Below are 56457 nucleotides of genomic sequence, written 5' to 3' on the forward strand. Positions count from 1 at the left end.
ATTGTAGATGATGATGAGATCCGCGCCGCCCGCCTCCGCGCACTTCGCCGAAAGCCCGGTGCCTGCTCCGGCGCCAACGATGGTGCGCCCTTCCTCGACCTGGCCGCGAAGCCGCCTGAGCGCTTCCTCTCTCTTCATCGATTGGACCCCTTCTTTCGGCCGTCTTGATTCGATCCCTGGACAAGTTCTGCAAGCCGGTCGGCCATCGCATTGGCGAAATCGGGATCGTTGATTTCGGTGTCTACCTCGCGAAGCTCGATGCGCGGATTGAGGTTTTCCCGCAGGGCTCCGATCAAGGCCTTGTCGGCCTCCGGATCATGGAACGGTTGGCCTTCGCGCGCGATCATCGAGATGCCCCGCAACGGGACAAACACGGAGAGAGGTCCGGTGGCCTTATTCAGTCGTTCGGCCACTCGTTTCCCCAATTCGGCGCATTCCTCAGGCGTGGTGCGCATGAGGGTGACAGACGCATTGTGCTTGTACAGCCGGCGCGAGCGGAATTTTTCGGGCACCGTGTCCCAGCCGCCAAAATTGACCATATCCAGAGCGCCGAGGCTTACGACTTGTGGTGTTCCCGTTGCCCCAGCTGCTTTCAGCCGGTCAGGGCCGGCGGAAAAAACGCCGCCGACGAGTTCGTCGGCCAGTTCGGTCGTCGTTATGTCGAGCACGCCGGCCAGCATTCCTGCGCGCACCAGCGCTTCCATGGATTGGCCTCCGGTGCCGGTCGCATGGAACACAAGGACTTCGTAGCCAAGGCTCTCAAGCCTTTGGCGGGCTGCCTGCACGCAAGGCGTCGTCACGCCGAACATGGTTGCGCCGATCAGGGGCTTCTCGGTGACAGGAGCAGCCGGCCGATCCTTGACCATTCCTGCGATGGCGCCCGCCGCGTTGCCCAGGATAACGCGGGAGAGCTTGTTGATTCCCGCTATGTCGACAACAGAATACATCATCGTAATGTCGAGGGCGCCGACATAGGGGCGCGTGTCGCCGGAGGCGACGGTGGAGACGATCAGCTTCGGCACGCCAACCGGCAGTTCTCGCATGGCAGCAGAGATGAGCGTCGTGCCGCCGGTTCCTCCCAGTCCGATTATGCCATCGAGCCGCCCTTGCTCATAAAGAGCGGTAATCACTTGCGCCGCTCCGCGCGACATGGCTTCGACGGCTATTCCCCGGTCATTTGCCGAGGCGAGCTTGAAACCTGCCGCCTTGGCGACTTCCTCGCGTGTCACATCGGGCTTGAACGATGGTCGTCCCTGGGAACCAGCATCGACAACGCGTGGTGTGATTCCGCGACGTTTGAGCTCATCTACGAGGAATTTGTACTCCTCGCCTTTCGTGTCGAGAGTGCCGAGCAGAACAACTTGAGTCATCGTCGCACCTGCGGTTTGCCTTGTATACAAAATTTGGTATACCAGACACCAAATAGCGTCAATGGTGATTTGGCTCCTGTTGTGAGACATATTCACGGACTTGGGCCTGTGGGACGCGGGTGATTCCCGCAGCCGGCCGTTGTGAAAGAAACCGATGAAGAATGATCTGAAACTGGAAATCCAGACCGTGAATCAGCGCGCCTACGAGCGCATCCGCGAGCTGATCGTAACGGGGGAACTCACCTGGGGCGCAAGGTTGGATGAACGCATCCTTGCCGAGCGTCTCGGGATAAGCCGGACACCCGTCAGGGAGGCCATCGTGCGACTGGGCAATGAGGAAGTTATCGAGCGCCGCCCCTATCAGGGCAATGTCGTGCGCTCTTTTACGCAGAGCCAGATCGTCAATCTTTTCGACGTAAGGGCGGAAATGGAAGCGCTTGCGGTTCGCCGTGCGGCTGAGAATGGATCGGCGACCGATTTCGACGTTTTAGAGGACATCGTACGCCAATGTCATGCGGCGCTTCACGCTGGCGATCTTGTCGAATTCGAGAAACGCGATCAGGAATTCCATCAGCAGATCGCCGCCATCTCGCGCAACGAGACGCTTATCCAGTGCCTCAATCGGCTTGGCCTGCAGATCCAGCTTGCCCGACACCGGGCAAACCTGCTGCTTGATTTCCCGATGAGCACGATCGAAGACCGGGAGCAGATACTTGCCGGTTTGAGAAAAGGCGACGGCGCGGCCGCGGAAAAGGCCATGCGCCGCCACATCGACCGCTCACGCAACAGCGCACTGCGTGGGTCTGTCGAACCGGCAAACTAAACGGCGAGGTCAGTTCGATTCTGCTGGTTTCCCGGGTCCTTTCCCGGCGTCGGCCTGGGGCTTTTCCGCCGGAACCACGCCGCTGAGGAAGGCTGCATACTGGGCTGAAAATCCGTCGAGTGGATAGTCGAAGGCATAGAATGTGCTGCCCGCATGCGGAGAGAAGGCAAGCTTCAACTGCGCGCCACGCTTCAGCTGAGCCAGGAGATCCGGCGACAGTGGGGCAAAGCCCACGCAACCGGGAGCCTCGCAATAGAGCGACTGGGTGGGAAAAGCCGGCTTCCCGTCGATCTGCAGGAGAATGCCTTTTTGCAGATTGACGCCGAGCGGCACCAGATACTCGACCACGATCTTCTTGCCGACCTTATAGATCAGCAGCCGGGTGACGAGTTGGCCGCTATTGATCTGCGTAAACCCGAGTTCGCATTTGCCGTCGGCGGCGCAATTCAGCCGCCACCCGCTCTTTTCGGCCGACGGTTCCTGCTGGGCGAATGCGCCAGTGCCGCCCGCAAGGAGCAGCGCGGTAAAAAAAGTGGCCGAACGAAATCTTCGTCCGGCCACAGCTGGGTTTGTAGAGCGATGAGTTTGACCGGCCATGGCCGGTGGATCAGAATTCGACGGCAAGACCGCCGCCGGCGCCGAACTTCTTGTCGTCTGTACCGCCAAGCGTCACGCGTCCGACGACGTTTTCGCTGAAGCGGGCATTGGCGCCGAAGGCGTAGCCGAAGCCGCCCTCGAACGTGCCGACGCCCATGCCGACCGAAAAATTCTTGTTGGAGCTGAGCTGGGGGATGTTTGACATCGCCATGGCCAGCGATACGCCGCTGTAGGCGGTATCGAGGTCGGACTGGATCGAGTTGAAGCGGTCGAGGACATCGCCGCCCAGCTTGTTCATCGTCACCGCGCCGTCCTGGATAGTGCGGGTCGAGACGGAATTGTCCGCCATTTTTTGCTCGGTCACGGCCAGATCGGCGATCTTTGTCGTGGTGACCGCACCGTCCGCGATCTTGACCGTGGTCACCGCGCCATCGGCTATCTTTGCGGTCGTCACAGCGCTGTCCTGGATCGTGCGCGTCGATACCGAGTTGTCGGCAAGGTCTTCTTCCAGGATGGTGCCGTTCAGAATCTTGTCCGTCGTAACGGAATTGGCCGCGAGCTTGGTGTTGGTCACCGCGCCATCAGCCAAATCCTCGGCCAGTATCGTTCCGTTCAGGATCTTGTCTGTTGTAACCGCATTATCCGCCAGCTTGGAATTGGTGACCGCCCCCGCCGCGATCTTGCCGGTCGTCACCGCTCCGTTGGCCAGATCTTCCGTGGCGACACTGCCGTTCTCGATCTTCTGCGAGTTGACCGAATTGTCTGCAAGGTCGTCATTGCCAACCGCGCCGTCCTGGATCTTGTCCGACGTTACGGCGTCGCCGCCGAGTTTGGCATTGTCGACCGCGCCATCGGCCAGATCCGAGTTGCCGACCGAACCGTCGACGATTTCGGCCCCCGTCACGGAATCGAACGCGAGGTCGTCGTTGTTGATCGACTGGTTGCAGATGATCTCATCGCCCCCTTCAGCCGTATCCACGGTGAAGGGGTCGAGGCCGATGAGGTCAATCACGACCCGCGGGCCGCAGTAGGTTCCGGCCATGGCCGCATTCGAGAAGCACGCAGCGATTGCCAGTGCGCTGAACCCCGTCAGCAGCGAAATCTTCCTGGATTGAAAGTTCATTATAAGCACCCCTTCGCGTTCCCTGTCCCGTCGCCCTCGATCGCAGGATAGCGACCGTGAAGGCAGATCGGGGCCAGTGTGTTGATTCCGCCGCCGGGCAACAGTCGGCATTTGCCGACTGTTGCGGGCGTTCCGTTGCGTTATGACATTTATGCCACAGCTTGGGTGCATCGGATGACGCAGGATATGACCCACCGGTACGACGGCGCCGCGGTCCGTTCCCATGCCAGAGGCCCCGGCTATGCCGCGGCGTTGGCGGGCTGGATCGTGTCGGTGGCGGTCTCGGTCGGCCTTGTGCTGTTCCTTGCCAGCCCGCAGGGTATGGACCTACCGGGCAACCCCTTTTCCCGCCTGACCGAACCGGCTGGGCCGAAGTTCGCCGTCGCCATGAAGACCGTCAGGCCGGGCGAGGGTGGCCTGAAGACCGGGGACCAGGCACGGGCTTCATCCGAAACGGAGCGGGCGCTCGATCCGCTGCGCCAAGCGCTGGGGACGCCGAAGCCGGCCATCGCGCGGATCAACGCCTTGATCGCACTCGGCAACATCCTGAGGGACTACGCCGCCAGGACAAAGACCTATCCCAGTTCGCAGATGAAGCTGGTGCCCGCCGCCAACGCGCTGGCGATATTGAAGAATGGCGAATTCGAGAAGAATGTGCCGACCTCGATCATAAACGAGATGCAGTATGTTTCGGATGGCAGGTCCTACAAGGTCATTGTGCTGGGATCGGGTGACTGCGCCGTCGTTCGCGCACTCCGGCCGTCGATGGTCGACCCTAAGCGATCGGCCGGAGACCTGGACTGCATCGCTTACGGCACCTGGACCCCGGCGGGACGGGAATTCTGAACTTTTCCAAAATGCGCTTGTCCGCGGCTGCTGCCGGATCAGGCAGCGAGGGCGCCGGCCACCGCAGTTGAAGCATACCAGATCAGCAGCAGTCCGGCACCGATGCCGAACGGCCTGCGGCAGCGCATATAGAGCGCGCTGGACGAGGCAGCCGATATGCCGATGGCGACCAGGCCGAACCAGCAGGCGGCCACCAGGAAAACGGTGAGCGCCATCGCATGTGCCGGGATGCCGTTCTGGCTGTAGTCCAGTGTGACGGAGGCCGAGGCGAAGAAGACGGCGCTCAGCGGGTTGGTGAGCGCGGTCAGGAATCCCAGGCCGAAATGCGGCTCCCGCACGGGCCGAGGCGCCGGTATCTCGGCCTCCCGCATGGTGCTGCCGATCAGCCGGGCGCCGCCCGCCAGAAGCATGGCGGCGAAGATGATGGTGGCGAAGAAGTGGAAGGAAGCATTGGTGAACAAAACGGCGCAACTGCTCGCGGCCAGCAGCGCAAGCAGGCTGGCGCCTGCCGCGACGCCGCCTGCCGTCGTCACCGCCGCCATGCGCGAGCCGGCCAGCGACGCGCGCGCGACAATCACGAAGTTGGGCCCGGGAATCATCGCCAGCGTGGCATAGGATCCGGCGAAGGCCAGCATGCCGGACGCATGCGCGCTTTGAATGTCGAACATCGGACGCCGCTCCTCGCGTCGTCCGCCCCCCGCCAGGGCTGCGCCGCGTCGAACGGCAATCTGATCCGGAGAAATCGACCGGCCTAGTCGGCAAATGCCGACCGTCGCGGCTTTTTTCGCACTGGCCTTGATCTAGAAGCCGAGCGGTGAGGCTGTCTTCAGCAGCGCCACCAGGTCGCTCTGCCGGTGCGTGCCGGTTTTGGCGAAGAGCCGCTCCAGATACGTTCGCGCGGTCTTGACGGTGATGCCGTTCTGCACCGCCGCATCGTTGACCGACGCACCGGAGGCGAGCCCGATTGCCAGCTTCACCTCCGCTGGGGAGAAGTCGAAGAGCCCGGTCAGGATGGAAGCCTGCGGCACCTGGAGATGCGCGCCCACGGCGGTCGCGGCAATCAACATGTCGCCGCTCGAAAAAATATCATGGGCGGAACGGCACAGCGGCAGGATATGTACGACACAAGCCTGCGTGGTTTCGCTCGCTGCGACCGGGATGGATCGTACCACCGGCCGGTCGTGAGGGGCGGAAGCCTCCACCGCATTCCTGAAAAGCGTTTCAGCCGCTGCGTCGGCAAGAGCCACGCGCCCGAAAGCGCGAGGCAGGAACAGCGAGGCGGCTGCGTCGAACAGGATATTGGTCGCCAGAACCTTGCCGGATTTCTGCAGAACCGCCGCGGGCAGGCCGATCGCCTGCAAGGCCGAGACAGTTGCTTCCGCCCGTTCGAGCCGCAGTTTCGCTGCCATCAGCCCGGACCGCGCAAGATGCGGCCGTGTTTTGTCCAGCATGGCGAGCGCTTCGGCGGAATGGCGGCCCTCGCCTGCGCGGCGCTCGAATGTGAATGAGACGACCTCGCCGCTGAATAGCGGTATGACTGTGGTCGCCTGGGCTTCGAGCCCCAGTTCACGGAGGCTTCGCGCCACGGAATCGCCGGCCAGCTGCTCGGCTGACATGTGGTCGTTCAGATACTGGAAACTCGAAAAATCGCCCGTGATGATGTTCTTGAACAAAGCCTCCGCCCGGCGGCTCTCGCGCCATCGTTCGGTTGTCGTGAATTCGTGCAGCGATGCCCGGGTGTAATCCGTCGTTCTATAGAGTGGCGGCTGATCGATGCCGCTGAAGACCAGAACCGCCCCCGAGACGGAGCCGGACATGGCCGCCATGTCATCCAGCACCGAAGGCCAGAATTCCGGCACGAAGGCCGCTTCATAGATGCGATCGATCAGCGGGACCGGCATGGGCTCACGACAGGGGTGCGGTTGATTTCAGCAGAGCGACGAGCTCGCTCTGCCGGTGCGTGCCGGTTTTGGCGAAGATGCGTTCGAGATAGGTGCGTGCGGTCTTGAGTTTTATGGAAGCGGACATCGCGGCATCGTTTAACGATGTACCGGCGGCAAGAGCAGTCGCCAACTTCGCTTCCGCGGGTGACAGGTCGAAGAGGCCGGTCAGGATCGACGGCGAGGGAACGAGGTTGCTGGCCGAAACCATGGTGGCGGCGATGATGACATCGCTTCCCGAAAAAACGTCGTAGGCGCTTCGCCGGATTGGCAGGACATGGATGACAAGCGGCTGCCTTTCGACGGTTGCCGCCAGAGGAATAGAGCGAATTGCCGTAAAGTGCCCGTCGGACAAGGATTGGATGGCATCGCGGACCATGTCGTCCGCCCGCTTCACGGCCACCGATATTTGGTCGAACGCACGCGGCAGGAAAACCTCCGGCAGCGCTTCGAAAAGCGAATTCGTCGCCCGCACCTTGCCGGATGCGCTCATCACCGCCGCCGGCAGGCCGAGCGCCTCGAGTGCCGAAACCGTTTCGCGCGCCCGTTCCAGTTGAAGCCTAGCGGCGATCAGCCCGCCGCGAGCCAGATGCGGCCGCAACTCGTCAAGCCGGTCGATCTCGTCCTGTCCCGGCTTGCCTTGCGCGACCCATCGTTCAAACGTCACACCGACCACTTCGCCCGTCGGCATGGGAATGAGCGTGCCGAGCTGCCAACCGAGGCCGATCCTGCCCATGACCTCATAGGCAGGATCTGCGGCGAGCTGGCCGGCATCCATGTAGTCGTGGTCGCACAGGAAACCGGCATGGTTCAGTTCCAGGAGGACCTGAGGCCGCATACATCGCCGCCACATGCCGCTCGCCATGAAGTCGTCCATGACCGGACGGGTCACGTCGGTGGCTTGCCAGCGTGGCGTGGCGCTATCGGTGATGAGCTGGAACTCGCCGCTGACCGAACCGGTCCGGAGCGCGATTTCCTGCAGCGTTTCAGGCCAAAGCTCGGGAACGAAAGCGGCTTCGTAGATGCGGTCGATAACCGGAGCCCACATTCCACCACCTCAGGAAAAAGGAGATATATTCTTCAACAGGCTGATGAGCTCGCTCTGCCGGTGTGTGCCGGTCTTTGCGAATATCCGTTCAAGATACGTTCTTGCCGTCTTGGCCGTGACTTTGCTCACGGTCGCAGCGGCCTGCAGCGATGCGCCCGTGGCAAGCGAGGTCGCCAGCCTTGCTTCGGCGGGCGACAGATCGAAAAGCGTTGCCAGGATGCCGGTCGACGGCGGCGAGCCGCCGGCATCGACCATGGTGAGCGCGACAATGACGTCGGCGCTTCCAAAAATATCCCGCGCGAAGCGGTAGAGCGGCAGAACATGGAGAACGCAAGCGGGCCGGCCTTCATCAGCCGGTATGGCAATGGACCTGACGGGGGGGCCGTTGGGACCGCTGCGCACCGCGGCCTGGAACAGCGCATTGGCGTTCTTGTCGGCGATCGCCATGCCCTCGAAAGCAGTTGGAGAAAAGATCGCGGTCTGCATCTCCAGCAATTCATTCGAGACGAGCACGCGGCCGTTCGATGTGAGAACTGCCGCCGGCAGGCCGAGCAGTTGAAGCGTCGAGACGGCAGTCTGCATCCGTTGCAGCCGCAGGCGCGCGGCAATCAAGCCGGCGCGGGCCAGATGCGGCCGCATGCGGTTCAGTTGCAGGAGCTCGTGCTCGGATGGCCTGTCGGTAGCCTGCCAGCGATCCATCGAGAACAGCACGATTTCCCCCGTCGGCATTGCGATGAAGGAACCGACCTGGCCGCCTATGCCAAGCGGTTCGGTGAGGTCGAGCCGGGCACGGTTGCCCTCGATCGCTTCCGACGGAAAGTAGTCCCGGTCATAGATGAACGCGGCCGGCGGCATCATCGAAAACAGCAACTTCACCTCGGAGCTGTTCTGCCAGCCATCGTTGGCGTCGAATGTTTCCAGCACCGGCCGGATTCTATCGGTGGCGACGAATTTCGGCGAGGTGCGATCCTCGAAGACGATGAACGAACCGGAGGCGGAATTCGAAAGGTCGCACAGCGACTCCAGTACGTCGGGCCACAGCTCAGGCACAAAGGCCGCTTCGTAAATGCGGTCGGAGAGACCGCTTTCAGGTTCAGCAAGGTTCATGTCGTCCAAACCTGAAGCCGTTGTCCAATGGAAGCGGTTGCTGACATTGCACGCATCGCCGGCTGGCTCGCCCACGATAGCGGACTGAAGTCCGTCATACGGCACAAGGCGCGCCGGTTACGTCGCGGAAGGAAGCTATCGCGGTTTCGTTGAGATGCAAGGTTCTTTTTGCAGTGCGAAAAGACAATGGGACTTGAACGGACCTGCGGTGGCGAATCCAGCCGGTCCGCCTACGCACGGTCCGGATGCTGGAGACCTGCCTGTTGCAATCCCTTCAGCGCTGGTCGTTGTAGGCCTGCTTCGTTTCGCCCACGGCTCGTGTCAATTCCGAGAACGACATGACGCCGACCTCTCCCTGAGACGTGTTGGCAAGGCGCAGGAGGCGAACGGGAAAACAGACGGCGTCCCGATTGGCCGGCGACATATCCTCGCAAAAGCGCTCGTCGCCGGTCAGCGACGATTCGGTTCTGGCAAGCGCCAGCTCGATTTCATCGATGGTGAGAAGCCCTTTGTGAACCAGGGCATTGTTGATGGCCGCCATCGCCATCAAAAGCCCCTCGATCTGCAGGTTTGCAACGTTCATCGCGTTTACTCCCTATGGCTATCGACCAGGTCCGACTGACTACCGCGGCTCATTCCTGAGGCTGAGATAGGTCGGATCGAACTCAGCCAGCGACGCAAGGCGATCGAAATCAGGAAGGCGCACAGTCGGGTTCTTCCACTCGACCAGTCCCGTGTTCTTGAGCTGCTGCAGCTTCTTGTTCACATGCACGATCGAAAGTCCGAGCACATCCGCCAACTGCGCCTGTGTCAACGGCAATTCGAACCGGAAGTCCGTCGCTGCCCCCGCGGCTTCGAACCTTCGATAGAGTTCGCAGAACAGATGGGCGATCTGCTGTTCGACCGACCGCCGGCCCAGGCAAGTGATCCAGGTGCGTTGGATGGCGCCGTCGATCACCGTCGACAGCCAGAAGAGCCGACCGAGATGATGGCTTTGCTCCGTCACCGATCGGATCGCCGTATGAGGTACGAAGGAAACTTCGCAGGGGCCCATCGCGACCACGCTGTGGTCCATGGTCTTGAGAAGATAGGCGTGAAGATCGACGAAATCGCCGGAGATATGGAGAGCGGTGATCTGGCGTCCGCCACCGCTGACAGACTGGCTGCGCGCCGCCAGCCCATGCAGCATCAGGCAGCTTTCCTGCGGGCGCGAACCCTCCGCGACAATATCCTCATCGGACCTGAATCGCACCTTTCGCATCGGCAGCCTCTCGATGAGGGCGATGTCTTCCTTCGATAAGTTATCCCGGCGTTGCAACATGCGGATGAAAGAGGAGATGTCGCTCGTGCCTGTCGTTCGATTGGCTGAATCGCTCATAGTTGAAGAACGCTTCTGTCTTTCACGGGTTCCTGGTCATCATAAGCACGAGAAGAGGGGGCCGAAAGCCGGCAGATGATGGTTGTTCATTTGCCGGCTTCGCTCTGCAGCCAGGAAACGAGACGTTCGCTTTGCTTGTCGGGCGAACGCGGCGGCACCAGCCAGTAGCCGCGGTGCGGCGCCTGCAATGCCGGCCCGGCTTTCACCAGCACACGCGACCGCAGCAGCCCGTCGATCAGGCCCATCCAGCCCAGCGCGACGCCCTGGTTTTCGCTCGCTGCCTGGGTGACCAGCGAATAGGTGTTGAAGCTGATGTCCCCTTCATGACCCGCCGGCTCGCGCGCCAGCCCGAGCCCGTCGAAATAGCGGTTCCAGTCGAACCACGGCGCCGGCGCCAGCGCATCCAGATGGATGAGGCGCGCCCGCGCCAGCATCTTCGGATCGGCCAGGAGATCGTTCCGGTCGAGATAGTCCAGGGTGCAGACAGGCACGACCTCTTCCCGCAGAAGGATCGAGGCATTGGCGTCGAAACTGCCCTGTTCGCCGAACGGAATGGCGATGTCGCTCTCTCCCACATCTTCCTGCCTCAGCCTCTGCGTTGCGACGATCTGGATGTCGATTTCGGGATAGAGCAGGCGGAAAGCGTGCATTTTCGGGATCAGCCACAGCGAAGAGAAGGCGTAGTCCGTGTGCAGGCGCAGCGACGGCCGTTCCGCCATGGCTTCGTATTCACGCATCAGCGCATCGATATCGGTCACCGCGCGCTCGGCGATTTCGTAAAGCCGCCGCCCCTTCGCGGTGAGTTCAACGCCATGGCGGTGCCGGTTCAGCACGGCAAAGCCGGCCTGCTCTTCCAGCCGCTTGATCTGGTAACTGACCCCCGGCTGCGACAGCCCGAGGGCGCCGGCGGCCGACGAGAAGCTGCCGCGCCGCACCGTCTCGGCGAGAATACGCATCCATCCGGCGTCCAGTTTTCGCATGAATATAAAATTTCCTTATGGGAACCATTGGAAAATAACCCGTTTACAGCGCGATGGCCAGATTTCTTAATGACATCTCGCCAACGGAGCGTCCGGCTTCGCCCGGCGACGCATCCGCTGGCGAGTGAGTTTGGAATGGCGCAGCCGAACATCCTCATCCTGATGGTGGACCAGCTCAACGGAACGCTGTTTCCCGATGGGCCGGCCGATTTCCTTCACGCGCCCAATCTGAAGTCGCTTGCGGCACGTTCGGTACGCTTTGCCAACACCTATACGGCAAGCCCGCTCTGCGCCCCGGCGCGGGCATCGTTCATGTCCGGGCAATTGCCGCAGCGTACGCGCGTCTATGACAACGCCGCCGAGTTCGCCTCCGATATCCCGACCTATGCGCATCACCTGCGCGCTGCTGGCTACGCAACAACCCTTTGCGGAAAAATGCATTTCGTCGGGCCCGATCAGCTCCATGGTTTCGAGGAGCGGCTGACCACCGACATCTACCCCGCCGACTTCGGCTGGACGCCGGACTATGCCAAGCCCGGCGAGCGCATCGACTGGTGGTATCATAATCTAGGCTCGGTGACCGGGGCCGGCGTCGCCGAAATCACCAACCAGATGGAGTATGACGACGAGGTCGCCTATCACGCCACGCGCAAGCTCTACGATCTTGCCCGGGGCCATGACGAGCGCCCCTGGTGCCTGACTGTCAGCTTCACCCATCCGCACGATCCTTACGTCGCCCGCCGCAAATATTGGGATCTCTACCAGGATTGCCCGGCGCTGGATCCCGAGATTGGTCCTATTGCCTATGAAGATCACGATTTGCATTCGCAGCGCCTGCTCGACGCCTGCGACCACACCGCTTTCGCCATCACGCCGGACGATGTGCGCCGCGCCCGCCGCGGCTATTTCGCCAGCATCTCCTACATCGACGAGAAGATCGGCGAGATACTCGAGGTGCTGGAGCGCGGGCGCATGGCCGAGGACACAATCGTGCTGTTCGTCTCCGACCACGGCGACATGCTGGGTGAGCGCGGCCTCTGGTTCAAGATGAGCTTCTTCGAGAGTTCGGCGCGCGTGCCGCTGATGATCGCCGCGCCCGGCTGGTCGCCGAAGCGGCTCGACGCACCCGTCTCGACGCTCGACGTGCTGCCGACTCTGGCCGGCCTCGCCGGCCTCGACATCGGCGGTCTGGCGCCATGGATTGATGGCGAGGACCTCGCGCCGTTGGCGGCAGGAACCGGTCGGCGGGGCCCGGTGCCGATGGAATACGCGGCGGAAGGGTCGCAAGCGCCGCTGGTGTGCCTGCGCGAGGGCCGCCACAAGCTTGTGTTATGTGACCGGGACCCGCCGATGCTGTTCGATATCGAGGCCGATCCGCATGAGCTCGCCAACCTTGCCGCCAACCCCGCGCATCAGGGGGCATTGGCCACTCTGACAGCGAAAGCGCGCGCCCGCTGGGATCTCGCAAGCTATGACGCCGCCGTGCGCGAAAGCCAGGCCCGCCGCCGCGTCGTCTATGAAGCGTTGCGCAACGGCGCCTACTACCCATGGGACTACCAGCCTTTGCAGAAGGCCTCGGAACGCTACATGCGCAACCACATGGATTTGAACGTGCTGGAGGAAAGCCAACGCTTTCCCCGCGGCGAATGAACGAACAACAACAGGGAACAGGAGCAGTCACATGAACAAGATGGGAATGCGTGCCGCAGGATTTGGATTGGTGATGGCGCTGGCGGCCGGCCAGGCGATGGCGGCGGATGCCGAAAGCTGCAAGAAGGTCAGGCTGTCGGACGTCGGCTGGACCGACATCCAGGTGACGACCGCCACCACGGCAGCCGTTCTGGAAGCGCTCGGTTACGAGCCGGAAATCACCCAGCTGACCGTACCGGTGACCTTCGCCGCGCTGAAGGACAAGGATATGGACGTCTTCCTCGGCAACTGGATGCCCTCGCAGACCGAGGCGATCAAGCCCTATGCGGACGAGGGCGCATTCGACGTGGTCGGCCAGAATTTGGAAGGCGCGGGCTTCGGCCTCGTGGTTCCCGACTATGTTCAGGCTGAAGGCGTCAAGGACATTAAAGATCTTGGCAAGTTCAAGGACAAGTTCAACGCCAAGATTTACGGCATCGAGGCGGGCGCGGCCGGCAACAAGAACATCCAGAATCTGATCGACGATCCGAAGAATGGGCTCGAGGGCTTCGAGCTCGTGGAATCCTCCGAAGCCGGAATGCTGACGGAGGCCGAGCAGACCATGAAGGCCAAGGACTGGGTCGTGTTCCTCGGCTGGACGCCGCACCCGGTTATGGGCGGAATGAAGATCAAATATCTCGGCGGCATGGAGGCTTCAGGCTTCGGCGAAGCCAAGGTGTTCACCAACACCCGCAAGGGCTATGCGGCCGAATGCCCGAATGTCGGCGCCTTCATCAAGAACGTCAAGTTCACCCTGCCGATGGAGAACGTGATGATGGATGCAGTCATCAAGGGCGGCAACCCTGGCGACGTGGCGAAGGATTGGCTCAAGGCCAACCCGGATGCGGTCACGCCGTGGCTCGCCGGCGTCACCACTTTCGACGGCGGCGATGCGGTGGCGGCGGTCAAGGCCGCGCTCGCCAACTAGGCGGTCTGCCGGGCGGATATTTGCTCTGTGAGCCGGTCGAGGACATAGGCCTTCGACCGGCTTACGCTTTCCTCCAGCGATCTCCCCAGCGCTATGTTCGCGGCAATCGCGCTGGCGAGCATGCAGCCGGTGCCGCGCATTTCGGCGTCGATCCTGGGTGCATCGAAGCTGACTGGCGAAATGCCTCGCTCCACCAAAATATCGGTCGACGTGTCACCCGTTCCATGCCCGCCCTTGACCAACACCGCGCGAGCGCCTTGATCGACCAGCAGGCCAGCCTGATGGATAGTCTCGGCCTCGTTCCCTGCCGGCTCGCTTTGCGTCAGAAGGGCAAGCTCTGGCAGGTTCGGCGTCACCAGCCGGCAAAGCGGCAGAAGTTGGCCTTTTAGCGCCGTGCGTCCTGTCGCGTCGAGCAGAAGTCTGCCCGAAGTAGTCGCCAGAACCGGGTCCAGCACCACTGCAAGCGTCGGGTGATCGTCCAGAACCGCCGTGACCGCATCGATGATTGCCGCGGTGCCGAGCATGCCGAGCTTGATCGCGGCCACTTCATTGGCCTCGAGCGCCGCGCGCATCTGCGCGGCGACGAGATCGGGCTGCACAAGTTCGACTGCGCCGACTTCCCGATGCGTCTGCACCGTGATCGCCGTGACGGCGAGGCAGGCGCGCAATCCGAAAGCCGAAACGGTCTCGATATCGCGCGCAATGCCCGCACCGCCGCTGGCGTCCGAACCGGCGACGATCAGCACATGCTTCGTCATCGCCATGGCGCCGTCGCCGCGATCCATTCGCGCGTGCGGCCCTCGGGATCGGCTTTGCGGGTGATGTCGGTCACCACCGCCGCGCTGTCCGCGCCTTGCGCGAAAACACCGGGCAGCCTCTCGGGGTTCAGCCCGCCAATGGCGACCAGCGGCGTCGTACCGACAAGCTTCTTCCATCTGCCGATGCGCTCCAGGCCCTGCGGTTCCCACTTCATCTTTTTCAGGATGGTGGGGTAGACCGGCCCCAGCGCGACATAGTCCGGCTTACAGGCAAGGGCGGTTTCCAGCTCGGCATGGTCATGTGTGCTCAGCCCCAGCCTCATGCCGGCAGCGCGGATGGCGTCGAGGTCGGCGGCGGCGAGATCCTCCTGGCCGAGATGGACGAAATCGCAGCCCTCCTCGATAGCCAACTGCCAGAAATCGTTGACGATCAGTTGGCAGTCATGGTGCGAACAGATCGTTTTGGCCGCGCGGATTTCCCGGCGCAGTCCCGCCTCGTCCATCTCCTTGATGCGCAGCTGCGCTAGCCTGACACCGAGCGGCGCCAGCCGCTCGATCCACGCCGCGCTGTCGACGATCAGGTAGAACGGGTCGAGTTTCACGTGAACACCGCCTGGCCGATCACCGGCGTCGAGGGCACGGCCATGTCGCGCGGTTCCAGCGGCCCGGCGAGGAAGGCGCGGTGGCCGGCTTCGATGGCTTGGGCAAAGGCCGCCGCCATCTGGACCGGGTCGCCGGCCTGGGCGACCGCCGTGTTCAGGAGCACCGCATCGTAGCCCAGCTCCATCACGCTTGCCGCGTGCGAGGGCCGGCCGATTCCGGCATCGACAATCAGCGGCGTGTCGGGAAAATGCGCGCGCAGACTGCGCAGCGCATCCAGGTGTTGCGGGCCGCGCGCGGAACCGATCGGCGCGCACCACGGCATCAGGACCTCGCAGCCGGCATCGAGCAGCCGCTCGGCGACCACCAGATCGTCGGTCGTGTAGGGGAAGACCTTGAAGCCTTCGCGGCTGAGGATGCCGGCGGCCTCCACCAGCCCGAACACGTCCGGCTGCAACGTATCGTGATTGCCGATCACTTCCAGCTTGATCCAGTCGGTGCCGAAGACCTCACGCGCCATGTGGGCGGTGGTCACCGCCTCCTTGGCGGAATGACAGCCGGCGGTGTTGGGCAGGACCTTGACGCCGAGCGAACGGATCAGCGACCAGAACTGCCCGCCGTCCTTGCCGCCCGCCGTCTCACGCCGCAGCGACACGGTGACGATTTCCGTGCCGGACGTCTCGATGGACTCCGCCATGATAGCCGGCGAGGGATATTGCGAGGTGCCGAGCAGCAGGCGCGAAGAAAGGTGTTGTCCGTAAAGTTCCAGCATGGATCAGCCTCCCTTCATCGGCGACAGGATTTCGACGCGGTCGCCTTCCGCGAGGGTACATCGGCCTCGGTCCCGCGCGGGCACAACCTCGCCGTTCACCGCCGTGGCGAGCCAGCTTCCCTGATAGTCCAGCGCCTGCATCAGCGCGGCCAGGGTCTCGGCGTCGACATCCAGGCTTTCACCGTTGACGATCAGCTTCATGCGCTGCGTCTCCTTTCCTTCTGACCTTCCAGCAGGTCGGCGGCTTTTTGGGCCATGGCCGGCGCCAGCAGGAAGCCGTGGCGATACAGCCCATTGATGCTGAGAACCCCGCCAGTCCATTCCACCCGCGGAAGATTGTCCGGGAAGGCGGGACGCAGGCCGACGCCCGTCTCGACGATCTCCGCCTCGCCGAAGGCTGGATGCAGCGCATAGGCGGCATTCAGCAGTTCCATCGTCGAGCGCGCGGTGATCGGCCCCGTGGCGCTGCTTTCGATCATCGTCGCGCCGACCATGAAGTGGTGATCTTCTCGCGGCACGATGTAGAGCGGGAAACGCGGATGCAGGAGCCGCACCGGCCGCGACAGCCGAAGCTCCGGCGTTCGCAGGATCAGCATTTCGCCGCGGACGCTGCGCAGTTCGGCATGGCCGCTTGCCGTGCCAGTGCAGTCGGCCTGCACGTCCGCTCCTGCCCCGGGCAGGAGGCCCGCGCGGGCATCGTCACCAAAGACAAATGGCACGCCGTCGCCCGCCAGTTTCGCCGCCAGCGCCAGCAGAGCGCGGCGCGGGTCGAGATGCGCTTCGCCGGCAAAGAAAAGGCCGCGCGGAAATCGGCCTGCCAGATCCGGCTCAAGCGTTTCGATCTCCGTGGCATCGACGGGGACATGGCCTGTTGTCCGCCCGGAAAAGCGCTCCAGTTCGGCCATGTCCCTCCTTTGCGTCACAACCAGTGTGCCGTTGCGCCTGACATGACCGGGCAGGGCGGCATCCCACCAGTCGGCGGCGGCTCGCCCGAGCTCGAGCACCGGCGGCTCGGCGCTGGCGCGTTCGCACCAGGGCGCCAGCATGCCGCCGGCCTGCCAGGACGCGTTGCCGGCAATGGTTTCACGCGTCTCGCGCACCGTTACCGACATTCCGCGCGAGACCAGTTCATGCGCCAGCGTCAGCCCCGCCACGCCGGCACCCTTGATCAGCACATTCACGGCAGCGCCGGCTCCACGTCTTCCACGGGCATGTAGAGATCGCCGCCTTGCCGGTACTTCTCCGCCATGGCCGTCATGCCCTCTTTCTGCGCCTCGGCGCGGATATCGTGCGAGATGCGCATGGAGCAGAATTTCGGCCCGCACATCGAGCAGAAATGCGCCACCTTGTGCGCTTCCTTGGGCAGCGTCTCGTCATGCAGGGCGCGCGCCGTTTCCGGGTCGAGCGACAGGTTGAACTGGTCTTCCCAGCGGAACTCGAACCGCGCGCGGGAAAGGGCGTCGTCCCTGAGCTTGGCGGCTGGATGACCCTTGGCCAGGTCCGCGGCGTGCGCCGCGATCTTGTAGGTGATGACGCCGGTCTTGACGTCGTCGCGGTTCGGCAGGCCGAGATGCTCCTTCGGCGTGACGTAGCAGAGCATCGCCGTGCCGAACCAGCCGATCATCGCCGCGCCGATCCCCGAGGTGATGTGATCGTAGCCCGGTGCGATGTCGGTCGTGAGCGGCCCGAGCGTATAGAACGGCGCCTCGCCGCAGACGGCCAGCTGCTTGTCCATGTTCACCTTGATCTTGTGCATCGGCACGTGGCCGGGGCCTTCGATCATCACCTGGCAGTCCTTCGCCCAGGCGATCTTGGTCAGTTCGCCCAACGTTTCGAGTTCGGCGAACTGCGCGGCGTCATTGGCGTCGGCGATCGAGCCGGGGCGCAGGCCATCGCCCAGCGAGAACGACACGTCATAGGCCCGGGCGATGTCGCAGATTTCATCGAAGTGTTCGTAGAGGAAGCTCTCCTTGTGGTGATGCAGGCACCACTTGGCCATGATCGAGCCGCCTCGGCTGACGATGCCGGTGACGCGGTTGACGGTGAGCGGAATGTAGGCGAGCCGGACGCCGGCATGGATGGTGAAATAATCGACGCCCTGCTCGGCCTGTTCGATCAGCGTATCGCGAAACACCTCCCAGTTCAGCGCTTCGGCGACACCGCCCACCTTTTCCAGTGCCTGGTAGATCGGCACCGTGCCGATCGGCACCGGCGCATTGCGGACGATCCAGTCGCGTATGTTGTGGATGTTGCGGCCGGTCGAAAGGTCCATCACCGTGTCGGCGCCCCAGCGGATCGCCCACACCATCTTCTCGACCTCCTCGGCCATAGAGGAGGTGACAGCGGAATTGCCGATATTGGCGTTGATCTTGACCAGGAAGTTGCGGCCGATGACCATCGGTTCGCATTCCGGATGATTGATGTTGGAAGGGATGATGGCGCGCCCGCGGGCGATCTCGTCGCGGACGAATTCCGGCGTGACGAAATCGGGGATTTCCGCGCCGAAATCCTCGCCGTCGCGCTCCAGCGCATTGCGCAGCTTCTCGCGGCCGATGTTTTCGCGAATGGCCACGAATTCCATCTCCGGCGTGACGATGCCGGCGCGCGCATAGGCCATCTGGGTGACGGCCTTGCCGCCCACGGCGCGGAAGGGCCGGTGCCGCACGGGGAATTCCGGCGTCAGCCGATCCGCCGCGACATTGCCGTTGTCCTCTGGCCGGACGGTGCGGCCTTCATAGCGCTCGACGTTGCCGCGCGCGGCAACCCAGGTTTCGCGCAGGCGCGGCAGGCCGCCGTCGATGTCGATTCTGACATTGGCGTCAGTGTACGGGCCCGAGGAGTCGTAAACCGTCACCGGCGGCTCGCCGGCCGTCGGATGCACCGCGATTTCGCGCATCGGCACCCGCACTTGCGGATGCAATACGCCGGGTTTGAATACCTTGCGCGATGCCGGCAGGGACCCGGTGGTAACGGTAAGGGTGGATGCGGTCATTGTGAGCCTCCTTGCTCGATGCAACGGAGACCCAGTTCGTGCCGAGAGGAGGAAGAGGCGCTTCGCCGAGGGAATTCGGCTGTTTGCCGAATGCCGAGCCATGATAAGCCGACCCGCGAAACCTCGCACCGTCCCTACGCCAGTGTGAACTGGATCAGGTTCAACGGGTCACTGCGCTGCCCAATATCTGGGCCAGCAGTATCTCAGCCCCTTGTCGGGACTCCCCTGGTGAGACCTGAGACTGGCCTACGGCTTCAGCCCTGTCAACCTTGGTTGGGCGTTGGGTCAGTCGTTGCGGCGCTTACCTTCCAGCAAATCGAGAACGGCGCGGGCCGCGTCGAGCACATTGGTGCCGGGACCGAAGACGGCGGCGACGCCGTGGTCGAACAGGTACTGGTAATCCTGGCGCGGCACGACGCCGCCGCAGACGACGATGATATGCCCGGCGTTCCGCGATTCCAGCGCCGTCACAAGTTGCGGCAGCAATGTCTTGTGACCCGCCGCAAGCGACGAAACACCGAGAACCCGCACCTCGGCCTCCACCGCCATGGCCGCCGCTTCTTCTGGCGTCTGGAACAGAGGTCCGGCCACGACCTCGAAGCCGAGGTCGCCGAAAGCCGAAGAGATGATCTTGGCACCGCGGTCATGACCGTCCTGGCCGAGCTTCGCCACCATGATCTTCGGCGTCTCGCCCAATGTGCGAGAGATCGCATCGATGCGTGCCGTCAGCGTCTCGTATTCGGGCTCGTTCGCGTAAGAGGCCCTATGAACATTCTTCACCACTTGCGGTATCGCGGCATGGTCGCCGAACGCGCGCCGCAGCGCCTCGGATATTTCGCCGACGGTGGCGCGCGCGCGCGCCGCCTCGACGGCCGACCCCAGAATATTGCCGGTCCCCTCGCGGGCAACCCTCTCCAGTTCGGCGAGTGTAGCCTCGACCTGTCCGGCATCGCGCCGGGCCTTTGTCTGCCGGATGCGGGCGACTTGCGCACTGCGCACCGCGCTGTTGTCGATCTCCAGTATGTCGATCGCGTCTTCCTGCTCGAGCCGGTATTTGTTGACGCCGACGATGATGTCCTCGCCTTTGTCAACCGCGGCCTGACGCCGGGTCGCCGCCTCTTCGATCAGCCGTTTCGGCAGCCCGCTCTCGACCGCCTTGGTCATGCCGCCCATGGCCTCGACCTCCTCGATGAGGGCCCAGGCTTTCGCGGCAAGCTCGGCGGTGAGCGACTCGACATAGTAGGAGCCGGCCAGCGGATCGACGACCCTGGTCACGCCTGTCTCATGCTGCAGGATGAGCTGCGTATTGCGCGCGATGCGGGCGGAGAATTCCGTCGGCAGCGCGATCGCCTCGTCAAAGGAATTGGTGTGCAGCGACTGCGTGCCGCCAAGTGCGGCGGCAAGCGCCTCATAGGCCGTGCGCACGATGTTGTTGTACGGGTCCTGCTCCTGCAGCGACACGCCGGATGTCTGGCAGTGTGTCCGCAGCATCAGCGAGGACGCCTTCTTCGGCTCAAACTCTTCCATGATGCGAGTCCACAGGAGCCTTGCCGCCCGCAGCTTCGCAGCTTCCATGAAGAAGTTCATGCCGACGGCGAAGAAGAAGGAAAGCCGCCCGGCGAAGGCATCGACATTGAGCCCCTTTTTCAGCGCCGCGCGCACATATTCGCGTCCGTCGGCAAGCGTGAAGGCAAGCTCCTGAACCAGCGTCGCTCCGGCCTCCTGCATGTGATAGCCGGAGATCGAGATGGAGTTGAACTTTGGCATCTCCGTCGCCGTGTATTCGATGATGTCGGCGACGATCCGCATCGAGGGTTCGGGCGGATAGATATAGGTGTTGCGCACCATGAACTCTTTGAGGATGTCGTTCTGGATCGTGCCCGAGAGCTTGGCGCGCGGCACGCCCTGTTCCTCGCCAGCGACAATGAAGCTGGCCAGGATCGGAATCACGGCGCCGTTCATGGTCATGGAAACCGACATCTCGTCCAGCGGAATGCCGTCGAACAGGATCTTCATGTCCTCGACGGAATCGATGGCGACGCCGGCCTTGCCGACATCGCCCTCGACGCGAGGATGGTCGCTGTCATAACCGCGATGGGTGGCGAGATCGAAGGCCACCGACAGGCCCTTCTGGCCCGCCGCCAGCGCCTTGCGATAGAAGGCGTTGGATTTTTCTGCCGTCGAAAAGCCGGCATATTGGCGGATCGTCCATGGCCGCCCGGCATACATGGTGGCGCGCGGCCCGCGGACAAAGGGCGCGAATCCCGGCAAAGAGCCAAGATGATCGACACCGGCAACGTCTTCACCCGTATAGAGCGGCTTGACGTCGATGCCTTCCGGCGTCTGCCAAACCAGCGTTTCAGGGTCGGCCTGCAATTCCTTGTTTGCTGAGGAGCGCCAGGCATCGAGCGGTTCGGTCATGACGACACCTATGCGAATTCCAGGATCAACTCGTCGACGGCCAAGCTGGCGCCGGCCTCGACCGCGATCTTGCCGATCGTTCCCCTGCGCTCTGCGCGCAGCACGTTTTCCATCTTCATCGCTTCGACGGTGGCCAGCGCCTGTCCCGGTTCGACCGCATCGCCTTCGCCGACCATGATGGCGGTAACGATGCCGGGCATTGGGCAAAGAAGCAGCCTCGATGTGTCGGGCGGCGCTTTCACCGGCATCAGCCCGGCAAGTTCGGCGACCCGCGGTGCCCGAACGATGGCGGTGGTATCGATGCCGCGCCACCGCAGCCTGATGCCGGAGCCGGCGCTCTCCGTTTTCACACTTATCTGTTCGCCGCCGACATCGAAAATCGCGTGAGAGGTCCCCGGCTGCCAAGTGCTGTGCACGGCAAGCATCGTACCATCGTCGAAGGTCAGATCGGCCTGCTGATCGCTCCCATTTGTCCGCAGCGCAAATGTGTAGCCGGCTACCGCCGCCACCCAATCAGTGCCGAGCGTGCGGGGATGGTTGGCCAGCGCGCCGGAAATGAGTGCGCTGCGCTTCTGCAGGCGCAGATGAATGAAGGCCGCGACCGCCGCCAGCATCCGCGCCTGATCTTCATTGGCTGCCACGCCTGAGAATCCGTCCGGGAATTCCTCGGCGATGAAGGCCGTCGTCAGCCGGCCTTCCTGAAACCGGGGATTGCCCATGACCGCAGAGAGGAAGGGCAAATTGTGGCCGACGCCCTCGACCTCGAAATCGTCCAGCGCCCGCGCCATCGCGGCAACCGCGCCGGCGCGGTCCGGCGCCCAGCTGCACAGCTTGGCGATCATCGGATCGTAGTACATCGAGATTTCGCCGCCTTCGAAAACGCCGGTGTCGTTGCGGATCACCGTGCCGTCCTCGCGTCGGCCTTCGACCGGCGGCCGGTAGCGCCTGAGCCGCCCGATGGATGGCAGGAAGTTGCGGTAGGGGTCCTCGGCATAAAGACGGCTCTCCAGCGCCCAGCCGGAGAGTTTCATGTCGTCCTGGCCGAAGCGTAGGGGCTCTCCCGCCGCCACGCGGATCATCTCCTCGACGAGGTCGATGCCCGTGATCAGCTCGGTCACCGGGTGCTCGACCTGCAGGCGGGTGTTCATTTCGAGGAAGTAGAAATTGCGATCGCCATCGACGATGAACTCGACCGTGCCGGCGGAGAAATAGCCGACCGCCTTGGCAAGCGCCACCGCCTGCTCGCCCATCGCCTTGCGGGTTGCCGCATCGAGGAATGGCGAGGGGGCTTCCTCGATCACCTTCTGGTTGCGGCGCTGGATCGAGCATTCGCGCTCGCCGAGATAGACGAGATTGCCGTGCTGGTCGCCAAGCACCTGGATCTCGATATGGCGCGGCTGCGTCACGAACTTTTCGATGAAGATGCGCTCGTCACCGAAGGAGGAGCGCGCCTCGTTGCGGGACGACTGGAACCCTTCGCGGGCTTCCTGGTCGTTCCAGGCGATGCGCATGCCCTTGCCGCCGCCGCCGGCTGATGCCTTGATCATCACCGGGTAGCCGATCGAGCCCGAAATACGAACCGCCTCGTTGGCGTCCTCGATCAGACCCATATGGCCGGGAACGGTCGAGACCCCGGCCGCCGCCGCGATCTTCTTCGAGGTGATCTTGTCGCCCATCGCTTCGATGGCCACAGGCGGGGGACCGATGAAGGCGACGTTGGCCGCCTTGAGCGCCTCGGCGAAATTGGCGTTCTCGGACAGGAAGCCATAGCCCGGATGCACCGCGTCGGCGCCCGTCGCCTCGATGGCGTCGAGAATCTTGCCGATGACAATGTAGGACTGGCTGGAGGGCGCGGGGCCGATATGCACCGCCTCGTCGGCCAGCCGCACATGCAGGGCGTCGCGGTCGGCATCGGAATAGACGGCGGCGGTGGCAATGCCGAGCCTGCGCGCCGTCTTGATGACGCGGCAGGCGATCTCGCCGCGATTGGCGATAAGGATTTTCTTGAACATGTCAGGCCTCACAACGGCATCGTGTCGTGTTTCTTCCACGGCGCATCGAGCGTCTTGCCGCGCAGCGCTGCGAAGGCGCGGGCGATCCGTTTGCGCGAGGAATGCGGCATGATCACCTCGTCGATGAAGCCGCGCTCCGCCGCCTTGAATGGATTGGCGAAGTTCACCTCGTATTCCTTTGCCCGCGCCGCGATCCGGTCCTTGTCGCCCAGTTCCGAGCGATAGAGGATTTCCGTCGCGCCCTTCGCCCCCATGACCGCGATCTCGGCGGTCGGCCAGGCATAGTTCACGTCCGCGCCGATATGCTTGGAGGCCATTACGTCATAGGCGCCGCCATAGGCCTTGCGGGTGATCAGCGTCACCATCGGCACGGTCGCCTGGCTGTAGGCGAACAGCAGCTTGGCGCCGTGCTTGATGACGCCGCCATATTCCTGCGCCGTACCCGGCAGGAAACCGGGAACGTCGACCAGCGTCAGGATCGGGATTGAGAACGCATCGCAGAAGCGCACGAAGCGCGCTGCCTTGCGCGAGGAATCGATGTCGAGGCAACCCGCGAGCACCATGGGCTGGTTGGCGACGACACCGACGGTCTGGCCCTCGATGCGCATGAAACCGGTCAGGATATTCCGGGCATAGGCCTCCTGGATTTCGAAGAAGTCGCCTTCATCGGCGACCGCAAGGATCAGTTCCCTCATGTCGTAGGGCTTGTTGGCGCTGTCCGGGATCAGCGTATCCAGCCGCATCTCCAGCCGGGAAGGGTCGTCGTGGAAGGGGCGGACGGGAGGCTTGTCGCGATTGTTCAGCGGCAGGAAGTCGAACAGGCGGCGCATGGCTTCCAGCGCCTCGACATCATTGTCGAAGGCGCCGTCCGCAACGGACGATTTCTGCGTATGGGTGCGCGCGCCCCCAAGTTCCTCCGCCGTGACGATCTCGTTGGTGACGGTCTTCACCACATCCGGCCCAGTGACGAACATGTAGGAGGAGTCACGCACCATGAAGATGAAATCGGTCATCGCCGGTGAATAGACCGCGCCACCGGCGCATGGCCCCATGATGACGGAGATTTGCGGGATGACTCCGCTCGCGTCCACGTTGCGCTTGAACACATCCGCGTAGCCAGCAAGCGACGCGACGCCCTCCTGGATACGGGCGCCACCGCTGTCGTTGAGACCGATGACCGGAGCGCCATTGCGCACCGCCATGTCCATGATCTTGCAGATCTTCTGTGAATGAGTCTCCGATAGCGAGCCGCCGAGCACGGTGAAATCCTGCGAGAAGACATAGACGAGGCGGCCGTTGATCGTGCCCCAGCCGGTCACCACGCCGTCGCCGGCAACCTTCTGGCTCGCCATGCCGAAATCGGTGGCGCGATGGGTGACATACATGTCGAACTCCTCGAACGATCCCTCGTCGAGAAGCACGTCAAGGCGCTCGCGCGCCGTCAGCTTGCCCTTGGCGTGCTGGGCGTCGATGCGCTTTTGCCCGCCGCCCAGCCGCGCTTCGGCGCGCCGGCTGTCCAGTTGTTCGAGAACGGTGCGCATCAGCGGCCTGCCTTGCCCTCGAGTGCCGCCCATGCCGCGGGGAACGCGATCGCCGCCAGCATCGCCTTGATGATGTCGCCGAAGATGAAGGGATAGAGGCCGAACTGCAGAACCGGCTTGTCGAAGCCGATGACCGTGCCCAGCCACAGCAATCCGGGCACGTAGATGACGGCGCCGCAGACCGATGCGGCGGCCATGGCGCGCAACGGGTTGCGGTCCCAGCCCTTTTTCGCCAGCCAGCCGCCGATCATAACGGCGGGTATGTAGCCGAGAAGGTAACCGCCCGTCGGGCCCATCATGTAGGCGAGGCTGATGCCTTTGGCCGGCGTTCCGGCAAAGACGGGAAAGCCGGCGGCGCCTTCAGCCAGATAGAGCAGCACCGCTGCCAGAGCGCGCCAGGGTCCCAGCGCAAGGCCGAGGCCAATGACCACGAATGTCTGCATGGTCAGCGGCACTGGATAGAAGGGCACGGAAATTTTCGCTGAAAGCGCGAGCAGGAGCGAAGCCGCGACAACTGCGGCCGCGTCGATCGCGACGCGCTGGGCGCCAGCCCGGTCGGTGGCGACGATAGCGTTGAAAAGGGTCATGTCTTCCCATCCTTGTGATGCCGGTCATCAGGCGCACTAGCGGGAAGAGCGGATGGAGAAAACGATTGAAAAGGTCCAAAAGCGTAGTATACAAAATTTAGAACTGCAAATTGCTAATTTGCGAATGGCACTACCCAAGCTTTTCATCGGCCGGCGCATCCGGGAACTGCGGGACGCGCGAAAGGCGACCCAGGCGGTTTTTGCCGAGCGTTTGGGCATTTCGACGAGCTATCTCAACCAGATCGAGAACAACCAGCGTCCCGTTTCGGCTGCTGTCCTGCTGGCGTTGGCGGAAAAGTTCCAGGTCGATATCGCGGCCATCTCGCAGGGCGACAACGACCGTATGCTCTCGGCGCTGTCGGAGGCCCTGTCGGATCCGTTGTTCGAAAACAGCGCCATCGGCCTGCAGGAACTGAAGCTGGTGACACAGAACGCCCCCGCCATCGCCCGTGCCCTGATCGACTGCCACCAGGCCTACCGCCGCAGCGGCGAACAATTGGCAAGCCTGGACGATACGCTCGGCCGCGCCGCCACCATTGCCGAGCCGACTTCCTACGAGGAGGTCCGTGACTTCTTTCATTTCGTCGATAACTACGTGCACGATCTTGACGTGGCGGCCGAACGGATGGCGGCGGATGTTGGTCTGACCGGCGCCGACACGGCTGCTGCGCTGGGCGCTTATCTGGAGACGCGGCACGGCATCCGCGTCGCACCAGCGGGCGATCCCGAAGGCGACTTCATCCGCCGTTACGATTCCGGGTCACGCGTACTTCATCTCAACCCTTTCCTTCCGGCTGCGACGCGCAGCTTCCAGATCGCCTTCCAGATCGCCGAGATGGAGACGGCCAGACAGGTTGCGACGATTGTCGACAAGGCGGACTTCCGCAGCGCTGAGGCGGCGGAGATCTGCAAGATCGGGCTCTACAACTACTTCGCCGGGGCGCTTCTTCTGCCCTACCAGGCATTCTTGGATGCGGCTCGCTTGCTCCGTCACGACCTCGATCTGCTGGCCCTGCGCTTCGGCGCCAGCCTCGAGCAGGTGGCGCATCGGCTGAGCACCTTGCAACGCCCCGGCGTCAAGGGTGTGCCTGTGTTCTTCGCCCGCATAGACAGGGCCGGCAACATCACCAAACGCCACAGCGCGGCAAAGCTGCAGTTCGCCCGCTTCGGCGGCGCCTGCCCCTTGTGGAACGTCCATCAGGCGTTCGAGACGCCCGGCCGCATCATTCGGCAGTTGGCTGAAACGCCGGATGGCGCGCGCTATCTCAGCGTCGCGACCGAGGTCATCAAGACCAGCGGCGGCTTCAAGGCGCCGGTGCGGCGCTATGCCATTGCACTGGGCTGCGAAGTGACCTACGCGGATGCCTTCGTCTATGCCGACGGGCTGGACATGACCAACCGCGCCACGTTCGATCCGATTGGTATATCGTGCCGTATCTGCGAGCGCGCGACCTGCCAGCAAAGGGCTATACCGCCGCTGAAGCGCAAGCTGGCAGTTGACCACGACAGGCGTTCGGTTCTGCCCTATTCCATACTCTAGATCATTGCTGCAAAAGCAGTTTGTTAACCCGCTGTGGCTTAAGCTGCTGCGGATCAATTCAATCGGCCTGCCATGGCGCACCTTACTTTCGATGAGCGCCGATTGCCGGAGCCGAAGATGCCAGCTGACATCAAGCCCAGATCGGACATCGGCGAGGCCCCGGCCCGAACCGCTTCTCCGCCGGCCGTTGTCATCCTCGGCGGCGCCCATGGAACGCTGGCGCTGGCGCGCAGCCTCGGCTCCCGCGGCGTGCCGGTCGTCCTTGTCAGCAACGACACGCCTTTGCCCGGCTGGTCGCGCTATGTCGGCAGCAAGGCCGAATGGGCCGGCCCCGACAGTCCGGACGCCATACCTTTCCTTCTCGGTCTCGCCGCCGATCGTCGGCTTTCCGGCGCTCTGCTCATTCCCGGCGGCGACGCCGAAGTGCGGGTCGCGTCGCAATCGGGGGAGGCGCTTTCCTCAGCCTACCGGGTGATGCTGCCGCAATGGGAGCAGTTGCAATGGGTATGCGAGAAGCCGCTGCTTTATCGGCGCGCCACCGAACTTGGTATCGGCATCCCCGCCACCTATGAATTTGCCTCGGTTGAGGAGGCAGAGCGGGGCGATATCCGGTTTCCCGTGGTGCTGAAGCCGAACATGGGCGGCGGCGACAACCGCTTTTCCCGCGCCAAGGTGGTGCGCGCCGACGACCGCCAAGCCTTTCTCGCCGCCTACCGCGATGCGGTGGAGCAGATCGGCATCGGCAATGTCGTCGTGCAGCAGTTGATCCCCGGTGGCGGCGAAAGCCAGTTCTCTTATGCAGCGCTCTGGTATGAGGGCCGCCCGGTGGCGGAATTCACCGCGCGCCGCAGCCGCCAGTATCCGGTCGATTTCGGCTACACCAGCACTTTCGTCGAGGTGGTCGAGGAGCCGGAGCTGGTCGAGGCGGCGCGCCTTCTCCTCGGTTCGATCCAGCATCACGGCCTGGTCGAAATCGAGTTCAAGCGCGATCCGCGCGACGGGTCGCTCAAGCTCCTCGACGTCAATCCGCGTCCGTGGTCCTGGTTCGGCCTCGCCTCGGCGGCGGGAATGGATCTCGGCTCGATGCTTTGGGAAAAAGCCAATGACAGGCAGCCGGCAACGGCGGTCGCGAGGCTCGGCACTGCCTGGATGTATATGGTGCGCGACATGGTGGCGGCTGTGAGGCTCAATGCCCGCGGCACGCTGAAAGTCGGCGACTATCTGCGTTCGTTTGGCTCGGTCCGCGCGTGGGCGACGTTTGCAGGCCGCGATCCTTTGCCCGGCCTGATGGACATTCCGCTCACCGCGTGGCGCGTGCTGACGCGCCGCATCCTGCGCTGATCCGGTCTGAAGGCCCGTCATGCCGTTGAAGAATACAGCCAAGCGCCTGCTCAAGCACGCCGTCATCCGCACCGGCCTCGAAGCGGTCGCGCTCTCGCGCGCCGGCGCGCTGTGGCCGGCGGCGGCGGGGCGGGGGCTGATCTTCACCCTGCATCATGTAAGGCCGGCGCGCGAAGGCCGCTACGATCCGAACGCCTTGCTTTCAGTCACGCCTGAATTTCTTGACCAGGCAATACGGATCTGTGCCGAAAGCGGCCTGACGCCGGTCGCCCTCGAGGACTTGCCGAAGCTTCTGGCCGATCCGAATGATACCAGGCGTTTCGTCTGCTTCACGCTGGATGACGGCTATCGCAACAATGCTGAACACGCGGCGCCGGTCTTTCGCAGTCATGGCGTGCCTTACACCATCTTCATTACGCGCGGCTTCGTCGAGCGGACGTCTTCCATGTGGTGGGAAACCGCCAAAGCGTTGACCCGCAAGAAATCGGCGTTCGAGTTCGACTTCGGTAACGGACGCGAGACGATGTCCACTCGCAGTCACGGCCAGAAGCTGGCTGCCTTCGACCGCATCAGCCGGTTCGTGCAGACGGCGGATGAGGATCTGGCGGTGGCGCGCCTCGATGCCGTGGCGCGTTCCTGCCTGATCGATCCGCTGGCTATCGTCGACCAGCTGACCATGGATGAACGCGCCTTGCGCGATCTCTCCGGCGACCCGCTCGTCCGCTTCGGCGCGCATACGCTGACCCACGTCAATCTGCGGCGCGTCGGTGAAAAACGGCTTGCCGAGGAAATGGCTGGTTCGGCGACAGCGGTCGAAGCCTATGTCGGACGCGCGCCGCAAGGCTTCGCCTATCCCTACGGCTTTGCCGCCGCGGCAGGCGAGCGGGAGTTCGAGGCGGCCGCTCAGGTTGGCTTTGCCGTCGCCGTGACCACGCAGCCTGGCGTTCTGACTGCTGAAACCCTCACCCAGCGCCCGACGGCGCTGCCTCGGGTTTCGCTGAACGGCCTCTATCAGAGACCGCGTTACGTGCGCGCGCTGATCTCAGGCATACCGTTCCGGTTCATGTAGCCTCAGCCCGCGCGGGCGAGCTTTTTCTCATCGAGGCGGAAGACCGCATAATCGATGACCCGCACCGCATCGAGGAAGCTTGGCATTGGCGGTACGGGAAGTTCTTCGAACACGCCTGTCGCGCGGATTGCCGGACGCGCCCAGTCGATGGCGCTGTGGCTGGAGCTTCCATAGACGACGAAGCATCTGCGCGGCTTGGCCTTCAGCGAGGCGACGAGGTTGGCGATGACCACATCGAAAACGTCCTTGGAGAACGGGTTGTAGAAATAGACGAGCAGCGGCGTGTCGGGGAACTCATAGGCGGCGGCATCCGCCTGCACCACCGACAGCGTATCGCAGACCTTGCGGGGATTTTTGTAGCTGCGCAGGTTTCGCTGGGCGATCTCCACCAGTTCACGCGCGAATTCGACGCCGACGATTTTGCTGAACGGATAGTGCGAGGCCAGCAGCAGCGTGCGCGACTTGCCGGAGCCGATATCGATGAAGGTGGTGCCGCCGAGATCGGACGGCAGGCTCTTCATGATGAAGTCGAAGGATTTGGGCGAGGTGCAGACGCACTCATTGCCCTTGTCGCGATTGGGGCCGACGACATCGAGCATGGCGAGTTGGATGGAGCCGGCCGTATCGACATTGTGGTCGCGGTCCCATTTGCGCGCCAGCCGGTCGGCGATCAGGTGACGAACGTTGCGCGAAATGAAGCGCGCGCTTTCCGCCAGGCCATGCTTGCGCACCAGGCGGAACGGCTCCAGCACGCCACGCTCGCGCAACAGGCGGGCGGCCCTGCCGATCCGGCCCGTCGAATGGTCGTAAAGTCCGGCCCTGTCCTCACGGCTCGTCATCGTCGGCTCCCTGCAACGCCGACGCCCTCATAGCCGAATTTCGTAAACAAACCGGGCGGCCAATGCCGCGGATTTTCCCGATTGCGAACTGTGGGCCTGAATCCGGTCAGGCGCCCTCAACCAGCACGATCTCGCCTTCGGCAATCTTCTGGCGGATAGCCGCCGCCTTCTGGTACTCGGGCGAATGGTAGCAGTCGCGTGCGACCGCGAGGGATTCGAACTCGATGATGACATTGCGGCTGCGACCGGCCCCCTCCGCCGCTTCGGCAGCGCCACCGCGCGCAAGGAACTTGGCCCCGAACCGCTGAAATGCCGGCGTCGCGGCATCGATATAATCCTTGTAGCGCTCCGGCGTATGCACATCGATGCGAGCGATCCAGTATCCTTTGGGCATGCCATTCTCCTTGTCTGCGACCGGGCAATCAGCCTGTGCTATTGGCCGGTGCCGGCGGCGTCAACAGGCCAGCGGCCGCACGCAATAGGGGCTGTGTCCTCGATGTCGAGTTCCTGCAAACATCGCAGACACTAGGATGTCGAAAAGCCGGGATACTCTTCCATCGCCGTCCAGCCGCACAGCAGGGCGCGATCCCGCAGCCGGAAGGCAAAGAGATTTCCGCCGCCGGCCGGCTGGTCCTCGCTCCGCGCGATCGGCTGCCCTGCCAAGTGACATTTCAGCAGCGTTCCCACGGCGCCATGGCCGACGAAAAGAATGGGGATGTCGCCGGGATGGGTCTGAAGCACCCGCTCCACGGCGCCGCGAATCCGCGCCGAGGCATCGGCAGCGCGCTCCCAGCCGTTCCAGCTCATCTCAGGATGAAGAAAGAAGGCATCCGCGGCTTTCTCGAAAGCCGAGGGTTCGAGGAAGCCTGTCGAGGATCGGTCGTTCTCGCCCATGTCGTGTTCGATCGACAGTGCGCATCCCGCCGTCTCGGCGATCGGTCGGGCCGTTTCGATCGCCTTGCGCTCGTCGCTCGAAACCACGCGGCCGATCCTGGATATCCATTGTCTTGCCAGCAGCGCCTCGACGCGCGCGGCACCGACCGCCGAAAGACCCCACTGCGGTACCGGAACGGACGCGTCGATCTCGACCTGCGGATGCGTCAGGTAGACCCCGATCACGGCTCGATCCTCACCGAAAGATGCCGGGCCGCCGACATCAGGTCGTGACACAGCGCCTGCATCGCCTTGTCCAGCCTTTCGTGGACGAAATCGCCGTCCGCATCGAAGGCGCTGCCCCCATCCGGCACGGAGCACTCCGCCATCACCACCTCCATCCGGCAGCGCACCAGGATGGCGCGCAGATGGTTGATGGCGCGAATGCCTGCCATGTCGCCGCTGGAGGATGAGCACAGGCCTGCCGGCTTGCCCTGCAGGGCGCTCCATTTGCCGTCATGGCGCACCCGGCTCAGCCAGGCGAGCGCGTTGAGGAGCAGCGGCGAGGTCGAGCCGTTGTATTCGGGCGTCGCGATCAGCACCCCGTCATGCGCGGCGATTTGCTGCGACAGAAGCAGGGCATTTTCGGGAATGCCTTTTTCCTTCTCGAGATCCTGATCGAAGATAGGCAACGGATAATCGCCGAGCGAGATGCGGGTCACTTCCGCACCCTGCAGCGCCAGCGTCCTGTACGCCACATCGGCGGTCTTGCCGCTGTAGGCGCCCGTCCGGATCGAACCGGCGAAGACCAGGATTTTTGGGATGAGGGCCATGAGCATTCCTTTTGCGGAGACGCTACAGGCAAAACCCTGCGCACTTCAACGCCCGGATGCAGTTCCCAGGCTGGTCGTCGTCAGGCGGGCTCGCCGCGGCGGTAGACCCAAAGCTGGGTCGGCGGGATGTTGCGGATGATGAAGTCGAAATGCTTCACCGTATAGTCGCCCTTGCCAGCCGGAATCGGCGACATCGGACCGTAGGTGAGTTGGACGACCGGCCGGCCGGCTGGAATCCGGTCGAGCAGGCTTTCCAGATAGCGGATGCGCTGCTCGACAGGGAAATTCAGCAGCGGCACGCCTGAAATGACGGAATCGAAGGTGCGATCCTTGTGGTCGCCCAGCGCGGCGGAGAGATTGAACGCATCGCCTTCGATGACGTTGACCCCAGGATAGCTGCGGCGCAGGTGGCGGACGAAATCGTCCGAATATTCGACGGCGTAGAGATCATGCGGCTTGATTCCGCGCGCCAGGATCGCCCGTGTGATGACGCCGGTTCCCGGCCCGACCTCGAGCACCGGCAATCCCGAATTGGGATTGATGACCGAGGCCATCTTGCGGGCGGTGACGGAACTGGTCGGCACGATCGAACCGACCGCCTTCGGCCTGTCGATCCAGCCTTTGAAGAACTTCAGCTCGTCGTCGAATTTCTCGGCGAACGCCTTCCTCAATCCGGGCCGTGCCATGCAAGCTCTCCTCATGCGCTCCCCAGGGGTACTTATCAGCTACGCACAAGGGAGCAAGACAGGCGCACCCAGAAAATGTCGTTACCAAGACAATTTTTGTCGTTGTCAACGTTCGCCGAACGACTCGAAGAAGTCCTTCATCCGCGAGAAGAAGCCGCTGGATTGCGGTGAATTTTCCTTTGACGACAGTTGTTCGAACTCCTCCAGAAGTTCGCGCTGGCGTCGCGTCAGGCTCTGAGGGGTTTCCACTGCCGTCTGGATGTAGAGGTCACCGATCTGCGGTTGCCGCAATATAGGCATGCCCTTGCCCTTGAGACGGAACTGCCGGCCGTTCTGCGTGCCTTCCGGCACTTTCACGCGGGTCTGGGTGCCATCCAGCGTTGCCACCTCGAAGGAGCCGCCTAGGGCCGCGGTCGTCATCGAGATCGGCACCTTGCAATAAAGATCGGCGCCGTCGCGCTGGAAGAATTCGTGCGGTTTGACCGCCAGGAATATGTAGAGATCGCCGGAGGGTCCGCCGCGCAGTCCCGCCTCACCCTCATTGGCGAGGCGGATGCGGGTGCCGTCCTCGATGCCGGCGGGAATATTGACCGAAAGCGACCGCTCCTCGGTCACGCGGCCCTGGCCAGCGCATTTCGGGCAGGGGTCCTTGATCGTCTGGCCACGGCCCTGGCACTGCGGACAGGTGCGCTCGACCGAGAAGAAGCCCTGGCTGGCGCGCACCTTGCCATGGCCCTGGCACATCGAGCAGGTGACGGGCTGGGTGCCCGGCTTCGCGCCGGAACCGGAGCACTCCGTGCACGAAATCGATGCCGGCACGCGGATCTGCGCCGTTTTGCCCGCAAAGGCCTCCTCCAGCGTGATTTCCATATTGTAGCGAAGGTCGGCGCCGCGTTCGCGACCGCCGGACGAACGACGGCGGCCGCCCATCATCTCGCCGAATATGTCTTCGAAGATGTCGGCGAAGCCGCCTTGCGCGAAGCCCTGGCCGCCATTCATGCCGCCATGTTCAAACGCCGCGTGGCCGAAACGGTCGTATGCCGCCCGCTTCTGCGGGTCTTTCAGCGTCTCGTAGGCTTCGTTGATTTCCTTGAACTTGTGCTCGCAGGCGTCGTCGCCCGGATTGCGATCAGGATGGAACTGCATGGCAAGCTTGCGGAACGCGCTTTTCAGTTCCTTTTCGTCGGCGCCCTTCTGAACGCCCAGCGTTTCGTAGAAATCAGCTTTCATGAGAGCCCGTCATCGTCCGCCGCCATTCTGGTCGCATGTCGCGTTGCGCATTCTATGCGTCTTGTTCAATGCCCGACCGGTCATCTTAAAAAGACTGGTTCCGATTTAGGTGTGATGCGTCGCCGATGCCAGTGCCGGCACGGGTTCAGTTCCACTTTTTCAGTCAAGATTGCAAAAAAGCCCGGCATTTTCTCCGGGCTTTTTTGGCATTTCAGGTAAAACCGGGCGATCAGGCCGACTTCTTCTTGTCGTCGTTCTCGTCGAGTTCCTCGAAATCGGCGTCGACGACATCCGAGTCCTTTGCGGCATCCGCCCGGGCGTCGGCCTCGGCGGCTTCCTTCTGTGAGTCTTCGTACATGGCCTGGCCGAGCTTCATCGAAGCTTCCGCCAGCACCTGGCTCTTGGCTTCGATTTCAGTTGCGTCGTCACCTTCGGCGGCGGTCTTGAGCGCCGCGATTGCATCGGAGATCGCGGTGCGGTCAGCCTCGGAGACCTTGTCGCCATAATCTTTCAGCGATTTCTCGGCGGAATGCGCGAGGGCCTCGGCCTGGTTACGGGCCTCGACCAGACCGCGCCGCTGCTTGTCGCTCTCGGCATTGGCCTCGGCGTCCTTGACCATCTTCTCGATGTCGGCATCGGAAAGACCGCCCGAAGCCTGGATACGGATCTGGTGCTCCTTGCCGGTGCCCTTGTCCTTGGCCGACACGTTGACGATGCCGTTGGCATCGATGTCGAAGGTGACCTCGATCTGCGGCACGCCGCGCGGCGCCGGGGGGATGCCGACCAGGTCGAACTGGCCAAGCGCCTTGTTGTCGACCGCCATTTCGCGCTCGCCCTGGAAGACACGGATGGTCACCGCCGACTGCGAATCCTCGGCAGTCGAGAAAGTCTGGCTCTTCTTGGTCGGGATCGTCGTGTTGCGTTCGATAAGACGCGTGAACACGCCGCCCAGCGTCTCGATGCCGAGCGAAAGCGGGGTCACGTCCAGCAGCAGCACGTCCTTGACGTCGCCCTGCAGCACGCCGGCCTGGATCGCCGCGCCAAGCGCCACAACCTCATCCGGGTTGACGCCCTTGTGCGGCTCCTTGCCGAAGAACTGCTTCACGACTTCCTGGACCTTGGGCATGCGGGTCATGCCGCCGACCAGAACCACTTCGTCGATCTCGCCAGCCTTGAGCCCGGCATCCTTGAGCGCTGCCTTCAAAGGCCCGACGGTGCGCTGAATCAGGTCATCGACAAGCTGTTCGAATTTGGCGCGGGTGAGCTTCATTGTCAGGTGCTTCGGACCCGAAGCATCGGCGGTGATGAAGGGCAGGTTGATTTCGGTCTGCGCCGAGGACGACAGCTCGATCTTGGCCTTTTCCGCCGCCTCCTTGAGGCGCTGCAAGGCAAGCTTGTCGTTCTTCAGGTCGATGCCCTGTTCCTTCTTGAACTCGGACGCCAGGTACTCGACAAGCCGCATGTCGAAGTCCTCACCGCCGAGGAAGGTGTCGCCATTGGTCGATTTCACCTCGAAGACGCCGTCACCGATTTCCAGTACGGAAATATCGAAGGTGCCGCCGCCAAGGTCGTAGACGGCAATCGTCTTGCCTTCCTTCTTGTCGAGGCCATAGGCGAGTGCCGCGGCCGTGGGCTCGTTGATGATGCGCAGCACTTCGAGGCCGGCGATCTTGCCGGCGTCCTTGGTGGCCTGGCGCTGGGCGTCGTTGAAATAGGCGGGCACGGTGATGACGGCCTTGTCGACCTTCTCGCCGAGATAGGCTTCCGCCGTTTCCTTCATCTTCTGCAGGATCATCGCCGAGATCTGGGAAGGCGACTGCTTCTTGCCGTTGGTCTCGACCCACGCGTCGCCATTGTCGCCATTGACGATCTTGTAGGGGACAAGCTTCTTGTCCTTCTCGGTCACCGGATCGTCGTAGCGGCGGCCGATCAGGCGCTTGACCGCGAAGATGGTGTTTTCGGGATTGGTGACCGCCTGACGCTTTGCCGGCTGGCCGACGAGACGTTCGCCGTCGCCGCTGAAAGCGACGATCGACGGCGTGGTGCGCGCGCCTTCCGCGTTCTCGATCACTTTGGCGTCTTTGCCGTCCATGACGGCGACGCAGGAATTGGTTGTTCCAAGGTCGATGCCGATTACTTTTGCCATTGGTTCAGTCTCTCCATCAAGCAGGCTTTCAAGGACCCTGTCAGGCGTTCCAGCGAAAGCCCCTGTTCACAAGAATTCCGCACGGCGCCGCAGCTTTGACGCGGTCCGTACGGTTGTGGGGCGTATATAAGAACAGGGCGCGCGGCGCGCAAGCATCCAACCCTAAGCATCTTGGGGGTTCTTGGCGGTCTTACCGGCCGTCACATGCCGCATTTCGGCCGACCAGGGAAAATACTTATCCAACGGCCGTAGCGGATTGCGCCTGCTCGAACGCCGCCAGCGCCGGCTTGACCGCGTCGGTGCCCGCCGCGACCATTTCGCGTGACGGCGAGAAGCCGGCGCCGATCATCTTGCGGCCCAGCATGTGGTCGGCCGGCTTGTTGATGGATTCGATCGCCAACAGCCGGTCGCCGGCATAGTGGTAGATCGAGAATTTGTTTTCGGCGGGATCGCCGGAAATGACATGGCTGTCGCCGCCCGTCGGCAATCCCACCATTTGCAGCTTCATATCGCCGATATCCGACCAGAACCACGGAACGGCGCCATAGCCGCCCGAATGCCCGACGATGGTTTTCGCCGCCAACTTGGCCTGGTCGGTGGCGTTCTGGACCGATTCCAGCCGCGCGTCGCCGCCGGTCAGCCAGTGCCGGTAGAGCGCGGCGTCTCCAACCGCGAAGACATCCGGGGCCGAGGTGCGCATCTGTCCGTCGACCCGGATGCCGTTGCCGGTTTCGATGCCGGCGGCCGCGGCCAGCTCGATGTTGGGCACGACGCCGATGCCGACAATGACCATGCGGGCCGGCAGTCGTTCACCTGACGAAGTGACCGCCGCCGTAACGTGCCCGTTCTCGCCTTCGAGGTGCGATATTGTCGTGCCGGTGATGACCCGCACGCCCATCGCCTCCAGCCGCTGCCGCACGTGGCTGCCGATGGCGGGCGCCACGACACGGCCCAGCAGGCGGTCGACGGCTTCGACTACGGTCACCTTGCGACCCGCGGCGGAAAGCGTCGCGGCGATTTCCAGTCCGATAAAGCCGCCGCCAAGGATGACCACGTCTTCGCATCCGGCGCTGATCTCGCGGATCAGCCGCGCATCGCCGAGCGACCGCAAGGAAAGCACGCCGGCAAGATCGGCTCCGGGCAGCGGCAGGAGCCGCGGCCGCGACCCGGTCGCCAGGATCAGCTTGCCGAAGGGCAGTGCGCCGGCACCGGCGAGTTCCAGTTGCCGGCCGGCAAGGTCGATGCGTTCGACGCGCAGGCCAGGGCGGAAATCGATGGCATTACCGGTGTAGAACACCTCGCCACGCAAGGGTTGCGGCTTCGCTTCGGCATCCTTGATAAAGGTCTTCGACAATGGCGGCTTGTGGTAGGGAAGATCGGACTCTTCGCCCAGCAGGATCACTGGCCCTTCGAAGCCTTCCTCGCGAAGGCTGGCGGCGGCCTGTACGCCTGCATGTCCGGTTCCTACGATAACGACGCTGTTGTCCATGACGGTCAATTTCTTGAATCTGTTCTGGTCCGCAGCAGGTGGCGATTGTCCAGCTTCACCGCAAGGCCACTTCGGGTCGCATCGCCAGCGCTGACTGTCAAGACATGGGTGGCTTCGTAACGACGCACCATCTCTCCGAAAACATGACTAATGCAGTTTAGAATAATTCTAAACTATTGTTTCGATTGGTTTTTCCTGGCGATTTGATTTGACTTTCCTGTTTTTCTCCACTTTATGAGGCGGAGCGCTACAGGCGCTTTCCCTTTGATGGCTGGGCCTTGAACCCTTTCGATTGGAGGCATGTCGGTGATTTTGCTGGTTGAACTGTCCTGCCGCGGGGTCAAGCGTCCCCGCATCGATTCCAGCGCCTTGCAGACAGCAGGCGCTCGCCGAATCCCGTCCAGCTTTTTGAACATGCGCCACGGGCGCCCTGTTTCAGCAATTTTCCAGGAGAGATGACGATGAACAAAACCCTGGGTGCCTTGCGGTACGGCAGGCTCGCCGCCATCGGCGCGACAGCCGCGCTCACTGCGGCCGCCTTCGTGCTGCCGGCCAAGGCCGAACCCGACGCCAAGGCAGTCATCAAGACCTATGCCGACATCGCGCTCGCCAAATATGAGGATTCGCTGACCACCGCCAAGGCGCTCGACGCCGCGGTAGACGCGCTTATCGCCAAGCCCTCGGCCGAGACACTGACCGCGGCGCGCGAAGCCTGGAAGGCGTCGCGCGTTCCCTACCAACAGACCGAGGTCTATCGCTTCGGCAATGCCATCGTCGATGATTGGGAAGGCCGCGTGAACGCCTGGCCGCTGGATGAAGGCCTCATCGACTATGTCGACCAGGCCTATGGCACCGACTCCGATGAGAACGCGCTCTACACTGCCAACGTCATCGCCAACAAGGAAATCGAGATAGACGGCAAGAAGATCGACGCGTCGAAGCTGACGCCGGAATTCCTCTCCGGCACGCTGCAGGAAGCCGGCGATATCGAAGCCAATGTCGCCACCGGCTACCATGCCATCGAATTCCTGCTCTGGGGGCAGGATCTGCACGGTACCGGGCCGGGCGCCGGCAAGCGGCCCTATACCGACTACGATACGACCAATTGCACCGGCGGCAATTGCGACCGCCGCGCCGACTATCTGAAGGCCGCCTCCGATCTTCTGGTGTCGGATATTGAGGAAATGGTCGGCAACTGGCAGGAAGGCGGCGCGGCCCGCAAGACCCTCGTCGATGGCGAGCCGAACGCCGGCATCTCCACGATCCTGACCGGCATGGGCTCGCTGTCCTACGGCGAACTCGCCGGCGAGCGCATGAAGCTCGGCCTGCTGCTGCATGATCCGGAGGAGGAGCATGACTGCTTCTCCGACAACACCCATATCTCGCATCTGGAAGATGCGGTCGGCATCCGCTCCGCCTATATCGGCAGCTACAAGCGCGTCGACGGCTCCGTGGTCGAAGGCCCGTCAGTGTCCGACCTGGTCAAGGCGGCCGATCCCGCGCTTGACAGGGAACTCACCGGCAAGCTCGACGCGACGGTCGCCAGGATGGAGGCGATCCAGGCCCGCGCCGTCGGCGGCGAGGCCTACGACCAGCAGATCGGCGAAGGCAACACGGAAGGCAACGCCACCGTGCAGGCCGCGATCGATGCGCTTGTCGACCAGACCAAGTCGATCGAACGCGTCGTTTCGACGCTCAAGCTCGACACCATCGCCTTCGAAGGATCGGACAGCCTGGACTCCCCCGACAAGGTCTTCCAGTAAGCCGACAACAATCCAGCCGGACGGCGCGATGAGCGCGCCGTCAGCCAGATGAGTTCATACGAGAAATGCTAGTCTGCCATTGCAACATCATCACCGAGAAGGAGATCGAGCAGACGATCATCGGTCTGCTCGACCAGGATCCCTGGCAGCTTATCGTGCCCGCGAAGGTCTATCATGCGATGCACAAGCGCGGACGCTGTTGCGGCTGCTTCCCAAATGTGGTGGAAACGATCATTCGCGTCACCGAAAATTACCACGCCCGTTCGGAGGCGAACGGCGTGGATATCGTTTCACACCTGGACCGCGTGAGAGGCTTGCGCGTCCAATACGGGAGCAGAACCCATGAAGGGCGAACCACAGGTCATCGAGCGGCTTAACGAGGCTCTGTTTCTGGAGCTCGGCGCCGTCAACCAGTACTGGGTGCATTTCCGGCTGCTGGAAGACTGGGGCTACACCAAGCTGGCCCGCAAGGAACGCGCGGAATCGATCGAAGAGATGCATCATGCCGACAAGCTGGTGGCCCGCATCATCTTCCTGGAAGGGCATCCGAACCTCCAGTCGGTGGCGCCGCTGCGCATCGGCCAGAACGTCAAGGAAGTGCTGGAATCCGACCTTGCCGGCGAATACGACGCCCGCACCGCCTACAAGCGGTCGCGCGAAATCTGCAACGAGCTGGGCGACTATGTAAGCATGAAGCTGTTCGAGGAGCTACTTGCCGACGAGGAAGGCCACATAGACTTCCTCGAGACGCAGCTCGACCTGCTCGCTTCGCTGGGCGAGGAGAAGTACGGCCAGCTCAACGCGGAATCCGCCGACAAGGCTGAAGTCGGCGAGGCTTAAGGACATGGAATGCGGCGCATCCTAGGTTTTTTGCGCCGCGCGTCGCCGGGTTCCTTCTCGCCGTTCACGGCGCGAAGGTTTCGCGACGAGACGGATGAGGGGCAGCGTTACCCTCTGGAAGGTTCGCGCCGCCCCTCATCTGCCTGCCGGCATCTTCTCCCCGTGAACGGGGAGAAGCACGCGCTCGGCCCCCTCGCTGTCTTCACCGCCGTTGCTCTGGTCGCGGCGTGGCCGACGGCGATATTTGCCGGCGATATCGTCTCCCCGAACCTCTCCACCGTCCGCACCGATCTTTCCGCGAAAGACCTCGCCCGCGTCGAGGCGATCACCAGGCCGACGGCGGATTTCTCGAGGCCCGAGCAGTTCGAGCTGATGCAGGGCGGCGCCGGCACGTCGCGCAAGCGGGTCAACGCCGATTCCTTCTCGCAATCCTCCGCCAACATCACGTTCGAGGAGGAGGGCGCCTTCAAGCTCGGCAATGCCCTGTTCCGCAAGAACTGGGTGTCGTCGCCGTCCTCGACGCAGGCATCCGACGGCCTTGGCCCGCTGTTCAACGCCCGCGCCTGCCAGAGCTGCCATCTCAAGGATGGTCGCGGCCATCCGCCCGAAGGCAATCCGGACGCCACCTCGATGTTCCTGCGGCTGGCGCGCGAGGCATCGACCGACGAGGAAAAGGTGGCGCGCGCCGAAGGCCGGGTGCTGAATTTCCCCGACACGACCTATGGCGCGCAACTGCAGGACCTTGCCGTTCCCAGCCTCAAGGGTGAGGGCCGCATGCGGGTCACCTACGCGGAAACGCCGGTAACGCTCGGCGATGGCGCCGTGGTTTCCCTGCGCAAGCCGTCTTATCGAGTCGAGGACCTCGCCTACGGTCCGCTCGATCCCACGACGACGCTGTCGCCGCGCATCTCACCGCCGATGATCGGTCTCGGTCTGGTCGAACAGATCGCGCCTGCCGATGTCCTCGCCCACGCCGATCCGTATGACCGCGATGGCGACGGTATTTCCGGCAAGCCGAACATGGTGCCCGACGAGCTGACCGGCAAGCACACGCTCGGCATCTTCGGCTGGAAGGCGCAGACACCGTCCATCCGCCAGCAATCGGCCGACGCCTTCGCTGGCGACATCGGCATTTCGACGCCGGAAGTACCGCATCATTGGGGCGATTGCACCAAGGCCGAGGCCGATTGCCTCGCCCTGCCGAACGGCGTGCAGGAACGGCTGGGACCGGTCGAGGCCCCGCCGCCGGTCATGGATCTCGTCACCTTCTACTCGCAGAATCTTGCCGTGCCCGCCCGCCGCGACATCGGCAGGAAGGATGTCCTGGCCGGCAAGCAGGCGTTCTACGGGATGGGCTGCATCTCCTGCCACACGCCCAAATTCGTCACCCGCCGCGATACGCCCAACAAGGCGCAGTCGTTCCAGCTCATCTGGCCGTATTCGGATTTCCTCCTGCACGGCATGGGTGAGGGACTTGCGGACGGACAGGCCGTTGGGGAGGCCACGGGGAACGAATGGCGCACGCCGCCGCTCTGGGGCATCGGCCTGACGAAACGGGTCAACGGGCATACGTTTTTCCTCCATGACGGACGTGCGCGTAGTCTGACGGAAGCCATTCTGTGGCACGGCGGCGAGGCGCAAAAGGCGCGTGACCGTTTCGCCGCCGCCGATGCCGAAACACGCGCGGCGTTGATCAAGTTTCTGGAGTCGCTGTGATGCTGCAACGCCTTGCTTTTGCCGGCGGCGTGTTGGCCGTTTTGATGGGATGCGGGTCGCCCGCCGCTGCCGCCGACGCATCGGCGATCGTTCGGCAGGCGGTCGACGGTTTTGTTCGCCCGGCTTACGCCGAGTTGGCCGTTAAGGCCGGCGACGCGGAAAAGGGCATCGAAGCCCTTTGCGGCGCACCGAGCCAGCAGGCCTTGAACATGGCCCGGGCGGAGTTCGCCGGCCTGATCGACGCCTGGTCCTCGGTCGAGATCATCCGCTTCGGTCCGATCACCGAGGACAATAGGCTGGAGCGGATGCTCTATTGGCCGGACCGCAAGAGCATCGGCCTGAAGCAGGTGCAGGCGGCGCTGGCGCGCAAGGACCAGACCGCTGCCGACTCGAAAACCTTGGCGGGCAAGAGCGTCGCCATGCAGGGGCTCGGCGCACTGGAATTCGTCCTTTACGGCACTGGCGCCGAAGCGCTGGCTGGCAAAGATGATCCCTACCGTTGCGCCTACGCCGCCGCCATTGCCGGCAACATCGAGGCGATTTCCGCTTCGGTCACTGAGGCGTGGGCCAAGCCTGACGGCTTTGCGGCGTTGTGGGCCAATCCGGGCCCAGACAATCCGGTCTATCGCAACGGCGCTGAAGCCATCACGGAACTCGTCGGCGTCTTCATCAACGGGCTCGAACTGGTGCGCGACCAGCGCCTGAAAAGCTTTCTCGGCGCAGACCCCGATGCCGACAAGCCGAAAAGCGCGGTGTTCTGGCGTTCCGGTCTCACCGGCGCGGCCCTGGGCGCCAATCTCGATGGCATGGACCGGCTTTTCCGGGCGTCGCATATCGCCGATGCGCTGAATCCCGATTCGCGCTGGATCGCCGAGTCGATCCATATCCAGCTTGCCAATGGCGCGGCCGACGGCAGGGCGGCTTCGGGACCGATTGACGAAGTGCTGGCCCATCCCGCCAGGCGGGCAAAACTCGACCATTTCGCGCTGGTCACCAGCAGCCTGTCGACTCTTTTTGGCGTGAGGCTGTCGGGTGAGTTCGGCCTGAGCGCCGGCTTCTCGTCGCTGGACGGGGATTGAGGACGCCATGCGCACCCCGCTGATTGACCGCCGCGATTTCCTCAAGGCCGCCGGTTCGGGCTTCATCGCCGCCATGGCCCCGTCCGCCTGGGCGGCGACACTGAATGCGGATGCCATCTTCGCCACCGCCTTCATGCGCCGTGACGGCAGCTACGGCGCGGCTGTCCTTTCGGAAGCGGGCAAGGTGCTCCATACGGTAAACCTGCCCGACCGGGGGCACGATGTCACTTTCGACCCGGTCTCGAAGCGTTCCGTGGTGTTTGCGCGGCAGCCGGGCACATTCGCCGTGGTGTTCGATCACACTGGCCGACAGAAGCCGCAGACTATCGCCAGCATCGCCGGCCGCCACTTCTTCGGCCACGGCGTTTTTTCCAAGGACGGCAAGCTGCTCTACGCCACGGAAAACGATTTCGAGAACGCCGCCGGCATGGTCGGCGTCTACGATGCCGGCCACGGGTTCCGGCGCATCGGCGAGTTCCCCACCTACGGCGTCGGCCCGCACGAGCTTCTGCTGCTCGGCGACGGCACGACGCTGGCGATAGCCAATGGCGGCATCGAGACCCATCCGGATTTCGACCGCGCCGAACTCAATCTGGCGACGATGAAGCCGTCCTACGTGCTGGTCGACCGCCTGACCGGCGACCTGATCGAGAAGCATGAGCTTGCGCCCGACCTGCACAAGCTATCGATCCGCCATATGGCCACGGACGAGTCAGGGGCGGTGTGGTTCGGCTGCCAGCATCGCGGGCCGGTCACCGAGCGGCCTTTGCTGGTCGGCCGCGCCGAACGCGGCAGGGAACTGAAACTCATCGACATGCCCGAAAAGGTGCTGAACGGCTTCCGGAATTACATTGGCTCGGTCGCCGCCAATCCGCAGGCGGGAACTGTCGCCGTGTCGTCGCCGCAGGGAAATGTTTTCGTCGTGATGGATGCAAAGACCGGCGGCATCATCGCATCGAACGACATGGTCGAGGTCTGCGGCCTTGCGCCCGACGGCCCGGATTTCATTGTATCCACCGGTATGGGCGTTATCGCTGAGCCGGGCGGGCGGTCCGTTTCCGAACCGGACTATGTCTGGGACAACCACATGCTGCGGATAGGCTAGTCAGCAGGCCTATGCCTTCATCAGCCACTCGTGCTCCGGCGCGTTGTGGAATTTCCACGTCCGCTTCGGTCCGGCCATGACGTTAAGGTAATAGAGGTCGTAGCCGTGGCAGGCCGCGCAGGGATGATAACCCTTCGGCACCAGCACGACGTCGCCGTCCTCCACCGCCATGACCTCATCAAGATCACGCACGCCATTCGCGTCGGCGTCGGTATAGACGCGCTGGAAGGCAAAACCCTGCGGCGGGTTGATGCGGTGATAGTAGGTTTCCTCGAGATAGGATTCGGCCGGCAGATTGTCCCGATCATGCTTGTGTGGCGGATAGCTCGATGTGTGGCCGCCGGGCGTAATCACCTCGACCACCAGCAGCGAATCCGCCGGCTCGCCTTCCGGCAGGATATTGGTGACATAGCGTGTGTTGGTCCCCCTGCCGCGCGTTTCCTGACCGAGCGCATCCGGCCTGATCACCCGCACAGGCAGCCCGCCGCCGAGGCCGGGCGCGGTGCAGACGGCCAGTTCGACGTCCGTGGTCGCGGTCACCAACCAGCTGGAATTCTGCGGCACATAGACCGACCATGGCTTGCCCTCGAACGGCGACATGCGCTCGCCAAGCTCGCCCAGATCCTCACCGCCGGCCGTCGTCTTGCCCTTGCCCGTAACGAAAACCAGACAGGCCTCGCGGGAACCGGTGTCCATGGAAACCGTCTGTCCGGCCGCCAGGCGGTGCAGGTCGAACCCGACATAGGTCCAGCCGGCGTTTTGCGGCGTCACATGCGCGACACGGCCTTCGCCTTGTTGCGCCTTTACGAGCAGTTTCGACATGATGTCCTTCCGATCAGTCCTTGGCGCCCGGGTCGGTGTTTTCCGCCGCGCTTGCCTGCGTCGTGCCTACCTCCGGGGTGGATGCCTCCGGCGCAGGCTTGTAGGCATAGAGATACTGCCAAGCGGCATAGACGCCGAGCGCCGCCACCATAGTTCCCCAGTTCGGCGAACCGGCGTAAAATTCAATCCCTGCCCAGATGAAGCACACCGCGACTAGCGCGACGCGCCGCCACAGGGGCCGCAGGAATGGATGCTGGCTGCCGTTCGACATTGTCTCGTCCTCTCGCGGATACGGTCCCTGCACGAAACCTAGCGTGCCGGAAAGCCCTGCGTCTCCACAGTGTAGCCCGCCGCCGTCATCACCCGCATCAATTCCTTGTGGCCGACCTCGGCCATCTTGAGCGGCGGATTCTTCTTCGGGTCCTGCTCGGCTTCGACCACGAACCAGCCTTCATAGCCATAATGGGCGAATTTCTGCACGATAGCCGCGAAATCCAGCGAGCCGTCGCCAGGAACCGTAAAGGCGCCGAGCGCCACGGCGTCGAGGAAGGATTGCTTCTCCCAATCGAGCGCCGCGATCACCGGCTTGCGGATATCCTTTACATGCACATGGTTGATGCGCGCATGATGCCTGTCGATGACGCCGAGCACATCGCCGCCGGCGAAGGCCAGGTGACCGGCGTCGAGCAGCAGCGGAATGCCTTGGCCCGAATGCTTCATGAACGCGTCGAGTTCGTGCTCGAACTGCACCACTGCCGCCATGTGGTGATGGTAGGACAGCGGCATGCCCTGGTCGGAGCACCATTCGCCAAATTCAGTGACCTTGCGCGCATAAGCCTTCATCTCGTCGTCGGAGAGGACCGCCTTCGTTGCCAGCGGCCTGGAGCGATCACCCTGGATTGAGCGCCCCACCTCGCCATAGACGATGCACGGAGCATCCACCGCCTTGAACAGCTCGATCATCGGCTGGATGCGGTCCTTGTTGACGGCCAACTCCTCATTGACGAGGGTGCCGGAGAACCAGCCGCCGCACAGCGTCACATCCGCTTGTCTGAGAATGGGCAGCATGGTCTCGGGGTCGTCGGGAAAGCGCCGGCCCTTTTCCATGCCGGTGAAGCCGGCCGAGCGCGACTGCCGCAGGCATTCCTCGAGCGACACGTCGTCGGAGAGTTCGACAAGATCGTCATTCCACCATGCGATCGGGGACATCCCCAGTTTGGCTTTCAAGATATCAGTCCCCTACGCTCTGCGTCCGCCGCTTCTGCTCATAAGCCTTGCGCGCGGCGTTGACTTGCGCGCGTGCGCTCACCTCCGGCACCGCCACGTCCCACCAATGACCGCCGGCCTCGGTCGAAACCAGCGGGTCGGTGTCGATGACGATGACTGTCGTGCGCTCGTTCGTCTTCGCTGCCGCCAACTCCGTTTCCAGTTCCGGAATCGAAGAGACCTTCTTCGCAATCGCACCGAGGCTCGCCGCATGCGCGGCGAAGTCGATATCCGGAAGGACCTCGTGCCGCGAGTCCTTCAGGAGATTGTTGAAGTTGGCACCGCCGGTGGCCATCTGCAGCCGGTTGATGCAGCCGAAGCCGCGATTGTCGAGCAGCACGATGGTGAGCTTCAGGCCCAGCATCACGGAGGTGGCGATCTCGGAATTGAGCATGAGGTAGGAGCCGTCGCCGATCATCACGACGACTTCCTGGTCGGGCTTCGCCATTTTTGCCCCAAGCCCGCCGGCGATCTCGTAGCCCATGGTCGAGAAGCCGTATTCGGCATGGTAGGAGCCGGGCGCGCCGGCCTGCCATAGCTTGTGCATTTCGCCCGGCAGGCCGCCCGCTGCGTGCAGCACGGTTGCGCCAGATCCCATGACGCGCTGGACAGCGCCGATTACCTGCGCGTCGGAGGGGAACGCCGCATTGGTCGTGGCCGTAACCGTCGCCGCTTCTTCCTGCCACGCCGTCTTGCCGGCGCGGGCATTGTCCGTCCACGCGGATGGCGCTTTCCAGCCCTTCAGCGCTTCGGTGAGTTCGGCAAGTCCCTCCCGCGCATCGGCCACCAGCGGCAGGGCGCGATGCTTGCCGGCGTCGAGAGCCTGCACGTTGAGCGCGACAATCCTTTTCCCGGCATTCTTGAACAGCGCCCAGGAACCGGTGGTGAAATCCTGCAGCCGGGTGCCGATTGCAAGCACCACATCGGCCTCCTCGGCCAGCCGGTTGGCGGCGGAGGTGCCGGTGACGCCAACCGCCGCCATGTTGAGGTCATGTGTATCCGGCAGAGCGGATTTTCCACCCTGAGTCTCGCACGCCGGGATGCCGGTTGCCTTGGCGAAACGGTCGAGTTCCTCCGAAGCCTGGGAATAGAGCACGCCACCGCCGGCAATGATCAGCGGTTTCTTGGCTGCCTTCAATGCCGCCACCGCTGCTGCAAGTTCATGGCGGTCCGGGCGGGGCCGTCGCGGCGTCCAGATGCGCTCTTCGAAAAAGTTTGTCGGATAATCATAGGCTTCGGCCTGCACGTCCTGGCAGAGCGACAGCGTTACCGGTCCGCATTCGGCCGGGTCGGTCAGCACTTGCAGGGCCCGATTGAGGGTCGGAATGATCTGCTCGGGCCGGGTGATGCGGTCGAAATAGCGCGACACCGGCCGGAAGCAGTCATTGACCGTTGCCGTGCCATCGGAAAAGTCCTCGGCCTGCTGCAGCACCGGGTCCGGGATGCGGTTGGCGAAGACATCGCCGGGCAGGAACAGCACCGGCAGCCGGTTGACATGGGCAAGTGCTGCCGCCGTCACCATGTTGACCGCGCCGGGGCCGATGGAACTGGTCGCGGCCATGAAACGGCGGCGGAAATTCGCCTTGCCATAGGCGATCGCCGCGTGCGCCATCGCCTGCTCGTTATGGGCGCGATAGGTCGGCAGGTCTTCGCGCACGCCATAGAGCGCCTCGCCGATGCCGGCGACATTGCCGTGGCCGAAGATCGCCCAGACGCCACCGAAAATCGGTAGCCTTTCGCCATTGATCACTGTCATCTGGCGCGTCAGAAAACGGGTCAGCGCCTGCGCCATTGTCAGGCGGATGGTTTTGGTCATGGTCGCTTCTCCTCCGCCAGCCTTATGCCGCCTTGGGGTTGCGCGCGGCAAGCCAGGCCTTGGTCAATTTCTCGAAACGGCCTGCCATGTCCGCAATGGCCTGCTCGTCATCCATCGTCCCGGCCAGCCACTGCTCGGCGGCGTCGGCGAACAGGGTGCGGCCGACAGCGAAACCCTTGACGATGCCGACATCGGCGGTCGCGGCGAAAGCCGCTTCCAGCTCTTTCTGCGGTGCCTCCAGCCCGAGAAGCACCACGCCGCGACACAGCGGATCGTGATTGGCGATGGTGGCTTCGATGTTCTTCCATGCGGCACGTGATGCCTGCGGCTCAAGCTTCCACCAGTCGGGCTTGATGCCGAGTTCATAAAGCTCGTCCAGCGTCCGCGAAATCGTGTCGGCCTCCAGCGTCCCATGCTTGCCGGCGATGATCTCGACCAGCAACTCCCGGCCGACCTTGCGTGACGCCTGGAACAGGGCGAGCAGTTTCTGCTGCTGTTCTTCCTTCAACGCCGCCGGATCGTCGGGATGGTAGAAGCACAGGCACTTTATGCAGTGCGTCACCGGCCAGTCGACGAGCTGCGAGCCGATATCCTGGCCGAACTCGAACCGCAGCGGCCGCGAGCCCGGAAGCTCGACCGGGCGGCCGAGCCAGGCAAACGGATGCCGGGCGAACTCGAACATCGCCTCGCGGCCATATTTCTCGTCGAGCAGCATGCCGTAGCCGTCGCGGCCATCGGCCACCTTTGTTGCCGCCTTCACCGCCAGTACCTTGAAGGCGTTGAGACGTGCCGGGTCTGCCCCGGCCTTGTCGGCGATGGCTTCGAGTTGCGACCGATGGTCGATGGCAAATGTCATCATCGACGGAATATCGCGCCGCCGCGTCGTCGCCCAATGGATATGATTGATCTCCGCGTCCTTGCGCAGGGCATGATGGCGGCTGCCATGCTTGAGAAAATAGGTGAGCTCCTCGAAGGTCGGATATTCCGGAGCGCAGAGCAGCCGCGATACGGCGAAGGCGCCGCAGGCATTGGCCCAGGTCGCCGCGGTTTCCAGGCTTTCGCCGCCCAGCCAGCCACGCAAAAATCCCGACATGAAGGCGTCCCCGGCGCCCAGCACATTGAAGACCTCGATGGCGAAACCCTTGCCGACGATGCCGGCTTCGAGGTCATCGCTGATAGGACCGTCATAGACGATGCAACCCTGGGCGCCGCGCTTCAGCACGATGGTTGCAACCGACAATTTTCGGATGGTCTTCAGCGCCGCCAGCAGGTCGCTTTCGCCCGAGGCGATCAGCACCTCCTCCTCGGTCCCGACGATCAGGTCGCAGTCGGGAAGCACGGTCTTCATCTCGGCAGAGACGCGATCGGATTTAACATAACGCCCGAAGCCTTCCGCGTGTCCGGCGAGGCCCCAAAGATTGGGCCGGTAGTCAATGTCGAACACGACCTTGCCGCCCTTCGCCTTCATGATACGAATGGCCTTGCGTTGGGCCGCAGCGCTGTTTTCGCGCGAGAAATGCGTTCCGGTCACCACGACGGCGCGGGCGGTGGCGACGAATGCCTCGTCGACATCGTCCGGCGCCAGCGCCATGTCGGCGCAGTCGGTCCGGTAGAAGATCATGGGCGAGACGCCCTCGTCCTCGACCGAAAGCAGCACCAGCGCCGTCAACCGCTCGGGGTCAGTCTTCAGCGCCGCGACCGACACACCCTCGCGCACCAGTTGCTCGCGGATGAAGCGGCCCATCTGCTCGTCGCCGACACGCGTCAGCAGGGCCGAGCGCAGGCCGAGCCGCGCCGTGCCGACGGCGATATTGGCTGGGCAGCCGCCAACCGACTTGGCGAAGGAGGCGATGTCTTCCAGCCGCGAGCCGATCTGCTGGCCGTAGAGGTCGACCGAGGCGCGGCCGATGGTGATGACATCCAGCGACGCCCTGGCGTCCACCGCTTCGATCATCATGTCCTCCCACAGGCTGCTGGCGCGGCGCGGACCCGCCGCGCGAATATGCAATACGAAATATTAATTCCATCCGTCAGTCAATGTGGAATATACATTCCTAAGTTGGATCTAGCCGGAGACACGCCGATGTTCTGCAACGCTGACCGCCAAGGCCATGGCCAGCGCGATGGTGGCGGACAGGGAGCGGAAACCAGCGAAATCCGCTTCGGCGACCTCGAACCAGACGGTGGCGAACTGGGCGAGCGGCGAGAAGGACGAATCGGTGATCGCCACCAGCGGCACGCCTCGTTCGGAAATCGCGCGCGCCTCCTCGATGGTCGCCGGCGCGTAGGGCGAAAAGCTGATCGCGAGCGCCGCGTCGCCGGGTTTGGCGAAGCCGATCATCTCGGCGTTGAGGCCGCTCGCGGATTCGACAAGTTGGCAGCGGATCTCAAGCTTGCTCAGCGCATAGGCGAGGTAGCTGGCCACGGGGTAGGAGCGCCGGCGCGCCAGGATATAGATGGTCTCGGCTTTGGCCAGCAGCTTGACCGCGCGGTCCAGATGCTCCTCGTCGACCGCGCGCGCAATGTCGTTGAGCGACGTTGTCGCCGCGGCGACGAAGCCCTCGAAAATGCCGCGATGGCCGGTGCCGGAATCCGCCTCGGCGCGCAGGGCGTTCAATCGTTCCTCATAGGAGGAATTACGCTCCCGCAACCGCTCCCGGAACACCGATTGCAGGCTGGTGAAGCCATCGAAGCCGAATTGCTGGGCAAAGCGGATCAGCGTCGAAGGCTGCACGCCCGCCGACGTCGCGATGCTGGCGGCGGTTCCGAAGGCGACGTCGTCCGGATTGTCCAGCGCATAGGCGGCGATCTGCGCGATGCGCTTGGGCAGGTTCTGCCGCCGCTCGAGGATGGCCGAACGCAGTGTCTCGAAGTCGCGGGGCAGCCGGTCGTCCATCGTGCGTCCTGTCATTGCTGTGCGGGCACAATAGCCGGACCGTGCCGCGTCGTCATGGCGAATGATTCATCCATTCCATTTTCATGAATAACGGACTACGTCATCCACAAAGTTCTGGGAGGAAAGCAGGCATGGTAGGCGTCGGTCTGATCGGCACGGGGTTCATGGGCAAATGCCACGCCATTGCCTGGAACGCGGTGAGCGCGGTTTTTCCGCAGGCTGACAGACCGAGGCTGGTTCATCTTGGCGAGGCGAATGCGGAACTGGCCAGCCGTAAGGGTGTCGAATTCGGCTTTGAAAAGGCATCCGGGGATTGGCGTTCGGTCGTAAACGATCCTGAGGTCGACGTCGTTTCGATCACCACGCCGAACCAGTTTCACCCCGAGATGGCGATCGCCGCGCTGGCGGCGGGCAAACATGTCTGGTGCGAGAAGCCGATGGCGCCGGCCTTTGCCGACGCGCAAGCCATGACGGAAGCCGCCAGACGATCCGGCAGGATCGCCGCCCTCGGCTATAACTACATACAGAGCCCGGCGATCCGCCATATCGGAACGCTGCTGGCGGAAGGCGTGATCGGCGACCTCAATCATCTGCGCATCGAGATGGACGAGGACTTCATGGCCGATCCGGACGCGCTCTTCGGCTGGAAGCACGAGAAAAGCTCGGGCTATGGCGCGCTGGATGATTTCGCCGTGCATCCGCTGTCGCTGGTCGCGGTCCTGTTCGGACGGGTGAGCCGCGTGATCTGCGACATGGCCAGGCCCTATGCTGAGCGCCGCACGGCCGGCGGCAACAGTCGCGCTGTCGAAACGCATGACATCGCCAGCGTGCTGATGCGGCTGGAAAACGGCATGTCGGGCACGCTGCAGGTCAACCGCTCGGCCTGGGGACGCAAGGGGCGCATCGCCGTCCAGATATTCGGCTCGAAAGGCTCGATCCTGTTCGACCAGGAACGTTTCAACGAATTCCAACTCTACGTCACCTCGGACCGCCCGGCCGAGCAGGGCTACCGCACGATTCTCGTTGGCCCTCAGCACACACCCTACGGCGACTTCGTTCCGGCTCCCGGCCATGGTCTGGGGTTCAACGACCTCAAGATCGTCGAATGTCGGGAACTCCTGGCCGCGATCAGGGGTGATCGCGACACCCGTTTGATCGATTTCGACGACGGGCTGGAGATCGAGCGCACCGTTCACGCCATGGCCCGTTCGTTCGAGCAGGAACGTTGGGTGGACGTGCGCTGAGATATCGGCTGGGGGAACGGTAACGCCGCTCCCCAGCTTCGTCGCTCCTTGCCTTCAGGCTACCCCGGAACGCTTGGCGACTACGGCGTCCCGTGACGCCCGACGCTTTCCGACCGCGTCGGCCAGCCCGCGCAGCACCGTCTCCGTCGTCTCCCAGTCGATGCATCCGTCGGTGATGCTCTGCCCATAGACCAGTGGCTTGCCGGGAACGACATCCTGCCGGCCGGCAACCAGATTGCTTTCGACCATGACGCCGATGATGCGGTCGTCACCGGCGGCGACCTGGCCGGCCACATCGGCGGCGACCGTGGGCTGGTTCTCCGGCTTCTTCAAGCTGTTGGCATGGCTGACGTCGATCATCAGGCGCGGCACGATGCCGACGCGGAGAAGTTCGGCGCAGGCCGCATCGACGCTCGCCGCGTCATAATTGGGCGTCAGGCCGCCGCGCAGGATGACATGGCAGTCCTCATTGCCGGTGGTTGTCGCGATGGCGCTGCGTCCGGCCTTCGTCACCGCCATGAAATGGTGCGGCTGCGCGGCCGATTTCACCGCGTCGGCGGCGATGCGCAGATTGCCATCGGTGCCGTTCTTGAAGCCGACCGGACAGGACAGGCCGGACGCCAGTTCGCGGTGGATCTGGCTTTCGGTCGTGCGCGCTCCGATGGCGCCCCAGGATACAAGGTCGGCGATGTATTGCGGCGTTGTCATGTCGAGGAATTCGGTCGCCGCCGGCAGGCCGAGATTGTTGACGGCGGCCAGCACATTGCGCGCCAGCCTCAATCCCTTGTCGATGTTGAAGCTGCCGTTGAGGTCGGGATCGTTGATCAGGCCCTTCCAGCCGACCGTCGTACGCGGCTTTTCGAAATAGACGCGCATGACGATCTCGAGCCGGTCCGAAAGAACTTCGCGCAGCGCCGCCAGACGGCTGGCATAGTCCACGGCCGCGGCCGGGTCGTGGATCGAACAGGGCCCGACAACGACGATCAGCCGATCGTCGACGCCGGTCAGCACGGCATGAATGGCGTTGCGCGACGCCGTGACGGTGCGCGTCGCCGTCAGCGTGCGCGGGATTTCCTGCATCACCTGATCAGGTGTGCTCAGTTCCTTGAGTTGGGTGACCCGAAGGTCGTCTGTGGTGGTCAACACGGCTTTCTGCTCCAGATTTGGAGACCTGCCGGCTGAAACAAAAAAGCCGCCAGGTCTGGCGGCTGTTCGGATATTGATGCTGCAATCTTTAGATCGAGCGCAATCCTCCCGCCGCCAGCGAGTAGCTAAAATACCAAAACGAGGCGGTCAGGTTGATCATGCAGGCCTAATAGCCGAAGCTTGGGCGTTTGTCACGCACGATGTCGTTACTCGCCGATGATGCCCGCCACATGCTGGTCGTAGTCGATCAGCGCACCGGTCATGATGCCGGACTGCGGCGACAGCATATAGGTGATCAGCCCGGCCAGCTCATGCGTCTTGGCAAGCTGGCCCATCGGCGCGGCGGCCTCGGCCTTTTGCAACCAGTCCGCGCCCGCGCCATGGAATTTGGCCTGCGTCTGCGCTTCGCCGGGCGTGTCCATCCAGCCCGGCAGCACGCCGTTGCAACGGATGCGGTTGCGGCGGTAGGCGTTGGCGACATTCTTGGTCAGGGTCGCCAGTGCACCCTTGCTGGCCGAATAGGACGACAGGAAGGACTGGCCGCCATGGACGTTGACCGACAGCACGTTGACGATCGACCCCGGCTGCTTCGTTTCCAGCAGGTGCTTCACCAGCCCCTGCATCAAAAAGAACGGTCCGCGCACATTGGTGTCGAACATGTCGTCGAACATTTGCGGCGTGGTCTCCACCAGCGAACCGCGCGCGGCCGACGCGGCTGCGTTCACCAGCGCGTTGAGGCTGCCAAAACGGCTGATGCCGGTCTCGACGGCCTTCAGGCATTCATTCGGGTCGGCAAGATCGGCGGCGATGAAAATCGCCTCGGCGCCAAGCTTCTCCAGTTCGGCGACGGCGACACGGCCTTTTTCCTCGGAGCGTCCGAGCAGAACCAGCGACCGGCAGCCCTCGTCGATCAGCTGGCGCGCAACGGCAAGGCCGACGCCCTGCGCGCCGCCGGTGATCAGTGCTTTGGTCTTGGCGTTGCGCGTCGTCATCTCGGACATGGTGACCTCCGGTCAGGTTTCGAAGCCAGGACCTAGGCCTGGATGCGGATGGTCTTGCCTTGCTTCGCCGACTTCAATGCGGCGTCGGCGAGTTTCAGCGCCGCCAGCCCGTCGGCGCCGCTCGGCGAGGCCTTGCCCTTGCGGCTCATCGTGTCGATGAAGGCGGCGATCTCGTTGGCATAGGCATCGATGTAGCGCGTCATGAAGAAGTCGTGCAGCGGCGGGCGGGTGTAGCCCTTGTCGTTGGCGATTTCGATTGAAACCGGCCGCTGGTTCTCGGCAGCCACCATGCCCTTCGAACCATGCACCTCGATACGCTGGTCGTAGCCATAGGTGGCGCGGCGCGAGTTGGAGATGACGCATTGCTTGCCCGACGCGGTTTCGAGGATGACGCTGACCGAATCGTAGTCGCCGGCTTCGCCGATCTTCTTGTCGACCAGCACCGAGGCGTGTGCCGAGACAGACACCGGCTCTTCGCCCAGCAGAAAACGCGCCATGTCGAAATCGTGGATGGTCATGTCGCGGAAGATACCGCCCGAACGCTTGATGTAATCGACCGGCGGCGCGCCGGGATCGCGCGAGGTGATCGTTACCATCTCGACCTTGCCGATGGCGCCGTCATCGATGGTCTTCTTGACCGCCATGAAATGCGGGTCGAAGCGGCGATTGAAACCCACCATCAGCGCCGCTCTGGTCTTCTCCACCACGGCCAGGCACTTCTCCACGCGCTTGACGTCGAGGTCGACGGGTTTCTCGCAGAAGATCGCTTTGCCGGCCTTGGCGAAGCGCTCGATCAGGTCGGCATGCGTGTCGGTCGGCGTGCAGATGACCACGGCGTCGATGTCGTCGGCCTTTTCGATGGCTTCGATCGTACGCACCTCGGCCCCGTATAGGGAGGATATTTCCCTGGCCGCCTTTTCGAAAGCGTCCGCTACCGCGACCAGCCGCGCATTGGGGTTGGCGCCGACGGCGCGGGCATGCACCTTGCCGATGCGGCCTGCGCCAAGCAGGCCAAAACGAACCGTCATGAGATTCTCCTCCCGGAGCCGCGAGGAGGCAGCATCCGCATTTCAGAATATGGAAACCAAACTTCAGCTTGGATGAAACATTTATTCCAAACAGGAAATCGACGTCAAGCTAGTGCTGAAGGTGTTTTTGGCCCGTTCAGATGTAGCCAAAGTTGGTGTTCCGGCAATAGCGTCAATCGTTAGAAAAGCGCCTGAAGCTCGGGCAGCTTGTCGTTGACCAGCCAGCCGTAGTAATTTTCCTCGGGCATTTTCGCCGGCTCTCCGGCCGCAATTCGGCGGTCGTTCTCCGCCTTCAGTGCGTAGGCGCGCTGTTCGGGATTGCCGACATTGTAAAGCGTGGCGGTAATGCCCGGGTTCTTCGAAATGTCGTAGCCGGCGATCTGGCGATAGGCATCAATGGATGTCTTCAGCGTCGCTGCCACGTAGTTCAGCGTCAGGTCCGGGTCCATGATGGTCTTGTAGACCTCGTTCGGATCGCTGGCGTCCAGTTTCGGCAGTCCCGAAACGCGGTTGACGAGGTCGCTCATCTGCAGCGCGGTGAGCGGGTTGAGCTGTCCAAGTCCAAAGGTCTGGCCGGCATAATATGGCTGGAAGAACACGGCGCCGAAGCGGTTGTCGGGAAAGCCTTCGCCACCCACCGTCTTGCCCCGGAAGGAACGGTTCCACACCTGCTCGCGGCAGGCCCAGAGGTCATAGCTGCCGCTCTGGCCGGCGCAGCGGGAAAACTGCGGCCGTCGCACGAAGTCGGTGATGTCCTCGCCTTCGTAGGAAAAGGTCAGCTTGCGCGACAAATAGGAGATCGCCTTGACGTAGTAGGTCTGCAGCCGGTCGTAGGCGTCGACATTGTAGGTGTGCTCGCCGACGATGGCGCCGACGATATGCATCGGATCGATGCCGTAGCGGGAGGCCGCTTCGCGAATCTTCGAACGAAGCCCGCCATCGTTCTGCAGCAGCGCATAGACCTTGCGATACTTCGCCTGGAAGGTCGTGTTGGTGGCCTGCGTGCGCCGGCTCGATGCGCCGGGGATCGGCGGCTGTTCGGCATTCCGGTTGCCGGGCGGCACAAGGGTCGCCGCGGTCGCCGGCAACGCTGCCGCGATCAACATCAAGCCGAGAAAAAGGAAGATCAGTTTTTTCACGCGCCGCCGCCCGAGCCTGTTGCCGCGCAAACTAGGGT

General features: G+C 63.3%; 53 protein-coding genes and 1 riboswitch (1 of these 54 running past the window's edge). Of the genes, 14 read left to right on the forward strand and 39 right to left on the reverse strand.

What is annotated here, in order from left to right:
- Together ASD44_RS15140 and ASD44_RS15145 are read right to left on the reverse strand one after the other, a co-directional pair.
- Positions 1–138: the 5' end (the start) of a phosphoenolpyruvate hydrolase family protein gene (locus tag ASD44_RS15140; RefSeq protein WP_056113681.1), read on the reverse strand. It extends 693 nt beyond the left edge of the window; only the first 138 of its 831 coding nucleotides appear in the window; the start codon lies at positions 136–138; its stop codon lies off the left edge, out of view.
- Positions 135–1460, reverse strand: a complete 1326-nt coding sequence (locus tag ASD44_RS15145) for a Tm-1-like ATP-binding domain-containing protein (RefSeq protein ID WP_244478841.1) — start codon at positions 1458–1460, stop codon at positions 135–137. Before ASD44_RS15145 ends, ASD44_RS15140 begins: the two co-directional genes overlap by 4 nt.
- A gap of 64 nt (positions 1461–1524) precedes the next feature.
- On the opposite strand from ASD44_RS15145, the gene ASD44_RS15150 reads away from it, so the two are divergent.
- Positions 1525–2193, forward strand: a complete 669-nt coding sequence (locus ASD44_RS15150; RefSeq protein WP_056113687.1) for a GntR family transcriptional regulator — start codon at positions 1525–1527, stop codon at positions 2191–2193.
- Positions 2194–2202: 9 nt separating this feature from the next.
- Here ASD44_RS15150 and ASD44_RS15155 read toward each other — a convergent pair whose 3' ends face one another.
- Complete coding sequence (locus ASD44_RS15155) at positions 2203–2859, reverse strand: invasion associated locus B family protein (protein ID WP_156459861.1); 657 nt, start codon at positions 2857–2859, stop codon at positions 2203–2205.
- Positions 2801–3913, reverse strand: a complete 1113-nt coding sequence (locus tag ASD44_RS15160; RefSeq protein WP_056113693.1) for a YadA C-terminal domain-containing protein — start codon at positions 3911–3913, stop codon at positions 2801–2803. Before ASD44_RS15160 ends, ASD44_RS15155 begins: the two co-directional genes overlap by 59 nt.
- Positions 3914–4087: 174 nt before the next feature.
- On the opposite strand from ASD44_RS15160, the gene ASD44_RS15165 reads away from it, so the two are divergent.
- Entirely contained in the window at positions 4088–4759 is a 672-nt protein-coding gene (locus tag ASD44_RS15165; RefSeq protein ID WP_056113696.1) for a hypothetical protein, read from the forward strand.
- A gap of 38 nt (positions 4760–4797) precedes the next feature.
- Here ASD44_RS15165 and ASD44_RS15170 read toward each other — a convergent pair whose 3' ends face one another.
- From ASD44_RS15170 to ASD44_RS15200, 7 genes are all read right to left on the reverse strand, one after another.
- Entirely contained in the window at positions 4798–5427 is a 630-nt protein-coding gene (locus tag ASD44_RS15170) for a LysE family transporter (RefSeq protein ID WP_056113699.1), read from the reverse strand.
- A gap of 132 nt (positions 5428–5559) precedes the next feature.
- Positions 5560–6660 carry a helix-turn-helix transcriptional regulator gene (locus ASD44_RS15175; protein ID WP_056113702.1) on the reverse strand — a complete coding sequence of 367 codons (1101 nt, stop codon included), beginning with the start codon at positions 6658–6660 and terminating at the stop codon, positions 5560–5562.
- 4 nt (positions 6661–6664) lie between these two features.
- On the reverse strand, positions 6665–7747 hold the full coding sequence (locus tag ASD44_RS15180) for a helix-turn-helix transcriptional regulator (protein WP_056113704.1): 1083 nt from the start codon (positions 7745–7747) through the stop codon (positions 6665–6667).
- 9 nt (positions 7748–7756) lie between these two features.
- On the reverse strand, positions 7757–8854 hold the full coding sequence (locus ASD44_RS15185) for a helix-turn-helix transcriptional regulator (RefSeq protein WP_056113707.1): 1098 nt from the start codon (positions 8852–8854) through the stop codon (positions 7757–7759).
- 274 nt (positions 8855–9128) lie between these two features.
- Positions 9129–9437, reverse strand: a complete 309-nt coding sequence (locus tag ASD44_RS15190; protein ID WP_056113710.1) for a hypothetical protein — start codon at positions 9435–9437, stop codon at positions 9129–9131.
- 39 nt (positions 9438–9476) lie between these two features.
- A complete protein-coding gene (locus ASD44_RS15195) occupies positions 9477–10115 on the reverse strand; it encodes a Crp/Fnr family transcriptional regulator (RefSeq protein WP_244478780.1) in 639 nt (212 codons plus the stop codon).
- Between the two features lie 203 nt (positions 10116–10318).
- Positions 10319–11212, reverse strand: a complete 894-nt coding sequence (locus tag ASD44_RS15200; protein ID WP_244478781.1) for a LysR substrate-binding domain-containing protein — start codon at positions 11210–11212, stop codon at positions 10319–10321.
- A gap of 135 nt (positions 11213–11347) precedes the next feature.
- On the opposite strand from ASD44_RS15200, the gene betC reads away from it, so the two are divergent.
- Positions 11348–12862 carry a choline-sulfatase gene (betC, locus tag ASD44_RS15205; protein ID WP_056113717.1) on the forward strand — a complete coding sequence of 505 codons (1515 nt, stop codon included), beginning with the start codon at positions 11348–11350 and terminating at the stop codon, positions 12860–12862.
- A gap of 31 nt (positions 12863–12893) precedes the next feature.
- Positions 12894–13829, forward strand: a complete 936-nt coding sequence (gene choX, locus ASD44_RS15210) for a choline ABC transporter substrate-binding protein (RefSeq protein ID WP_056113720.1) — start codon at positions 12894–12896, stop codon at positions 13827–13829.
- Here the strand turns inward: choX and ASD44_RS15215 are convergent.
- The 10 genes from ASD44_RS15215 to ASD44_RS15260 form a co-directional block, all read right to left on the reverse strand.
- The gene (locus tag ASD44_RS15215; RefSeq protein WP_244478782.1) at positions 13826–14614 is read right to left on the reverse strand and encodes a hydroxymethylpyrimidine/phosphomethylpyrimidine kinase; all 789 of its coding nucleotides are present in this window, start codon (positions 14612–14614) and stop codon (positions 13826–13828) included. The genes choX and ASD44_RS15215 overlap by 4 nt on opposite strands.
- Positions 14584–15189, reverse strand: coding sequence for a thiamine phosphate synthase (locus tag ASD44_RS15220; RefSeq protein WP_056113723.1), 606 nt, complete (start codon positions 15187–15189; stop codon positions 14584–14586). Before ASD44_RS15220 ends, ASD44_RS15215 begins: the two co-directional genes overlap by 31 nt.
- Positions 15186–15959 carry a thiazole synthase gene (locus ASD44_RS15225; RefSeq protein WP_056113726.1) on the reverse strand — a complete coding sequence of 258 codons (774 nt, stop codon included), beginning with the start codon at positions 15957–15959 and terminating at the stop codon, positions 15186–15188. The genes ASD44_RS15220 and ASD44_RS15225 overlap by 4 nt, the downstream gene beginning before the upstream one ends.
- A 3-nt stretch (positions 15960–15962) precedes the next feature.
- Complete coding sequence (gene thiS, locus ASD44_RS15230; protein WP_056113729.1) at positions 15963–16160, reverse strand: sulfur carrier protein ThiS; 198 nt, start codon at positions 16158–16160, stop codon at positions 15963–15965.
- Positions 16157–17140, reverse strand: coding sequence for a glycine oxidase ThiO (gene thiO, locus ASD44_RS15235; RefSeq protein WP_056113732.1), 984 nt, complete (start codon positions 17138–17140; stop codon positions 16157–16159). The genes thiS and thiO overlap by 4 nt, the downstream gene beginning before the upstream one ends.
- Positions 17137–18951 carry a phosphomethylpyrimidine synthase ThiC gene (gene thiC, locus ASD44_RS15240; RefSeq protein WP_056113734.1) on the reverse strand — a complete coding sequence of 605 codons (1815 nt, stop codon included), beginning with the start codon at positions 18949–18951 and terminating at the stop codon, positions 17137–17139. Before thiC ends, thiO begins: the two co-directional genes overlap by 4 nt.
- 113 nt (positions 18952–19064) lie before the next feature.
- A riboswitch (TPP riboswitch) is annotated at positions 19065–19188 on the reverse strand.
- A gap of 48 nt (positions 19189–19236) precedes the next feature.
- Entirely contained in the window at positions 19237–21372 is a 2136-nt protein-coding gene (gene scpA / locus ASD44_RS15245) for a methylmalonyl-CoA mutase (RefSeq protein ID WP_056113737.1), read from the reverse strand.
- Between the two features lie 8 nt (positions 21373–21380).
- Positions 21381–23384: an acetyl/propionyl/methylcrotonyl-CoA carboxylase subunit alpha gene (locus ASD44_RS15250; protein ID WP_056113741.1), complete on the reverse strand. Its 2004-nt coding sequence runs from the start codon at positions 23382–23384 to the stop codon at positions 21381–21383.
- Between the two features lie 8 nt (positions 23385–23392).
- The gene (locus tag ASD44_RS15255; RefSeq protein WP_056113744.1) at positions 23393–24925 is read right to left on the reverse strand and encodes an acyl-CoA carboxylase subunit beta; all 1533 of its coding nucleotides are present in this window, start codon (positions 24923–24925) and stop codon (positions 23393–23395) included.
- Positions 24925–25512 carry a biotin transporter BioY gene (locus ASD44_RS15260; protein WP_056113747.1) on the reverse strand — a complete coding sequence of 196 codons (588 nt, stop codon included), beginning with the start codon at positions 25510–25512 and terminating at the stop codon, positions 24925–24927. The genes ASD44_RS15255 and ASD44_RS15260 overlap by 1 nt, the downstream gene beginning before the upstream one ends.
- A 124-nt stretch (positions 25513–25636) precedes the next feature.
- Between ASD44_RS15260 and ASD44_RS15265 the strand changes: the two genes are divergently transcribed.
- From ASD44_RS15265 to ASD44_RS18435, 3 genes are all read left to right on the forward strand, one after another.
- Complete coding sequence (locus ASD44_RS15265) at positions 25637–27052, forward strand: helix-turn-helix transcriptional regulator (RefSeq protein ID WP_056113750.1); 1416 nt, start codon at positions 25637–25639, stop codon at positions 27050–27052.
- Between the two features lie 117 nt (positions 27053–27169).
- The gene (locus ASD44_RS18430) at positions 27170–28393 is read left to right on the forward strand and encodes an ATP-grasp domain-containing protein (protein WP_056116304.1); all 1224 of its coding nucleotides are present in this window, start codon (positions 27170–27172) and stop codon (positions 28391–28393) included.
- 19 nt (positions 28394–28412) lie between these two features.
- Entirely contained in the window at positions 28413–29462 is a 1050-nt protein-coding gene (locus tag ASD44_RS18435; protein ID WP_056113752.1) for a polysaccharide deacetylase family protein, read from the forward strand.
- A 2-nt stretch (positions 29463–29464) separates the two neighbouring features.
- Here ASD44_RS18435 and ASD44_RS15280 read toward each other — a convergent pair whose 3' ends face one another.
- The 8 genes from ASD44_RS15280 to ASD44_RS15315 form a co-directional block, all read right to left on the reverse strand.
- Complete coding sequence (locus ASD44_RS15280) at positions 29465–30301, reverse strand: class I SAM-dependent methyltransferase (RefSeq protein ID WP_056113755.1); 837 nt, start codon at positions 30299–30301, stop codon at positions 29465–29467.
- A 106-nt stretch (positions 30302–30407) separates the two neighbouring features.
- Positions 30408–30695, reverse strand: a complete 288-nt coding sequence (locus ASD44_RS15285) for a DUF1330 domain-containing protein (protein WP_056113757.1) — start codon at positions 30693–30695, stop codon at positions 30408–30410.
- 131 nt (positions 30696–30826) lie between these two features.
- Complete coding sequence (locus ASD44_RS15290) at positions 30827–31420, reverse strand: histidine phosphatase family protein (protein WP_056113760.1); 594 nt, start codon at positions 31418–31420, stop codon at positions 30827–30829.
- Positions 31417–32007: an NAD(P)H-dependent oxidoreductase gene (locus ASD44_RS15295; protein WP_056116305.1), complete on the reverse strand. Its 591-nt coding sequence runs from the start codon at positions 32005–32007 to the stop codon at positions 31417–31419. The genes ASD44_RS15290 and ASD44_RS15295 overlap by 4 nt, the downstream gene beginning before the upstream one ends.
- Before the next feature lie 80 nt (positions 32008–32087).
- A complete protein-coding gene (gene pmtA / locus ASD44_RS15300; RefSeq protein WP_056113763.1) occupies positions 32088–32693 on the reverse strand; it encodes a phospholipid N-methyltransferase PmtA in 606 nt (201 codons plus the stop codon).
- A 105-nt stretch (positions 32694–32798) separates the two neighbouring features.
- Positions 32799–33923, reverse strand: coding sequence for a molecular chaperone DnaJ (gene dnaJ, locus ASD44_RS15305; protein WP_056113766.1), 1125 nt, complete (start codon positions 33921–33923; stop codon positions 32799–32801).
- Positions 33924–34152: 229 nt separating this feature from the next.
- Positions 34153–36069 carry a molecular chaperone DnaK gene (dnaK, locus tag ASD44_RS15310; RefSeq protein ID WP_056113770.1) on the reverse strand — a complete coding sequence of 639 codons (1917 nt, stop codon included), beginning with the start codon at positions 36067–36069 and terminating at the stop codon, positions 34153–34155.
- A gap of 235 nt (positions 36070–36304) precedes the next feature.
- The gene (locus ASD44_RS15315) at positions 36305–37558 is read right to left on the reverse strand and encodes an FAD-dependent oxidoreductase (RefSeq protein ID WP_056113774.1); all 1254 of its coding nucleotides are present in this window, start codon (positions 37556–37558) and stop codon (positions 36305–36307) included.
- Between the two features lie 461 nt (positions 37559–38019).
- Here ASD44_RS15315 and ASD44_RS15320 point away from each other — a divergent pair, with 461 nt between their 5' ends.
- From ASD44_RS15320 to ASD44_RS15345, 6 genes are all read left to right on the forward strand, one after another.
- A complete protein-coding gene (locus ASD44_RS15320; RefSeq protein ID WP_056116308.1) occupies positions 38020–39321 on the forward strand; it encodes an imelysin family protein in 1302 nt (433 codons plus the stop codon).
- Between the two features lie 65 nt (positions 39322–39386).
- Entirely contained in the window at positions 39387–39698 is a 312-nt protein-coding gene (locus ASD44_RS15325; RefSeq protein WP_056113777.1) for a (2Fe-2S)-binding protein, read from the forward strand.
- Positions 39664–40161 (forward strand): bacterioferritin, encoded by a 498-nt coding sequence (gene bfr / locus ASD44_RS15330; RefSeq protein ID WP_056113781.1) that lies wholly within the window; start codon positions 39664–39666, stop codon positions 40159–40161. Before ASD44_RS15325 ends, bfr begins: the two co-directional genes overlap by 35 nt.
- 240 nt (positions 40162–40401) lie before the next feature.
- Positions 40402–41877, forward strand: a complete 1476-nt coding sequence (locus tag ASD44_RS15335) for a di-heme oxidoredictase family protein (RefSeq protein WP_244478842.1) — start codon at positions 40402–40404, stop codon at positions 41875–41877.
- 44 nt (positions 41878–41921) lie between these two features.
- Positions 41922–42956: an imelysin family protein gene (locus ASD44_RS15340; protein ID WP_244478843.1), complete on the forward strand. Its 1035-nt coding sequence runs from the start codon at positions 41922–41924 to the stop codon at positions 42954–42956.
- Between the two features lie 7 nt (positions 42957–42963).
- On the forward strand, positions 42964–44061 hold the full coding sequence (locus ASD44_RS15345) for a DUF1513 domain-containing protein (protein WP_056113790.1): 1098 nt from the start codon (positions 42964–42966) through the stop codon (positions 44059–44061).
- 9 nt (positions 44062–44070) lie between these two features.
- Here ASD44_RS15345 and iolB read toward each other — a convergent pair whose 3' ends face one another.
- From iolB to ASD44_RS15375, 6 genes are all read right to left on the reverse strand, one after another.
- Positions 44071–44883, reverse strand: coding sequence for a 5-deoxy-glucuronate isomerase (gene iolB, locus ASD44_RS15350; RefSeq protein ID WP_056113793.1), 813 nt, complete (start codon positions 44881–44883; stop codon positions 44071–44073).
- A 13-nt stretch (positions 44884–44896) separates the two neighbouring features.
- Positions 44897–45154, reverse strand: coding sequence for a hypothetical protein (locus ASD44_RS15355; protein WP_056113796.1), 258 nt, complete (start codon positions 45152–45154; stop codon positions 44897–44899).
- Positions 45155–45192: 38 nt separating this feature from the next.
- Positions 45193–46110 carry a myo-inosose-2 dehydratase gene (gene iolE, locus ASD44_RS15360; RefSeq protein WP_056113800.1) on the reverse strand — a complete coding sequence of 306 codons (918 nt, stop codon included), beginning with the start codon at positions 46108–46110 and terminating at the stop codon, positions 45193–45195.
- 4 nt (positions 46111–46114) lie between these two features.
- A complete protein-coding gene (gene iolD, locus ASD44_RS15365; protein WP_056113803.1) occupies positions 46115–47965 on the reverse strand; it encodes a 3D-(3,5/4)-trihydroxycyclohexane-1,2-dione acylhydrolase (decyclizing) in 1851 nt (616 codons plus the stop codon).
- 22 nt (positions 47966–47987) lie between these two features.
- A complete protein-coding gene (gene iolC, locus ASD44_RS15370) occupies positions 47988–49919 on the reverse strand; it encodes a 5-dehydro-2-deoxygluconokinase (RefSeq protein WP_056116310.1) in 1932 nt (643 codons plus the stop codon).
- Between the two features lie 111 nt (positions 49920–50030).
- Positions 50031–50861 carry a MurR/RpiR family transcriptional regulator gene (locus tag ASD44_RS15375; RefSeq protein WP_056113805.1) on the reverse strand — a complete coding sequence of 277 codons (831 nt, stop codon included), beginning with the start codon at positions 50859–50861 and terminating at the stop codon, positions 50031–50033.
- 131 nt (positions 50862–50992) lie between these two features.
- On the opposite strand from ASD44_RS15375, the gene ASD44_RS15380 reads away from it, so the two are divergent.
- Positions 50993–52105 carry a Gfo/Idh/MocA family oxidoreductase gene (locus ASD44_RS15380; protein ID WP_056113809.1) on the forward strand — a complete coding sequence of 371 codons (1113 nt, stop codon included), beginning with the start codon at positions 50993–50995 and terminating at the stop codon, positions 52103–52105.
- A gap of 54 nt (positions 52106–52159) precedes the next feature.
- Here ASD44_RS15380 and ASD44_RS15385 read toward each other — a convergent pair whose 3' ends face one another.
- From ASD44_RS15385 to ASD44_RS15400, 4 genes are all read right to left on the reverse strand, one after another.
- Complete coding sequence (locus ASD44_RS15385; RefSeq protein WP_056113812.1) at positions 52160–53251, reverse strand: 3-deoxy-7-phosphoheptulonate synthase; 1092 nt, start codon at positions 53249–53251, stop codon at positions 52160–52162.
- Positions 53252–53457: 206 nt separating this feature from the next.
- The gene (locus ASD44_RS15390; protein ID WP_056113815.1) at positions 53458–54252 is read right to left on the reverse strand and encodes an SDR family oxidoreductase; all 795 of its coding nucleotides are present in this window, start codon (positions 54250–54252) and stop codon (positions 53458–53460) included.
- 32 nt (positions 54253–54284) lie between these two features.
- On the reverse strand, positions 54285–55280 hold the full coding sequence (gene iolG / locus ASD44_RS15395; protein WP_056113818.1) for an inositol 2-dehydrogenase: 996 nt from the start codon (positions 55278–55280) through the stop codon (positions 54285–54287).
- Positions 55281–55459: 179 nt separating this feature from the next.
- Positions 55460–56386: a DUF1402 family protein gene (locus tag ASD44_RS15400; protein ID WP_200946472.1), complete on the reverse strand. Its 927-nt coding sequence runs from the start codon at positions 56384–56386 to the stop codon at positions 55460–55462.
- Positions 56387–56457 lie beyond the last annotated feature (71 nt).

The organism is Mesorhizobium sp. Root554, from assembly GCF_001427025.1.
In the GTDB taxonomy this organism is placed as follows: Bacteria; Pseudomonadota; Alphaproteobacteria; order Rhizobiales; family Rhizobiaceae; genus Mesorhizobium.

Coding starts and splice junctions, on each gene's coding strand:
- ASD44_RS15145 (WP_244478841.1), bottom strand. CDS start 1,460: ATGTCTCACAACAGGAGCCAAATCACCATTGACGCTATTTGGTGTCTG.
- ASD44_RS15150 (WP_056113687.1), top strand. CDS start 1,525: ATGAAGAATGATCTGAAACTGGAAATCCAGACCGTGAATCAGCGCGCC.
- ASD44_RS15160 (WP_056113693.1), bottom strand. CDS start 3,913: ATGAACTTTCAATCCAGGAAGATTTCGCTGCTGACGGGGTTCAGCGCA.
- ASD44_RS15165 (WP_056113696.1), top strand. CDS start 4,088: ATGACGCAGGATATGACCCACCGGTACGACGGCGCCGCGGTCCGTTCC.
- ASD44_RS15170 (WP_056113699.1), bottom strand. CDS start 5,427: ATGTTCGACATTCAAAGCGCGCATGCGTCCGGCATGCTGGCCTTCGCC.
- ASD44_RS15175 (WP_056113702.1), bottom strand. CDS start 6,660: ATGCCGGTCCCGCTGATCGATCGCATCTATGAAGCGGCCTTCGTGCCG.
- ASD44_RS15180 (WP_056113704.1), bottom strand. CDS start 7,747: ATGTGGGCTCCGGTTATCGACCGCATCTACGAAGCCGCTTTCGTTCCC.
- ASD44_RS15185 (WP_056113707.1), bottom strand. CDS start 8,854: ATGAACCTTGCTGAACCTGAAAGCGGTCTCTCCGACCGCATTTACGAA.
- ASD44_RS15190 (WP_056113710.1), bottom strand. CDS start 9,437: ATGAACGTTGCAAACCTGCAGATCGAGGGGCTTTTGATGGCGATGGCG.
- ASD44_RS15195 (WP_244478780.1), bottom strand. CDS start 10,115: ATGCGAAAGGTGCGATTCAGGTCCGATGAGGATATTGTCGCGGAGGGT.
- ASD44_RS15200 (WP_244478781.1), bottom strand. CDS start 11,212: ATGCGAAAACTGGACGCCGGATGGATGCGTATTCTCGCCGAGACGGTG.
- betC (WP_056113717.1), top strand. CDS start 11,348: ATGGCGCAGCCGAACATCCTCATCCTGATGGTGGACCAGCTCAACGGA.
- choX (WP_056113720.1), top strand. CDS start 12,894: ATGAACAAGATGGGAATGCGTGCCGCAGGATTTGGATTGGTGATGGCG.
- ASD44_RS15215 (WP_244478782.1), bottom strand. CDS start 14,614: ATGGATCGCGGCGACGGCGCCATGGCGATGACGAAGCATGTGCTGATC.
- ASD44_RS15225 (WP_056113726.1), bottom strand. CDS start 15,959: ATGCTGGAACTTTACGGACAACACCTTTCTTCGCGCCTGCTGCTCGGC.
- thiS (WP_056113729.1), bottom strand. CDS start 16,160: ATGAAGCTGATCGTCAACGGTGAAAGCCTGGATGTCGACGCCGAGACC.
- thiC (WP_056113734.1), bottom strand. CDS start 18,951: ATGACCGCATCCACCCTTACCGTTACCACCGGGTCCCTGCCGGCATCG.
- scpA (WP_056113737.1), bottom strand. CDS start 21,372: ATGACCGAACCGCTCGATGCCTGGCGCTCCTCAGCAAACAAGGAATTG.
- ASD44_RS15250 (WP_056113741.1), bottom strand. CDS start 23,384: ATGTTCAAGAAAATCCTTATCGCCAATCGCGGCGAGATCGCCTGCCGC.
- ASD44_RS15255 (WP_056113744.1), bottom strand. CDS start 24,925: ATGCGCACCGTTCTCGAACAACTGGACAGCCGGCGCGCCGAAGCGCGG.
- ASD44_RS15260 (WP_056113747.1), bottom strand. CDS start 25,512: ATGACCCTTTTCAACGCTATCGTCGCCACCGACCGGGCTGGCGCCCAG.
- ASD44_RS15265 (WP_056113750.1), top strand. CDS start 25,637: ATGGCACTACCCAAGCTTTTCATCGGCCGGCGCATCCGGGAACTGCGG.
- ASD44_RS18430 (WP_056116304.1), top strand. CDS start 27,170: ATGCCAGCTGACATCAAGCCCAGATCGGACATCGGCGAGGCCCCGGCC.
- ASD44_RS18435 (WP_056113752.1), top strand. CDS start 28,413: ATGCCGTTGAAGAATACAGCCAAGCGCCTGCTCAAGCACGCCGTCATC.
- ASD44_RS15280 (WP_056113755.1), bottom strand. CDS start 30,301: ATGACGAGCCGTGAGGACAGGGCCGGACTTTACGACCATTCGACGGGC.
- ASD44_RS15285 (WP_056113757.1), bottom strand. CDS start 30,695: ATGCCCAAAGGATACTGGATCGCTCGCATCGATGTGCATACGCCGGAG.
- ASD44_RS15295 (WP_056116305.1), bottom strand. CDS start 32,007: ATGGCCCTCATCCCAAAAATCCTGGTCTTCGCCGGTTCGATCCGGACG.
- pmtA (WP_056113763.1), bottom strand. CDS start 32,693: ATGGCACGGCCCGGATTGAGGAAGGCGTTCGCCGAGAAATTCGACGAC.
- dnaJ (WP_056113766.1), bottom strand. CDS start 33,923: ATGAAAGCTGATTTCTACGAAACGCTGGGCGTTCAGAAGGGCGCCGAC.
- dnaK (WP_056113770.1), bottom strand. CDS start 36,069: ATGGCAAAAGTAATCGGCATCGACCTTGGAACAACCAATTCCTGCGTC.
- ASD44_RS15315 (WP_056113774.1), bottom strand. CDS start 37,558: ATGGACAACAGCGTCGTTATCGTAGGAACCGGACATGCAGGCGTACAG.
- ASD44_RS15320 (WP_056116308.1), top strand. CDS start 38,020: ATGAACAAAACCCTGGGTGCCTTGCGGTACGGCAGGCTCGCCGCCATC.
- ASD44_RS15325 (WP_056113777.1), top strand. CDS start 39,387: ATGCTAGTCTGCCATTGCAACATCATCACCGAGAAGGAGATCGAGCAG.
- bfr (WP_056113781.1), top strand. CDS start 39,664: ATGAAGGGCGAACCACAGGTCATCGAGCGGCTTAACGAGGCTCTGTTT.
- ASD44_RS15340 (WP_244478843.1), top strand. CDS start 41,922: ATGGGATGCGGGTCGCCCGCCGCTGCCGCCGACGCATCGGCGATCGTT.
- ASD44_RS15345 (WP_056113790.1), top strand. CDS start 42,964: ATGCGCACCCCGCTGATTGACCGCCGCGATTTCCTCAAGGCCGCCGGT.
- iolB (WP_056113793.1), bottom strand. CDS start 44,883: ATGTCGAAACTGCTCGTAAAGGCGCAACAAGGCGAAGGCCGTGTCGCG.
- ASD44_RS15355 (WP_056113796.1), bottom strand. CDS start 45,154: ATGTCGAACGGCAGCCAGCATCCATTCCTGCGGCCCCTGTGGCGGCGC.
- iolD (WP_056113803.1), bottom strand. CDS start 47,965: ATGACCAAAACCATCCGCCTGACAATGGCGCAGGCGCTGACCCGTTTT.
- iolC (WP_056116310.1), bottom strand. CDS start 49,919: ATGATCGAAGCGGTGGACGCCAGGGCGTCGCTGGATGTCATCACCATC.
- ASD44_RS15375 (WP_056113805.1), bottom strand. CDS start 50,861: ATGGACGACCGGCTGCCCCGCGACTTCGAGACACTGCGTTCGGCCATC.
- ASD44_RS15380 (WP_056113809.1), top strand. CDS start 50,993: ATGGTAGGCGTCGGTCTGATCGGCACGGGGTTCATGGGCAAATGCCAC.
- ASD44_RS15390 (WP_056113815.1), bottom strand. CDS start 54,252: ATGTCCGAGATGACGACGCGCAACGCCAAGACCAAAGCACTGATCACC.
- iolG (WP_056113818.1), bottom strand. CDS start 55,280: ATGACGGTTCGTTTTGGCCTGCTTGGCGCAGGCCGCATCGGCAAGGTG.
- ASD44_RS15400 (WP_200946472.1), bottom strand. CDS start 56,386: ATGTTGATCGCGGCAGCGTTGCCGGCGACCGCGGCGACCCTTGTGCCG.